This window comes from Paenibacillus humicola, assembly GCF_028826105.1.
GTDB classification, from domain to species: Bacteria; Bacillota; Bacilli; order Paenibacillales; family Paenibacillaceae; genus Paenibacillus_Z; species Paenibacillus_Z humicola.
In genome coordinates this window covers 2,903,564-2,961,234 of the sequence record NZ_JAQGPL010000001.1, presented here as the reverse complement: position 1 = coordinate 2,961,234, position 57,671 = coordinate 2,903,564, and the positions used below count along the sequence as shown (strand labels likewise).

Annotated in this window: 43 protein-coding genes (2 of these 43 running past the window's edge); 5 read left to right on the top strand and 38 right to left on the bottom strand. The window is 51.6% G+C overall.

Going from position 1 to position 57,671, the window contains the following annotated elements; translation table 11 throughout:
- The 14 genes from PD282_RS13635 to PD282_RS13570 form a co-directional block, all read right to left on the bottom strand.
- Nucleotides 1–5,114, bottom strand: partial view of a non-ribosomal peptide synthetase gene (locus PD282_RS13635; protein ID WP_274651223.1) — the 5' portion only. 5,005 nt of this gene lie to the left of the window's left edge; only the first 5,114 of its 10,119 coding nucleotides appear in the window; the start codon lies at nt 5,112–5,114; its stop codon lies off the left edge, out of view.
- Between the two features lie 13 nt (nt 5,115–5,127).
- On the bottom strand, nt 5,128–6,984 hold the full coding sequence (locus PD282_RS13630) for an amino acid adenylation domain-containing protein (protein ID WP_274655207.1): 1,857 nt from the start codon (nt 6,982–6,984) through the stop codon (nt 5,128–5,130).
- A gap of 572 nt (nt 6,985–7,556) precedes the next feature.
- On the bottom strand, nt 7,557–8,282 hold the full coding sequence (locus PD282_RS13625) for a thioesterase II family protein (RefSeq protein WP_274651222.1): 726 nt from the start codon (nt 8,280–8,282) through the stop codon (nt 7,557–7,559).
- Between the two features lie 13 nt (nt 8,283–8,295).
- Complete coding sequence (locus PD282_RS13620) at nt 8,296–9,477, bottom strand: aminotransferase-like domain-containing protein (protein WP_274651221.1); 1,182 nt, start codon at nt 9,475–9,477, stop codon at nt 8,296–8,298.
- Between the two features lie 18 nt (nt 9,478–9,495).
- The gene (gene hppD, locus PD282_RS13615) at nt 9,496–10,620 is read right to left on the bottom strand and encodes a 4-hydroxyphenylpyruvate dioxygenase (RefSeq protein WP_274651220.1); all 1,125 of its coding nucleotides are present in this window, start codon (nt 10,618–10,620) and stop codon (nt 9,496–9,498) included.
- 28 nt (nt 10,621–10,648) lie between these two features.
- Complete coding sequence (locus PD282_RS13610; protein ID WP_274655205.1) at nt 10,649–11,992, bottom strand: FAD-binding oxidoreductase; 1,344 nt, start codon at nt 11,990–11,992, stop codon at nt 10,649–10,651.
- A gap of 46 nt (nt 11,993–12,038) precedes the next feature.
- Nucleotides 12,039–15,605 carry a beta-ketoacyl synthase N-terminal-like domain-containing protein gene (locus PD282_RS13605; protein ID WP_274651219.1) on the bottom strand — a complete coding sequence of 1,189 codons (3,567 nt, stop codon included), beginning with the start codon at nt 15,603–15,605 and terminating at the stop codon, nt 12,039–12,041.
- Nucleotides 15,590–16,849, bottom strand: coding sequence for an ACP S-malonyltransferase (gene fabD, locus PD282_RS13600; RefSeq protein WP_274651218.1), 1,260 nt, complete (start codon nt 16,847–16,849; stop codon nt 15,590–15,592). Before fabD ends, PD282_RS13605 begins: the two co-directional genes overlap by 16 nt.
- Before the next feature lie 1,193 nt (nt 16,850–18,042).
- Nucleotides 18,043–19,236 carry a cation:proton antiporter gene (locus PD282_RS13595; RefSeq protein ID WP_274651217.1) on the bottom strand — a complete coding sequence of 398 codons (1,194 nt, stop codon included), beginning with the start codon at nt 19,234–19,236 and terminating at the stop codon, nt 18,043–18,045.
- A gap of 296 nt (nt 19,237–19,532) precedes the next feature.
- Nucleotides 19,533–20,045 carry a DinB family protein gene (locus PD282_RS13590; protein ID WP_274651216.1) on the bottom strand — a complete coding sequence of 171 codons (513 nt, stop codon included), beginning with the start codon at nt 20,043–20,045 and terminating at the stop codon, nt 19,533–19,535.
- A gap of 458 nt (nt 20,046–20,503) precedes the next feature.
- On the bottom strand, nt 20,504–21,412 hold the full coding sequence (locus PD282_RS13585) for a phosphotransferase family protein (RefSeq protein ID WP_274651215.1): 909 nt from the start codon (nt 21,410–21,412) through the stop codon (nt 20,504–20,506).
- A gap of 91 nt (nt 21,413–21,503) precedes the next feature.
- A complete protein-coding gene (locus PD282_RS13580) occupies nt 21,504–22,013 on the bottom strand; it encodes a response regulator transcription factor (protein WP_274651214.1) in 510 nt (169 codons plus the stop codon).
- A 208-nt stretch (nt 22,014–22,221) separates the two neighbouring features.
- Nucleotides 22,222–22,671 carry a carbohydrate ABC transporter permease gene (locus tag PD282_RS13575; RefSeq protein WP_338045189.1) on the bottom strand — a complete coding sequence of 150 codons (450 nt, stop codon included), beginning with the start codon at nt 22,669–22,671 and terminating at the stop codon, nt 22,222–22,224.
- A gap of 314 nt (nt 22,672–22,985) precedes the next feature.
- On the bottom strand, nt 22,986–23,129 hold the full coding sequence (locus tag PD282_RS13570) for a hypothetical protein (RefSeq protein ID WP_274651213.1): 144 nt from the start codon (nt 23,127–23,129) through the stop codon (nt 22,986–22,988).
- Nucleotides 23,130–23,307: 178 nt separating this feature from the next.
- On the opposite strand from PD282_RS13570, the gene PD282_RS13565 reads away from it, so the two are divergent.
- Nucleotides 23,308–23,727 (top strand): hypothetical protein, encoded by a 420-nt coding sequence (locus PD282_RS13565; protein WP_274651212.1) that lies wholly within the window; start codon nt 23,308–23,310, stop codon nt 23,725–23,727.
- 332 nt (nt 23,728–24,059) lie between these two features.
- Here PD282_RS13565 and rbsK read toward each other — a convergent pair whose 3' ends face one another.
- The 11 genes from rbsK to PD282_RS13510 all read right to left on the bottom strand — a co-directional run bounded on the left by rbsK (nt 24,060) and on the right by PD282_RS13510 (nt 35,549).
- On the bottom strand, nt 24,060–24,974 hold the full coding sequence (gene rbsK, locus PD282_RS13560) for a ribokinase (RefSeq protein ID WP_274651211.1): 915 nt from the start codon (nt 24,972–24,974) through the stop codon (nt 24,060–24,062).
- Nucleotides 24,975–25,330: 356 nt separating this feature from the next.
- Nucleotides 25,331–26,062, bottom strand: coding sequence for a glutamine amidotransferase (locus tag PD282_RS13555; RefSeq protein WP_274651210.1), 732 nt, complete (start codon nt 26,060–26,062; stop codon nt 25,331–25,333).
- A gap of 65 nt (nt 26,063–26,127) precedes the next feature.
- Nucleotides 26,128–27,438, bottom strand: a complete 1,311-nt coding sequence (locus tag PD282_RS13550) for an ArgE/DapE family deacylase (RefSeq protein WP_274651209.1) — start codon at nt 27,436–27,438, stop codon at nt 26,128–26,130.
- A gap of 18 nt (nt 27,439–27,456) precedes the next feature.
- Nucleotides 27,457–27,966, bottom strand: coding sequence for an ureidoglycolate lyase (locus PD282_RS13545; protein ID WP_274651208.1), 510 nt, complete (start codon nt 27,964–27,966; stop codon nt 27,457–27,459).
- A 41-nt stretch (nt 27,967–28,007) separates the two neighbouring features.
- The gene (locus PD282_RS13540; protein WP_274651207.1) at nt 28,008–29,048 is read right to left on the bottom strand and encodes an autoinducer 2 ABC transporter substrate-binding protein; all 1,041 of its coding nucleotides are present in this window, start codon (nt 29,046–29,048) and stop codon (nt 28,008–28,010) included.
- Nucleotides 29,045–29,998, bottom strand: coding sequence for an ABC transporter permease (locus PD282_RS13535; RefSeq protein WP_274651206.1), 954 nt, complete (start codon nt 29,996–29,998; stop codon nt 29,045–29,047). Before PD282_RS13535 ends, PD282_RS13540 begins: the two co-directional genes overlap by 4 nt.
- The gene (locus tag PD282_RS13530; protein WP_274651205.1) at nt 29,995–30,840 is read right to left on the bottom strand and encodes an ABC transporter permease; all 846 of its coding nucleotides are present in this window, start codon (nt 30,838–30,840) and stop codon (nt 29,995–29,997) included. Before PD282_RS13530 ends, PD282_RS13535 begins: the two co-directional genes overlap by 4 nt.
- A gap of 113 nt (nt 30,841–30,953) precedes the next feature.
- The gene (locus tag PD282_RS13525; protein ID WP_274651204.1) at nt 30,954–32,468 is read right to left on the bottom strand and encodes a sugar ABC transporter ATP-binding protein; all 1,515 of its coding nucleotides are present in this window, start codon (nt 32,466–32,468) and stop codon (nt 30,954–30,956) included.
- Between the two features lie 208 nt (nt 32,469–32,676).
- Nucleotides 32,677–33,690 (bottom strand): LacI family DNA-binding transcriptional regulator, encoded by a 1,014-nt coding sequence (locus PD282_RS13520; RefSeq protein ID WP_274651203.1) that lies wholly within the window; start codon nt 33,688–33,690, stop codon nt 32,677–32,679.
- Nucleotides 33,691–34,320: 630 nt separating this feature from the next.
- The gene (locus PD282_RS13515) at nt 34,321–34,929 is read right to left on the bottom strand and encodes a hypothetical protein (RefSeq protein ID WP_274651202.1); all 609 of its coding nucleotides are present in this window, start codon (nt 34,927–34,929) and stop codon (nt 34,321–34,323) included.
- Between the two features lie 107 nt (nt 34,930–35,036).
- Nucleotides 35,037–35,549 (bottom strand): Rrf2 family transcriptional regulator, encoded by a 513-nt coding sequence (locus PD282_RS13510; RefSeq protein ID WP_274651201.1) that lies wholly within the window; start codon nt 35,547–35,549, stop codon nt 35,037–35,039.
- A 187-nt stretch (nt 35,550–35,736) separates the two neighbouring features.
- Between PD282_RS13510 and PD282_RS13505 the strand changes: the two genes are divergently transcribed.
- Complete coding sequence (locus tag PD282_RS13505; protein WP_274651200.1) at nt 35,737–36,384, top strand: FMN-dependent NADH-azoreductase; 648 nt, start codon at nt 35,737–35,739, stop codon at nt 36,382–36,384.
- Between the two features lie 133 nt (nt 36,385–36,517).
- On the opposite strand, the gene PD282_RS13500 is transcribed toward PD282_RS13505, so the two are convergent.
- The 10 genes from PD282_RS13500 to PD282_RS13455 form a co-directional block, all read right to left on the bottom strand.
- The gene (locus PD282_RS13500; RefSeq protein WP_274651199.1) at nt 36,518–36,745 is read right to left on the bottom strand and encodes a hypothetical protein; all 228 of its coding nucleotides are present in this window, start codon (nt 36,743–36,745) and stop codon (nt 36,518–36,520) included.
- Nucleotides 36,742–38,004 (bottom strand): Ger(x)C family spore germination protein, encoded by a 1,263-nt coding sequence (locus PD282_RS13495; RefSeq protein ID WP_274651198.1) that lies wholly within the window; start codon nt 38,002–38,004, stop codon nt 36,742–36,744. Before PD282_RS13495 ends, PD282_RS13500 begins: the two co-directional genes overlap by 4 nt.
- Before the next feature lie 134 nt (nt 38,005–38,138).
- Nucleotides 38,139–39,233: a GerAB/ArcD/ProY family transporter gene (locus PD282_RS13490; protein WP_274651197.1), complete on the bottom strand. Its 1,095-nt coding sequence runs from the start codon at nt 39,231–39,233 to the stop codon at nt 38,139–38,141.
- 40 nt (nt 39,234–39,273) lie between these two features.
- On the bottom strand, nt 39,274–40,806 hold the full coding sequence (locus PD282_RS13485) for a spore germination protein (RefSeq protein WP_274651196.1): 1,533 nt from the start codon (nt 40,804–40,806) through the stop codon (nt 39,274–39,276).
- Between the two features lie 339 nt (nt 40,807–41,145).
- Nucleotides 41,146–41,922, bottom strand: a complete 777-nt coding sequence (locus PD282_RS13480) for an alpha/beta fold hydrolase (RefSeq protein ID WP_274651195.1) — start codon at nt 41,920–41,922, stop codon at nt 41,146–41,148.
- A gap of 111 nt (nt 41,923–42,033) precedes the next feature.
- On the bottom strand, nt 42,034–43,443 hold the full coding sequence (locus PD282_RS13475; RefSeq protein ID WP_274651194.1) for a hypothetical protein: 1,410 nt from the start codon (nt 43,441–43,443) through the stop codon (nt 42,034–42,036).
- A gap of 319 nt (nt 43,444–43,762) precedes the next feature.
- Nucleotides 43,763–44,338 carry a hypothetical protein gene (locus PD282_RS13470; RefSeq protein WP_274651193.1) on the bottom strand — a complete coding sequence of 192 codons (576 nt, stop codon included), beginning with the start codon at nt 44,336–44,338 and terminating at the stop codon, nt 43,763–43,765.
- A 117-nt stretch (nt 44,339–44,455) separates the two neighbouring features.
- Nucleotides 44,456–47,050, bottom strand: coding sequence for a phosphoenolpyruvate synthase (gene ppsA, locus PD282_RS13465; RefSeq protein ID WP_274651192.1), 2,595 nt, complete (start codon nt 47,048–47,050; stop codon nt 44,456–44,458).
- Between the two features lie 197 nt (nt 47,051–47,247).
- Nucleotides 47,248–48,195, bottom strand: a complete 948-nt coding sequence (locus PD282_RS13460; protein WP_274651191.1) for an aldo/keto reductase — start codon at nt 48,193–48,195, stop codon at nt 47,248–47,250.
- Between the two features lie 17 nt (nt 48,196–48,212).
- Nucleotides 48,213–49,199, bottom strand: a complete 987-nt coding sequence (locus PD282_RS13455; RefSeq protein WP_274655203.1) for a Gfo/Idh/MocA family protein — start codon at nt 49,197–49,199, stop codon at nt 48,213–48,215.
- Nucleotides 49,200–49,323: 124 nt separating this feature from the next.
- On the opposite strand from PD282_RS13455, the gene PD282_RS13450 reads away from it, so the two are divergent.
- Together PD282_RS13450 and PD282_RS13445 are read left to right on the top strand one after the other, a co-directional pair.
- On the top strand, nt 49,324–50,163 hold the full coding sequence (locus tag PD282_RS13450; protein WP_274651190.1) for an AraC family transcriptional regulator: 840 nt from the start codon (nt 49,324–49,326) through the stop codon (nt 50,161–50,163).
- Nucleotides 50,164–50,570: 407 nt separating this feature from the next.
- Nucleotides 50,571–51,734 carry an acyltransferase family protein gene (locus PD282_RS13445; protein ID WP_274651189.1) on the top strand — a complete coding sequence of 388 codons (1,164 nt, stop codon included), beginning with the start codon at nt 50,571–50,573 and terminating at the stop codon, nt 51,732–51,734.
- A gap of 136 nt (nt 51,735–51,870) precedes the next feature.
- Here PD282_RS13445 and PD282_RS13440 read toward each other — a convergent pair whose 3' ends face one another.
- Complete coding sequence (locus PD282_RS13440; protein WP_274651188.1) at nt 51,871–54,126, bottom strand: excinuclease ABC subunit UvrA; 2,256 nt, start codon at nt 54,124–54,126, stop codon at nt 51,871–51,873.
- A 255-nt stretch (nt 54,127–54,381) separates the two neighbouring features.
- Nucleotides 54,382–55,269, bottom strand: coding sequence for a fructose bisphosphate aldolase (locus PD282_RS13435; protein WP_274651187.1), 888 nt, complete (start codon nt 55,267–55,269; stop codon nt 54,382–54,384).
- 420 nt (nt 55,270–55,689) lie between these two features.
- Here PD282_RS13435 and PD282_RS13430 point away from each other — a divergent pair, with 420 nt between their 5' ends.
- On the top strand, nt 55,690–57,231 hold the full coding sequence (locus tag PD282_RS13430; protein ID WP_420832358.1) for a right-handed parallel beta-helix repeat-containing protein: 1,542 nt from the start codon (nt 55,690–55,692) through the stop codon (nt 57,229–57,231).
- Nucleotides 57,232–57,410: 179 nt separating this feature from the next.
- Here the strand turns inward: PD282_RS13430 and PD282_RS13425 are convergent, their stop codons facing one another.
- On the bottom strand, nt 57,411–57,671 hold the 3' end of the coding sequence (locus tag PD282_RS13425; protein WP_274651185.1) for an RCC1 domain-containing protein. Its footprint extends 1,254 nt past the window's final position; the window shows 261 of its 1,515 coding nt (coding positions 1,255–1,515); its start codon lies beyond the right edge, outside the window; the stop codon is at nt 57,411–57,413.

Sequence of the window (57,671 nt, the reverse complement as noted above, 5' to 3'; positions counted from 1 at the left end):
GAACCCGACGTATAGATGATGTAAGCCAAATCCGACGACGAATTCACAGGAGGTAAATTTTGCGGATTTTGCGCTTCCCACGACGGGCGGTACAAATCGACGATTTCGCCATTATATTGGAAGCGTTCGATCCATTCCTGTTTAGTTAACAACAAGCGCGCGCTGCTGTCCGCAAGCAAATATTCGATTCGCTCTGCAGGATACTCCGGATCGATCGGCAAATAAGTGCCCCCCGCTTTTAAAATGGCCAGCGTACCGACAGCCATCTCAATCGAGCGCTCAAGCATAATGCCTACAATCGATTCCCGCCCAACACCTTTGGCACGCAGCAGACGGGCAATTCGATTGGCTTCTTCGTTCAGCTCCCGATAAGTCAGCCGCTGCCCTTCATAGACAACGGCGATCTGATCGGGTGTTTTTGCCGCTTGATCTTCGAACCATTGATGGATGGTCTTGGCTCGCAAGACAGCCAGCTCGTTTTCGGGTTCGGACGGGTTGAATACCGTTATGATCTGCGCTCTTTCCGATTCCGATAACAAGTCCTGCTCCTCATAGCGTGCCAAGGGATCCTGGGTCATGAACGCCAAAGCCTTCCGATAATAACCGGCCATCTGATCGATTTGTTCCTCGCAAAATTGGCTTTGATCCCATTGAATCAACAGTTGCAGCCGATCCTGCTCATTTAACGCGAATTCTGCGGACAATGCAAAATTGTTAACCGTTCGCTCCGAAAACTCCAGCACCTCGAAATCGCTTAACTGCCGCAGCGAATCGAGTACATGAAAATGCGTGTAGTTAAAGATGACTTCATATAAAGGATCTCCGCCCATGTCCTGCTGAATTTGCGCCATCGGATAATGCCGGTATCGCAAATAGGTCTGCTCTTGTTCAAATAATTGGCCGATAAGCTCCGTCCAAGTACCGCCGGACAGCGCGGCCCCAAACGGCAGCGCGTTAAGGAAAAGTCCGAACGTTCGTTCGCCGTCGCGTCCTTCCGCGCGACCGTTAAACGGCACCCCCGTCATCACCTCGGTCTGTCCGGTAACCGCCTGAAGCACGCGGAGATGTGCGGCGAGCAGCAGGCTTTTTAATGGCATTCTCATCTGCCCGGCAAGCTCTTTCAACGAACGGGACAGGTCGATCGGGAGTTCGACCCGCTTCTCGCATATCCGGGCCTGCCGCTGCGTTCTCGTCTTTCGCCAGCGGGGAATCTCGTTGAACGGGAATGACGACAGCTGCTCCTGCCAGAATTGCCGATGCTCCCCGGACTGCAAGGCTTCGCTCTCCAGTGCGACATATTCGCGGAATTCGGCTTGCGGAGCCGGCTGTTCCTTTTCGTGGCCATTCATGAAATCGACGTACAGACGGAAGACTTCGGCAAATAAGGATGCGGCGCTCCATCCGTCTAAAATCGCGTGATGTTCAATGCAGGTGAATTGAAAGGTCCGCTGCGAGCGAAGATGAACGACGATTCGAAATAACGGGGCCTTGGCCCAGTCAAAAGAAGTCGTTTCTTTCTTCCCCATCCAGTCCGACAGCCATTGCTCCTGCTGCGATAAGGACAGATGGCGGAGATCGCTCACTTCGAACGGCGCTTCTACCTGTTCATGGACCAGCTGCATCGGCCGGCTGTAACCCGTTAAATCGAACGAGGTCCGTAAAACGGGATGATCGTGCATCAAAACGTTGATCGCTCGTTCCCATGCCTGCAGGTCAAACGGAGCCTTCAAATGGTACGAAGACACGTTCAAGTACGTCATGGAATCTTGACGATAGCTGCTGTGAAACAGCATTCCCTCTTGAAGCTTGGTCATTGGGTAGGCGTCGGCAACGCCTGCAGGCATGCGGGCCCGGTCCTCTTCTATAAGCAGTTGGAAAGGTGCGATTACAGGCAGCTGGGCTTCAGTCCCGTCTGCTCCTTCGATCGCAACAGCCAACTCGTGAACGGTCTGGCAGCGAAACAGATCTTGAACCGTCACGCTATAGCCCTGTTTGCGCATTTCGCCTAAAATCCGAATGCTTAAGATGGAGTCGCCGCCGACCGCAAAGAAATTATCTTCCGTTCCTATGGGTCGAACCTGTAAAACCTGCTCCCAGATCGAAGCCAGTGTCTGTTCGATCGAAGTGCGGGGAGCGGTGTAATTTCTCGATTGTTTTGCAAAATCCGGCTCCGGCAAAGCGAGGAAGTCCACTTTCCCATTGTGGTTAAGCGGAATGGCATCGACTTCGATAAATGTGGAAGGAATCATATAATCCGGCAGCCGTTCGCTTAAATAAGCGCGCAAATCGTCATTCGTCGTGCCCGACAAGTTCCGCTCATAAACCACGTAAGCGGCTATCCTGCTGCCGATCTGCCGATCTTCCTTCACGGTTACGGCCGCCTCGCGAATCGCGGGACATTGCGCCAGGACCGATTCGATTTCGCCCAGTTCAATACGGAAGCCGCGGATTTTCACCTGGTGATCCGTACGTCCGTGGTATTCGAGCTCGCCGCTCGTCAAATAGCGGGCTAAATCCCCCGTCTTATACAACCGCTCTCCGGCATCGCTCGTTATAAATCGTTCCGCCGTCAGTTCCGGCCGGAATAAGTACCCGGGCGTAACGCCTGCTCCGCCCACGTACATTTCGCCGACGACGCCCGTCGGCACGGGCTGTAAATGCCGATCCAGCACGTAAACCCGCAAATCCGGAAGCGGAATTCCGATTTCATTCCCTCTGCCCTGCTCCAGATCCGCCAATGTGATCGGGCGATAGGTCACGTGTACGGTCGTCTCGGTGATCCCGTACATATTCACAAGCCGCGGCGTTTCGTCTCCGTACTGTTCGAACCAAGGGCGCAAGCTTTGCAGGTCCAGCGCTTCGCCGCCGAAGATCACATAGCGTAAAGCGCTCAGCCGTCTGCTGTCCGGGTCCGCTTTCACGACTTCGATCAGCTGCCGAAATGCAGACGGCGTTTGGTTCAACACGGTGACGCGTTCGCCGATAAGCAACCGGTAAAAGTCTTCCGGCGAACGGCTGATCCAGTAAGGAACGACAACTAATTTGCCGCCATACAGCAGCGCCCCCCAAATCTCCCATACCGAAAAATCGAACGCATAAGAATGATAGAGCGTCCACACGTCGCGATCCGTAAATCGATACTTTTCTTCGGTCGCGGCAAACAAGCGCGTCACGTTGCCATGGGAAACCAATACGCCTTTCGGTTTGCCCGTCGTTCCCGATGTATAAATGACATAGGCGAATTGGCCTGCTGCTACCGGCAAATCGGGATTGTGTGTGCGTTGTTGGACGATTTTGTCCCATTCCGTATCCAGATGAATTTGCGGTACGGTCAGGGAAGGTAAATCACCGCTCACAGCTTGCTGGGTGACTAGCGCCTTTACCTGCGAATCCTCTAAAATAAATCGAAGGCGGTCGGCCGGCATTCCCGGGTCCAGCGGAACGTAAGCCCCTCCCGCTTTTAAGACGCCGATGACCGCTGCGATAAGCTCCAAAGAACGTTCCAAGCAAATACCGACCAGCGAACCTGAAGCGATCCCTCGCCCGATCAGCTCATGCGCCACCTGATTCGCCCTCTCATTCAGCTCACGGTACGTATATCGTTTCTCCTCGTAAACAACGGCAACGGCATTAGGCGTTTCGGCGGCGCGTTTCTCGAATAATTGGTGAATGGCATGTTCCGTACTGTACTCGCGGTTATTTCGGTGTCTGCGGCTTTCTTCCTGCGCTTGTTCCCCCTTGGTAACCATCCGCAGACGAGTCAATAATTGATCCGGATCCTCCATGCCGTGCTGAAGCAATCGTTCGTAATGTTGAGCCATGCGCCGAATCGTTTCTTCGTCGAACAGATCCGTATTATATTCGAACGAGCACGCCCACCCGTTCGTCGCTTCTTCCAACGTCAGCGTCAAGTCAAACTTGGCTGTCCGGGTATGGAGCGGAATAGGCTTGCAGGCGATACCCGGAAAATCCCATGCTGCAGCAGAATGATTTTGCAAGACGAACATGATTTGAAACAGAGGCGAATGGGCTGCGCTTCGCTCGATACGCAGTTCGTCGACCACCTTGTCGAACGGAACGTCTTGCTGGTCGTAAGCGTCCAGTGTCACATGACGAACGTGATCGACCAATTGCCTGAACGACCAGCCTTCGCCAATCCGGCTCCGCAGCGCCAATGTATTCGCGACGAATCCGATCACGTCCTTCATTCCGTCTTGATTCCGGTTGGCAATCGGGGTTCCGACCACGAGATCGTCCTGCCCCGAATAACGGTACAGCAGCGTTTGGAATGCCGCGAATAACGTCATGAATAACGTAACGCCATTCTCCCGGCTAAAGCCGGTTACGGCCTCCTTCAGCTCGGGGCCGATCCATAAGGAAAATGCGTCCCCTCGATAGGATTGTACGGCGGGACGATTCCTGTCGGTTGGCAGTGGCAGTAGCGGCGGGCTCCCCTGCAACTGCCGCTTCCAGTAAGCGAGCTGTTTCGCCCATTCGCCTGATTCGAGCCGCTCTCTTTGCCATTCCGAAAAGTCTGCGTATTGAATCGACCGTTCGATGGTTTCGACCGGCTGATCCTCTGCCAAACAGCGGTAAGCTTCCGACCATTCTTGCATCAAAACAGCCATGGACCAGCCGTCCGTAATGCTGTGATGCAGAGTAAGGAGCAGATAATGATCCTCATCGGCGACTTTCAGAAGCCTGCCGCGGATCAGGGGACCTGTCCGCAAATCGAACAATCGACCGGCCTCTGCCGCCGCCCAAGCTTGGACCCGGCTCTCTTGATCCATCTCGGATGACGGCTCGGCTAAGGATAGCGGCAGTGAAACCGGCTGTTCCAGCGAAACGAGTTGAACGAGCCGGTTCTGCTCCATGCGAAACGTCGTGCGGAGCGATTCGTGCCGATCGACGACGATTTGCAGGCTTTTTTCCAATGCTTCTCGGTTTAAAGCTCCCTGCATACGAATCAGATAAGGCAAATTGTACATCGGATTATCCGGAGCCATTTCGTGAAAAAACCACTGGCTCTGTTGGACATCCGACGCCGGAAACACATAAAATTGTTCAGGCTCCGATTGGTCCTGTTGATTCGTTTGCCGATTTTGCTCGCTCATGATTGGCCGCTCCTTATCCTCGAAGTGGACGCGCCACTCTTTTTTGAGACATGATGCCAATGGGCAACGTTTGGTTCTTCCCCTTCTTCAGCGCTTCCGCTATGACCTGCGCTTGTTCGGCGATCGTACCGGCTTCCAATACCTCTCTCTGCGTCAAATGAATTTGAAATTCCGCACGAATCCGGACCAGAGTTTGAGTCGCGAGGATGGATTGACCGCCTACATCCAGGAAATGATCCTCAATACCTACCGATTCCACATGTAAGACATCTCGCCAAATCGCGGCTAATTTCGCTTCGATTTCGTTTCGCGGAGCAGGATTCGATTCATGAACGATTTGCGGCTCGGGCAGTGATCGACGATCGATTTTTCCATTCGGCAGTAACGGGATTCGATCCAGCCGAATCATAAAGGACGGGATCATATATTCCGGCAGCTTCTTCCGCAAGTACATTCTTAGCGCTCTCCTGAACCTCGAATTCTCTGTATCGATCTTTGTCGTATAATAAGCGGCTAATCGCGAATCGGCCGCATCCGACGGCTTCGCGACGACTACGGCTTCCTGTACATCGGGATGACCTGTCAAGGCCGCCTCGATTTCCCCCAATTCAACCCGAAAACCCCGTATTTTGACTTGATGATCGGACCGGCCTAAATATTCCAGATTCCCGTCCGCCGCATACCGAACCAGGTCACCCGTGCGGTATAACCGTTCCTGAGAATCGTTACGAAACCGGTTCGGAATAAATTTTTCTTTCGTCAGCCTTTCTTGATTCAAATACCCGCGCGCCAAACCGGCACCGCCCAAATAAAGCTCCCCCGTCACGCCGACCGGAACCGGCTGCAAATGGGAATCCAGGACGTAAGCTTGCGTATCCGGAATAGGACGGCCGATGTATACGGGCAGGTCGGGCCCGCGACGGACGACACTGTAAGTCGAATACGTCGTATCTTCCGAGGGTCCATATAAATTGATGACCCGTTTCACGGTTGCGATCTCGTAGATTTGTTCGACGAGCGTGCGCTTTAAAGGTTCTCCAGCCAAATTCACGATTCGAACCGAAGCCGGGATGGCCTGCATCGCGGTAAGCGCGCTAATCGCCGACGGCACGGTATTGATTAAGGTGACCTCATCAGCCGCGGGCAGATGGGGGAGCTGCAGCGCATTTTCGGCCAAAATCACTTTTCCGCCCATTCCCCATGTGACGAACATTTCAAAAACGGATAAATCGAAATTGATTGAGGTCGCAAATAAAACGCCTGCCATTTCATCGCATGTGTAGGTTTCTTTCGCCCATTGCATTAATGCATGGACGTTCCGGTGTTCGACGGCAACGCCTTTCGGATTTCCGGTAGACCCGGATGTATAAATGACGTACGCCAAGTGATCGACTCGAATCGGAGCTGCCGGTTGAAGCGCATGACTTCCCGCTTTCTGCACGGCGTCCCGATCCCGGTCCATGCAGACAACTTCGATCTCATGCTCGGCGAACGACGGCGCAAACGCCTCCTGCGTAACGACAATCGGAGCCTTCGTATCGTTCAAAATATAGGCATGCCGCTCCGATGCGTACGCAGGATCGAGCGGCACGTAAGCCCCTCCGGCTTTCAAGATCCCCAAAATCGCGGCTGCCATGTCAATCGACCTTTTCAGGTGAACACCGACCAATGTCTCCGGGCGGAGCCCTTTTTGCAGCAAATAATGGGCGACTTGGTTCGCGAGACGATCCAGATCGGCATAAGACACCCTTTCCCTGCCATCGACGATAGCCACCGCATCGGGCGTCTTCTTTACTTGCGCTTCGAACCATTGCGGGATGCACAGTTGCTCCCCCGGTTCCGCCTCCGTGCCATTCCATTCGACCAGCATCTGCGTATATTCCTGCTCGGTAAGCAGCGGAATCCGATCGATCGGTACTTCCGGCCGCTCGAGATAGCCTGTGTAAAGCCGTATTAAATGTCCGATCATGCGGGAAATCGCATCCGGCTCAAAATGATCTTCAAGGTACAGCACCGACCCTGTCCATGCCGCTTCGGATCGGACGATTTCAAGTACGACGAGCTTCTCATAATGCGGGCCGCGAAGAGGCATAAGTGCAGATCCCAAGGATGACTCCGCCCGCAATGTAAAACCGGAAAGGGGCGCTTGGTGTTCTGCATTATCAAGCTGCTGTCGCAAGCCGGCATGAATGGTCTTCGTCAGGTCCCGAAAGGTGGGGATCTCCGCGAAATCGATGAAGAGCGGAAACGCTGTGTCATGCGACTCATCGGCCTCCATCGAAACATGGATCCGTTCCAGCCCCGTATAACGATGCAATAAGCTGATCCAAGCCGCCAGCATCGGCGCTTGAACATCGATGTGTTCCCGGCGGATAAAGGAATTTAGCTGCTCCATCAGCTTGCATGAATAGGGAAAGGATTGGCGCCGATCCTTCGTTAACATCATTTCCTCCTCCTCATCGCGGTTAAATATTGGAGCGCTTTGTGATTCACGGCTTCCACGACTTCCTTCGCACAGTCCCGAATGTAAAAATGACCTCCTTCGAACAATCGAAACTCGATTTCTTCCGACGTATAGGCACGCCATTCCTCCAAATGAGCAACCAGATGATCCTGTTTTCCATTGCATATCGAAATATTGCAGGACAGCGGAATGATCTCCTCATCCGGCGTATACGTCTCGACCGCCTTCATATCGGCCCGGATAATCGGCAGAAACATACGGCTAAACTCCGGGTCGTTCAGCAGCTCCGGAGGCGTTCCTCCGAATTGGACAATTTCCTCCTTCAACTCATCGTCCGCCAAATGATGCCGCTTTTTCGTCGCCGGCCGGTTCGGGCTGGATCTCCCGGAGAAAAAAAGATGCAGCGGCATTCGCTTTCCTTGCTGCATCAATTTTTTTGTAAGCTCATAGGCGATCAAGCTCCCCATACTATGACCAAACATCATATAGGGCATCCGATCGACGTCAGGCTGCATCATCGAATAGAGATCATCCACCACATCCGCCAAATCGGTCAATAAAGGCTGCGGGAACCGCCTTCCTCTTCCCGAATACTCCATCGGAACGAGCTCGATCGCCTCATCGACAAAGTTGAACCAGCCATGATAGATCTGTGCCGTTCCTCCCGCGGAAGGAAAGCAGTACAGTTTGATTTCCTTTTTCAAGTCGTTTCACATCCTAGAGATGTCTTTTCACCAATCGTGACAGCCGGGCAACGCCTTCCTCGATCTTGCCCGGATCGTTGAAGGAAAAGTTCAGCCGAAAGGATGAGGAGGCATTCCCGTTTTGACCCGCAGCAAAGACGTTTCCAGGGAAAAAGGTTACCTTCTCCGTTGCGATCGATTCCTGAAATAATGTCATCGCATCGAGATGCGCGGGCAGACGAACCCAGATAAACATCCCGTTCGAAGGGGTTGTCCATGCTCCGATTCCATCCAGCTGCGCAGATAAATGTTCGAGCATGCAATCCCTCCGCGACTTGTATTCGAGAAGCAGATGACGAAGATGAAGCTCAAATGCATCTTTTGCCAGGAAGTCGGCGGCTATCCGCTGCGTCAGCGTCGCGGTATTAATATCGGCCGCTTCCTTCACGATCGACAGCTTCTCGATGATCGCCTCGTCCGCAACGATCCAGCCCAATCGCAAGCCGGGCGCTAAAATTTTGGAAAAGGAACCGACATAATAGACCCCATCGGATTGAAACGATTTGACCGCCGGAAGTTCAAGATCGTCATACGCCAAAAATCCATACGGATCGTCCTCGATCAAGGGGACTTCATATTCCGCCGCCAATCGGGCCAGCCGCTGCCGCTTTTCCCTGCTCAGTGTATAGCCGAGCGGGTTGTGACCGCTTGGAATAACGTACAGGCAGGCCGGGCGCTCCTCCTTTTGCAATATCGTTTCGAGCCGATCGACATCAATGCCCGTTACGGGATCGGTCGGCACGGTCAATATACGCGGCTGAAACGGTTCGAGAATTTGCAAAAAGCCCGTATACGTCACTTCTTCGGTCATTACGGTCCCGCCGGGGTCAAGCAGCAGCCGCGCCAGCAATTGAATGCCCTGCTGCGCCCCGGCGGTGAGAAAAATTTGCGAAGTGCTGCAAGTTACGCCGCGCCGGCTCATGAGCTCCTGAATTTGCCGTTTCAATGGCTCGAACGAAGGCGCGTACTGAAGCGGATTCGATTGCCGAAGCAGCACTTCGTTGGCTGAAAGCGCCAGCTGTTCCGTCGGAAAGCATGCCGCATTCGGCAAACCCAGACCAAATGAGATATACTCCGGACCGCTCGTTATTTCAAGCATATCCTGCAGGGCAGAGCGCTGCGTATGCTGTGTCCAAGCCGCGAGCCGCTGCGTCACATCCATCACTCCCCGTCTTTATAAATTTCCTCTTTTCAACTGCTCGCGCTCGATCGCTTCGAATAACGCGCGGATATTCCCGTTTCCGAAACCGCGCGAGCCTTTCCGCTGAATGATTTCGAAGAAGAGTGTCGGACGGTCCCCCATCGGATGGGCGAATATTTGCAGGAGATACCCTTCTTCATCCCGATCGACCAATATATGAAGCCGCTGCAGCCGGTCAACGGGCTCATCGATCTCGCCGACGCGTTCGGGCAGCAGGTTATAATAGGCCTCGGGTGTATAGAGAAATTTGAGCCCGTTCTTTTCCAGGTTCTCAACGGATTTGATGATGTCGTCGGTTTCAAGCGCGATATGTCCGATTCCTTCCCCCCGGTTATATTCGATGAACTCACGCACCTGCGATTTTCTTTTGCCGGGCGCGGGTTCTACGATCGGAAACTTCACCCGTTCCGTATCGTTTTGCATCGCCTTGGTCATTAAAGAGGACGTTTCCGAGCTGATTTCGTCTTTATCGAACGAATTGAGCAAATGAAAACCGAACACGTTGGCATAATACCTGGCCCATTCGTCCATCCGTTCGACGTTAATGGCAAAATGATCGAACCGGAACAAGCCGGTATCGTAGGAAGCGACGCTCTCGTCCACTTCTTTGAAGCCGGGTAAAAACAATCCCGTATATTCCGTGCGTTCCACTAACGTATGCACCATATTTCCATACGTACCGATCCGTGCGACCTTGATCGTCCCATGCTCGTCATCGATCGCCTGCGGCGGCTGCAGCGGAATTCCGCCGTTTTCAATCGCCGTATGATACAGCTGTTCAACCCGTTTGACGCGGAAAGCAATATCTTTCACGCCGTCGCCGTGCGTATGAACGAATTGCGCAATCGGATGTCCGGGCTCATAGGCCGAAGTAAGCACCAGATGAATCTCGCCACGCTGCAATAAATAGGAGCAGGCATCGCGATGACCCGTTTCCAGCCCTTTATACGCCGCGATTCGAAAACCGAACAGCTTGCTGTAATAAAAGCAGGCTTGTCTGGCATTGCCTACGTATATCTCCACATAATCGATATCCTCGATCGGAAATACGTCCTTTACAACTTGCTCCGAATTCAATTCAGCTTTTGCAATACTCATCTTTCTCCTCCTCCAAATCGCTTTGATTTCAAAAAATCTTTTCCGGATTCAAAATATGGTTTGGATCGAACAGTTCTTTAATTTTCTTCATCCACGTCAGCGTGTCTCCCTGCTCTTCTTCGAGATGCTTTTTTTTCCCGAGTCCGATGCCGTGTTCTCCAGTACAGGTTCCTCCGCGCTCCAGTGCAAAGCGAACAATGAATGCGTTTATTCGCTCTGCTTTCTCCGCTTCCTCCGAGCGAGACATATCAACCGGAAACACCGCATGATAGTTCCCGTCGCCGATATGGCCGAGAATTGCGCCTTGCATGTCCTCCGCTTGCATGACTTCCCGGGCATAAAGGACGGCTTCCGGCAATACGGACAACGGAACGCAGACGTCGGTCGTCATTAATTTCTTCCCGGGCGCGGATGCGGCAATGGCAAGGGCCGCATGCCGTCTTGCATCCCATAATTGTTCACCGGCGTCGCCGTCGAATGTATGGCTCCATTCCTCGGCTCCTTCAGTCTTCAGGATGGCCTCGACGCGCTCCCATTCGGCCTTGACCGTGCTTTCCCATCCGCTTAACTCCAAAAACAACGTCGGTTTAACCGCATAATTCGTCCGCATGTAGGCATTGATCGCCTGAATCGTATATTCGTCAACGAGCTCCAATTTACCGGGCTGAACCGATTGATACAGCATTCGGTTCGCTGTCCTGCACACCCGATGCAGATCAGGAAACACCGCTTTCGCATAAAGAAACGTCTCCGGTCTTCCGTATATCCGCAGAGAAAGCTCCGAAAATACGGCTAACGTTCCTTCCGATCCGGCCAGCAGCTGGGTCAGGTTATAGCCTGCCGAAGATTTCCTGGCCAAGCTTCCGGTCCGAATGAATGAGCCGTCCGCCAAGACAGCTTCCATGCCCAGTACTTGTTCCCTTGTCGTTCCATAGCGAACCGCGCTGCATCCGCTGGCATTGGTCGCGACCATGCCGCCCAAGGTCGCATCCACCCCCGGATCGATCGGAAAGAACAGCCCGTGCTTCTGCAGTTCCCGATTAAGCTGCATTCGCGTGACGCCGGGCTCAACCCGCACGGCAAAATCGTTTTCCCTGATGTCGAGTATTCGGTTCATGCGGGTGAAATCCAGACTGATCCCTCCCCGAACGGGAACGACTTGACCTTCGACGCTGGTTCCGAGTCCATAGGGCACGATAGGACACTTCACTTGATTGGCGTAGGCTACGATTTCCCTCAGCTCATCTTTATTCTTCGGGAAGAGAACCGCATCCGGCAAATGCTGCGCATGATAAGAGGTGAGATCCTGGCCGTGCTGCCGTCGAACGGACTCGCTTGTGCTGATCCGCTCGGGATCGCCGATAATGCTCATGAATTTTTCCAACAAATCGTTTCGATTCTCCTCCCGTGCTGCGCTGTCAGATGAATTGAACTTCTGCGCAGTGATCCAGTACTTTTTTCAATTGCGCTTCGTTCGGTTTTTTCCAAACCAGTCCGAATTGCTTCAGTAACCAGTCCGTTTTACTTGAAAGCATGACCGCGTACGTACGATCCTCATCGGCCAGCTCTTCGAAGTAGCCCAAATGAAGCAGCAGATGTTGAATATGAGGGCCGACATGCTCGTCGGAATAGTGTGCACTTATAAAGTCGATAAATGAATCCAACGGTGTCACCTTTACGGGGAGGCCGGAGGCGATTGCCGCTTCGCCGAGTTCACGGTAGCTGGTTTTATCCCGGTTCATCAGATGATAGGTTTCATTGGTTAAATCCGCTCGGTTAAAGAGCAAACAAATACTTCGGCTGATATAGTCCACGAAGCTGAAATCAATTTCGCCATCCCTGCGGTCCGGAAACAGATTCATTTTGATCATCGACCGGAATATCGTATACAATCCGTTATCTTCGATGTTTTCTTGAAATTTGCCCGTTTCGGAATGGCACATAATATTTCCGATTCTGTAAATATTGCAGTTTAATCCTTGGTTCCTTGCGTTCACGATCCTTTTTTCCGCTTCGAATTTACTTTCGCCGTAAGGATGGCCGATCTGTTGGCCGATATCATGATCGTATTCCGTGAACACGACGCAGGGGCGATCCTTTACCTTTCCTTTGGTTACGGCCGTGGTCGAAATAAAGTGAATATCTTTCGGCCTTTGATCATGGGCGAATCGGATTATGCGCTCCGTGCCCTCCACGTTCAAAGCTTCGAATTCGGCGTAATTGCCGAAATGCTTCACGTTGGCCGCCGAATGAATGATGCCATCTACGGTTTGAGCGAGCGAATCATAGCTCTCGCGCCGCAAGCCGAACTCGTCACGGGTCAGATCGCCGTTCACGACAGTAACACGATTACGGTCGAAGGAAGGAAAACCGAAATAATAAGCCCATTTATCCGCCAGCCTCGCTTCGGCCTCCGCTTGCGATCTTCCTCTGACAACGACATGAAGATGACTCCTCGACATGTTCAGCAAATCGTACAGCAGGTGAATTCCCAAATACCCGGTTGCACCCGTCAATAAGAGATTCGAATAATCTTTCACCCGGGAAAGATCGACTCGGGCCAATCGTTCGTTCTTCGCCTCATAGTTGTGCTTTTCTACTTCAATAAATCGCTGTAACTCATCGGATATTGCGGCCGGCGACTGTAAGCTTCGCTTGAATTGCTCCAGCTTCGCTTCGAGCGGATCCGATTGCTCCTGTATATGTTCGGCAAGCCGGCAGATGGTCCGATAAGTGAATAAATCATGGAGCGCCACGTTGTATTTCTCATGGAGCTTCGACACGAATTGGACCGCAGTATATGAGTCTCCCCCCAGATCAAAGAAATCTTTATGAATATCGACCACTTTCAAACCCAATATCTTTTGCCAAACAACCGCGATCTCCCGCTCTTTCAACCTATAGCCGCCATCTTCTCTGCCTGTCAGTTCGACGGCTCGCGAAGGTATGGCAGTTGAATTCGGCATCAGACTTTTCAGTGAGCGGAGCCAGTGGCCCGCTCTTCTCTTCGCCGCTTCATCGAATACGTCCAAATTTGCTTGTTCTTCCAAGTAAGCGGCAACCTCCGAAAGCGCTTTAATGAGCTCCGGACTCGCTGTATGGACTGCCGATGCTTCGGGAATCTCAACCCAGCACGGAACGCGCTCGAACGGATACGTTGGAAGCGACACTTTATAGGCGGGGACCCTGCCGTAAAGTTTGTCCCAATGAATATCGGCGCCACTTACATAGAAGTCCGCGATCCTGCCAAGCAAGCGCTCTTGATCCGAATCGTTCTTGATCGCGCGGTCGACATATTCGTCCGCTTCCTCGCTAAGGTAGGTCGATTCCGCATGCCGATAATAAACCTCCGGTTCCGTTTCTTCCCAGCCGTTCCGGGCTACATGCAGTAATTTACGCTGCAGGTCCTGCAAATCGCTTGCGAGAATCGCCATGCGATACGGATAATGCGATCTCCCCGTACTTGCCGTATAACAGATATCCCGGAGGCTCGTCCGTTCATTCTGCTTATCCGAAAGATCGCGTATGAAGCTCTCGATCAGCCGGCGCAAAGCCGTTTCCGTTTTGGTCGAAAGCGTAAACAAATGCGGCCCGTTCCGTTCGACTTCTTCCCGTTTCCTTGGCGGAGCCTCTTCCAGCACGACATGGCAGTTGGTGCCGCTCATCCCGAATGAACTGACGCCGCAAAGACGTGGCGAGCCGTCCGTCTCCCAGTCCGTTAATTGATCGTTGATATAGAGAGGCGATTCTTCGAACGGAATACTGTTATTCGGTTTATGGAAGTGCAGGCTGGCGGGAATTTGCCGATTTTGCAAACTTAACGCCGCTTTAATGATCCCCGTAATACCGGCCAAACAATACGTGTGGGCGTAATTGGATTTCACGGATCCGATGGCACAAAATTGTTTCTTGTCGGTGTAACGCCGAAACGCATTTGTAAGGCCCGATATTTCGATCGGGTCGCCAAGCGGGGTAGCCGTTCCGTGCGCCTCGATATAAGAGAGCTGCTCGGGATGGATCCCGGCATCCTTCCACGCTTCCACGATAACGGCTTCCTGCGAAACCGGGTTGGGGGCCGTGATGCTGACCGCTCGTCCGTCATTATTCACTGCGCAGCCTTTTATTACCGCATAAATATGATCTCGGTCCCGGACCGCTTTGCTCAGCGGCTTCAGGATGAGGGCCGCAGCGCCTTCACCTACCGAAGTTCCGTCCGAGCCGTCCGCGAAGGTACGTGTGCGGCCGTCCGCCGATTCCATGCCCACCCGGTCTCCGATATCGATCGGGAGCATATTGATTTTAACCGCCCCCACAATCGCCTGCTCCAGCTGACCGCTGCGCAGCATGTGAATCGCGACATTGATTGCGCTGAGCGAAGAAGAACATGACGTGTCGATCATCATTGAGGGCCCGTGCAGATCCAATAAATACGAAATGCGGCTGGCTGTCATCGGCCCTGAATTACCCGGATAGGAAAGGTAGGTCGACTCCGGCTCGACGTCTTGGACGATCGTTTGGTAGCTCAACGGTTTGGTGCCTTCGCTGCTCGCAATCACGCCTGTTTTGGATCCGACCAGCTTGCTGCCGCCATACCCGGCATCTTCGATGGCTTTCCAAGCCGTCTGCAGAAACAAACGCTGGTGCGGATCCATCAGCTCGGCTTCTTTGGGCGTGATCCCGAAAAACGAATAATCGAACTCATCGATCGTATCGAGATACGACCCTCGAAAATAGCTGATCTTATCGTTCAACGCGTGTTTAAAGCGCAAATAGGCTTCGATCTGTTCCCGTCGCGCTTCCGGAAACGCACCCGAACAATCGATCTCATGAACCAAATGACTCCAAAACTCATGCTGATTCTCCGCCTTGGGGTAATACATGGCCATGCCGATGATCGCGATCTCCTTCATCGATTCCTCGTGAACGGTAATCGCAGACGTTTCCGTTGCGGTTGAGCGTTTATCGAATTTCAGCAGCTTGGCCATAAAAAATCCCCCCGTTCCGAAAGCGTGAATTCCTTTGCGGCCCGCATGCGGAGCAGCGGCTTCAGCCGTTTTTGCTGCTCATTCTCCGGCACTTGCTTCGTTTCGAATACGGAACGAAGCATCGACAGTGCTTCAATCAGCTGCTCCCGGGTCGGCTGCTGTTTATTCTGATCCAGCTGCAAAGACATTCGTTTCACCTTCTGATAGGGTTCAATGACACCGTTTGCATAAGCTTCGCGATCCCAATTGCGATTTTTGGTTGCGACGGCGATCGCCAGGCACTTTCCGATAAAAGAAGGCTCGGCGTCTTCCCGATTAAACACTTCCTTCACCTTTCGAATATCTTCCACTTCACCTAAAGACGTGGTAATGACTGTTGGCGCGTTTTTCTTCATTAAGCTCTGGAGTACTTGCTTCGGCCCGAGCTCAATGGCGAACTTCACCTGATGACAGCGCAAATAATCCATGGAATCCTGCCAGCGAACGGGTGAAATGATTTGCCGTGCCAGAAGCTCCGGCAATCGCTCCGTTTCATGCGGAAGCGCGGTTACGTTGGATAGCACCGGGTAGTCTCCCGTGCCCAAGGAATACCGGGAAAGGACCTCTTTAAACCGCTCGGCGGCCGGCTCCATCATCGGGCTATGAAACGACGAACTCACCTTCAAGGGAGTAATTGTGACTGTCCCTCCCTCGGCGCCTAAACGTTCAGCCACCTTGTCTACCGCCTCTTGATGACCTGAAAGCACGAATTGCTCCGGCGCATTGTAACATCCGATTAAAACCGGATTCAAGGTGGTCGAGATTTCTGCGCACAACTGTTCGGCTCGCCTTTGGTCCCCATGACCAATCGCCGTCATGGCACCAAGTCCGTTCGGAACGGCTTCCTGCATCAATAGGCCCCGCTTACGCACGATGCGCAAAGCATCCGCGAACGAAATCGCTCCGCTGCAGGTTAAGGCGGAGAACTCGCCTAAGCTATGCCCTGCGGCAACGAACGGTTGAAGTCCGATTTCGTCCATATAAACGCGGTATGCGGCTACGCTGGCCGTCAGTATGGCAGGCTGTGCATATTCCGTCCTCGTTAATTGGGCTTGCTCGCCTTCAAAACATAAAGCCGATAAATTCATGTTCAGGACGTCATCCGCTTCTTCGAACGTTCTTCTGGCTGCGTGGAAATTCTCGACCAGACTTTTGCCCATCCCGACGTATTGCGAACCTTGACCGGGAAACAGAAACGCAATCAAAGGCACACCTCCCAGAAATCATTTGCCCCCTTTTTTTAACCAGATTCTATAACATTTGGAACCCAAAAAGGGGGTTCTTGGGCAATCTTTGGAAAACATTTAGAAAAATTAGGGAGAACGATTTGGCGGCGGGACGGTTGCTGAATCGTTTCGGCGAATGGCGGAAAATCAATGCAACGGTTTACAAAATCTCGAAAACGGCTCATACGTTTTGGGGGAGTGTGAAGTTAGAGAGAGAGATAGACAGTGCCTCGGATCGTATGAAGCCAAATGACTGATCAAGGTAGCCGTCATGTAGTATAGGGCAGCAAGAAAACAAACTGAGATCCGGCAGTGAATCCGGCATTATCGAGGGATCGAGACGGGCAGGAAACTATATACCACTCATGTATATTACCTCCATTTTTTCTTGATATCATCAATTTAGTTTTCCTATGCCAAGACCTTAGCATGGATTAAATGAGGCAACAAGATAAATATTGACTATTATTTCGAGTCCTGCCGGTTAGGATGAATTAAAACCTTCGAACTAAATATTTACACCATGTAGTATAACTTTTTTAAACCCCGAATTGCCGACCTAGCTTGTAATAGTCACCTTTCCATTCGCTAAAAACGAAGACTTGCGAGTAGATCATATCGTGTTCGTGGTATCCTAAAATCGGTGCCAATTTTCTATTTTTCGACAGCATTAAACAATATTACCCATCAAAATATTGCCCATCTTTTGAAGATTCATCAAATGTTTCTTCCCCTCGTAAACAAAGCAGAACAGGCCCTCTTTTATCTTAATCCCACACAAGTGTTCCTTTCCTTATTTTTGCAATATAAACGATTTGACCGGTATGATAATGAATCTCTCTTACCATAGCAATCATTAAGTTAAGTGCTGTTGTCCGGTTGTTTACCTGGCTGTATGTAAGGGGTGGTTTGTCGAGAAAAGGCTGAGACATTAGAAAATGAGGATTCGATTTTACCTTTTTTCCTCATTTTGTATTCAATAATACCGAATGTACGTTCCCATTGCAATACATTTATGCTCCCCCCCTAATAGTATTGGGATTTTACGTCGGAATCGATTAGGAGCTCGTACTCCTGTTCCTTATCTCGTCGAATGCATTTTCAAAACAGAAGAAACCCGGCCCTGGTTATGGGACGGGTTATTCGCTCGTGCCGGATTTCCGGAGCTTTCTTTAGCGGGCAGGTTTGGCACGGTGACCGATTGTAAAAATAAGCGGCGACAAAATCGAAGTAATCATGGCCATTACGATCAGTGCATCCTCCAGTTTGGCCGGTATGACGCCCATCCGGATGCCGATCGTGGCCGCTACGACGACCAGCGTCATTCTCGAGGAGAGCAGAAATCCGCCTGCGAGCGCTTTTCTAAGCCCCAGTTTGCGGATCATCACCATCATCGGCAGCACCTTCACCACATACGCAGTTCCGACAAGCATCGGCACCCATAATAACGTCTGCGGAGAGGCTAGAAAAGCGCGCACATCGAATTGCCCCCCGACCATCAGAAAAAAAATAGGGATAATAAACGCGTAGCCGAAGCCTTCCAGTTGTTGTCTGATCGGATGATGTTCGCGGAGGCGGAAGCTGGCCAGCAGAAGTCCAGCCAGGAAGCCGCCTAGGATCGGCTCCGCGCCGGTCAGATCGGTGGCGATGCCGTACAAGCCCAGAACGGCGAACACCGCCTGCAGCTTGAAAGGCGAGCCGGCCGCTCCCTGCCTTCGCCAAACTTCCGTGTGCCGGAAATGAAGGATCGCCTGGTAGCAAATAACGAGCAGTGGAAGCAATAGGCCGACGGAGGCCTGCCGCCAGGTGAAGCCGGACTCGTGAAGCCCCGAGACGATCGACAGCAGCAGCATCGTCAGCAAATCGGCGATAAAAGCGGCCGTCAGCAGCGTCTGGCCGTAACGGCTGCGTATCAAGCCATACTCGCGCAAAACAGGCATGACGATGCCCAGAGACGTGGTCGACAAAATGAGCATGATCATCCAGGCGTGGACCGTCGGATCGATCTGCTGCATGCGCAGGCCGAGCAAGTAAGCGATGCCCACGCTCAAGGTGAAAGCCAGCAGGCCGAGGACGACCGGATGCTCCCGCAGTCTGGGTCCGCCTCTCCTGATCCGCAGCAGCTCCAGATCGATCTCGAGCCCGGATAGGAACATCAGATAGAACAGTCCGAGCTGACTCAAGCCGTGCAGCCAGGCTACACCTTGCAAATGGAGCAGCCCGCTATTTTCCAGCAGCATACCGAGCATGACGTACGCAATAATGGACGGAATTTGAATCCATCTGATTTTCGCGAGAGCCGTCTGGACGACAAACACAAGCAGCAGCAGCCAAAACAGGGGCAGCAGCAACCCTTCCCACTCCACTTCGATCCCTCCCCGCTCATGGCTTTCTTTTCCAGATATCTTATATGTATAGGATTGTCCGTCGTGATATGAGCAAAAAAATGGACGTGCCAACGGCTCCAGAAGCAGATCGAACAATATCAAGGTTCGCTGCATCGTTTAACGAAGCGCTGCAAGTCATTATGAAAATCTTTTCATAGGCCAGGTTTGCGATTTGAACTAAACGAACTGAAAAAGGAGATCATGCTCCATGGCGTGATCTCCTGTCTTTCCGTACACATGAACGTTAGCTGCCGACCCGCTTTAAGTTATAAAATCTATCCTATGCCTGCCGCCGCCAATTTCTCGTCCAGCCTCGCCTTCTGGCGCAAATGGTGCCTGCTGTGCATACCAACCATCTCAAACCATTCACGCGCGTTGAGCCAGCCAAACCAGCCATGCCGCACCTTGCACGCCGGATTCGCCTCGTCTGCGAATCTCTCCCACAGTGCTAACTTCTCTAGCACTTGCTCCAGACCAGCAATAATTTCATCCATGCTCTCGGGGTTTTTGGTCGCGTTGGGCGATTCCTCAAGTTTCACACGAATATTGGGCCACTCTTTTTCGGCGAGCGCTTTCGTTCCATCTTCCGTCTTGCCTTCAGGCTCATCTCGTGATGCCTTGGAGCAGGTTTCAATATGTCCGATGTACTCTTTCGCCACTTCGATGACGTGGATATACATTTGCCCGATCGACCATACGTCTTCTTTGCATTTAAATCGCAGCTGCTCGATCGAATAACGGTCCAGATGCTGCAAGTATTGCTCGATAATCGCCGAAAAATCGTTCAAAATATCTGCTCCCCTCTGCTTCTCAACCGTTGTGTTGAAATTTATACATATCTTAATTTATCAATTTCACGTTTTAGTCATTGGAGCTACTCCCGTATACGTAAAAGCCGCGCGGCAGCCCTTTCGAATCCTCCTATGACTCTTATGTAAAAACGATATTCTGGTCAACGAAGTGTTATCCTTTAACATCATTAATCGAAATTCTGGTCAACGGAGTATTTTCCTTTAACATCATTAATCGATATTCTGGTCAACGATGTATTTTCCATTAACATCATTAATTAATTTTCGAAGTTCATCATTCACTTTTTTCTCTTATTCGGCTCTAACGTTATCAAAATGATTCTTAATTCCGACCTCGAAATCCATTTTCATGCCCCCTGCCCCCTTTTTGTTGACATCGATCTTTGTCGTGGGCACTTTCTCATCGACTGCAATCTTGGGCTTCTTTCCGTTTTTCAGCTCTCATACAGCAGCAAATTCTCATTTAAAAATCGATTATCCCTGATGACTTTTCTAACCTTCTTCATTGTATCCGCGTGTTTGGGCACTCCGCCGATTCGGTCGTACGACAGCCACCTCAGACAGGCAAGCGCTTCGAAAATTTCCAGTTCTTCTGTCGCTGCGCCTATTTCCTCTTGATATTTATGTAAAAAAGCAAGGCTTTTGCTATCGCTCAAATAGACACGCAAAAGCAGACAAGCCCACGACAGATCAAACCTAGGCTCCCCCAGCTGCCCGTTCGTCCAGTCGATTACCGTGTATTGTCCATTCTCTTCAAGAATATTGCCTAAATTGAAATCGCCGTGAATAATCCGGTCCATTTTCATGTCCGCGGAAGCGATCAGGCGGATCAGTTCCTTTTGCATAGCCGGAATTGCCTCGATCCCTGGAAAAAAATACTTTGCAAAATCATGATCAGCCAGCAAGCTTTCCTCTAATCCATCTGGAGGCAGTCGGTGAATATCGGCTAATACTGCAGCGATTTTCTTGAAAATGCTCGGACTCACCTTCGTTACCGGAGTACCGTGATAGCGGGTCAGCAGCACATCGTCTCCCGTTTCGGTTCGACCATAACCGATCGGCTCGGAAACGCGAATTCCCTTGCGATATAGAGCGTCCAAAAGGCGATATTGGCGCAGGACGTCGGGTTTCGAGCGTTTGTTCCACACCTTCAGCACAAAATGGTTCTCCCCGAGCGTGATCTTAACCACATCCGCCTCAAGCCCCGGCGAAAGCGTGCTAAACGTCAGCTCACCTTCTGAAGTAATCAAGGTGTTCAAAATCGGGGTTGTTTCATGCCACTCCAAACCTGCCAATGAGTCTTTTATAGCTGAACCCGCTGCCTGATCATCAAATTGTTCCATACCTCACCTCTGGTAATCTGCTTCTTCCAGAGAATTCAACATTGATCTGCATTATCCTGCCAAATCGATTGGTATCGTATTGCACGGCCGGTTAGGAGCGGTTTTTTTCTTTATAATCGCGCGGTGTAACCCCGACCATTTTTTTGAACAGCTTGTTAAAGTAGACCGGGTCGCTGTAGCCGACCAGGTGCGAAATTTCATAGTTTTTGAGCTCCGGGCGGCCGGTCAAATACTGCTTCGCCTTTTCGATCCGAATATGGATCAGATAATCGGTAATCGTCATATTGGTTTTGTTTTTAAACAGGCGGCTAAGGTAACTGGCGTTCATGCTCACAGTATCGGCCAGCCGTTCGAGCTCGAAGTTTTTGTCATATTCGTGCTCCAAAATTTCCTTGATCCGCTCGATGACATATGGATCCCCTTCGGCGGCAGTCCTTTCTTCGGCTTCGGAACCGGATGATGCCTCCTCCCGCTCCTGCCGGATTTTGCCCAGAAGCTCGAAAAGCGCCGACTTGTCGACGGGCTTGAGTAAATAATCCCGCACGCCCAAGCGGATCGCTGTGCGGGCGTACTCGAATTCGCCGAAACCGCTTAAGAGCACGATCGAAATCCGCCTGCTGGAAGGCGTGCGCGAAGTTTTCGAGGTCGATGCTTTTCGGGAATGCCATCGCCGGGCTGTTCTGAAAATCAGCCTTGGACTTGAAGGCTTTCACGAGAATGATATAGGGCGGAAACAGAACGGCGAATGCCGCGATCAAGAGCGATATATATTTGGTTGCCGTCCAAACCGGATTTCGCACGGCCATGGTTTATTTCCCTCCTTTGCTGAGCAGAAGACGCTGAATCCCGAGCACGATGACGACGGAGAGCAGCAGCACCACGCTCATATCCGACGCCATGCCGTAATTGCTGAACTGAAATGCGGTCGAGACGATTTTCAGCACGAAAGTATCGCTGGCTCCCGCCGGTCCGCCGTTCGTCAGGATGAACGGAAGGTCAAACACTTCAAGCGCCCCGGAAACCGTCAGGAACAAATTCAGTTCGATAATTTTGTAAATGTTCGGCAGTGTGATAAATATAAATTTCTGCCAACCGTTCGCCCCGTCGATCGAAGCCGCTTCGTAAAGGTCGGACGGGATCGACTGCAGAGCGGTGAGATAGATGACCATATTAAAGCCCATAAACCGCCAGAACCCGATCGACGCCAGCATGTAGTTGACGAAGCTTTCGCTGCCGAGCCAGCTTGTATCCGAAGGCAATCCAAGCTTCCCGAGCAGAAATTGAGCGATCCGTTCGTCGTATCGAATACGTATCCGAACAAATACGCTACGGCCACACCGTTCAGGATATAAGGAAGAAACAGCAGCAGCCGAAAAAAATATTTGCCCTTCAGCCTCGTGTTCAGCTTATTTTTCCTCCATCGGCAGCCGCCCCGTCAGAACCGCTGCCGGTTGATCCGTTTGTTGAATTGTTAGTCTTTCCGTTAGCCGAACCGGTATCCACCTGGCCGCCGTTCCCGCCGCTGCTTCCGCACACTGCAAGACCCGCAGCAAGTACTGCCGATACGACAGCTTTAGACAACCGTCTGCATGTTGGTCGAATAATCGATCGTCGTTTGCTCGACCGACTCCGAGTAATTCCGATAGGAGACATACCCGATGAACGTCAGCGGCAGCGTAATCAGCACCAGGAAGACGAGCAGCAGCTTGCGCTCCATCCGCATGTCCCCTAGTTTTCCCCAAAAATTTCTTATTCGTTTGCCGGGATGCATGGCGGTTGTCCTTTTGTTTGCATGGATAGAGATGCAGCGAATTGGCGGCTATTAATAGCTGTCTACCACCATAATAGAAGGATTTTCGTCTAATGCATACAAGCTGTCCAGCAGCAGGAAGGTTTTGCGAGAAGCTTTAAGCGGTGTAACTCATGCAGGAGATGGGCATCTGTTCGATAAATACGGCGTAAGCAGTACTCCAACCGAATGGACGGGATTGCGCCGGGTCTCAGAGAACCTGCAGAAGCGTAACAAACCCGCGGATAAGAAACGGCAGCAATGCCTTCAACACAAGAAAAACGTGACCGGCTTGATCGTCACAACGATCGAAGGTGCCAGTACACGTCCCGTGAATACCGCGACATTATGTCATAAGTTTGGTGCCAAGATGAGCATGTCCCGGCATTACGACAATGCCGCAATGGAGAGCTCCTTCCCGCATTTAAAAATGGAAGCGCTCTATCTTTATTCTATCTGTTCTGTAGAAGAGGCTCAACAGCGTTTCGACGATTTTATTCGAGAAATGACGGTGGTAAACCAGTAGAATGAGACGTATCGTAATCAGCAATGCGCCAATTGTATTGAGCTTCCGCCCCTAAGATTGCTCCCGTACTTGTCGATGATCGCGCGGCTTTCACATATCTTTGCCCTTGCAGCAAATTCAGAACGTACGTTCCTATCAAGACGAATTCTTTTGAGAGAAGGATGCTCCAAACTCTTTTATCCGTTAGCAATTGCATTCGCCCCTGTACGTAGAGATTGATTCAGTCTCGCCCAGCTTCCGCGAGATTCGAAGGCGCATCGGCGAAACGCTGGACATGTTTAGGTTCATTGGGACTTGGATCTCCCGGCAATCTCCGGGCGGTCCCCACACTCTTATCCCCGCTCCCGCAGGAAGCGCTCGATCTCTTCCCGCTGCGGAATCGAGCTCTGCGCGCCCTGGCGCGTTACGGAGATCGCGGCAGCCGCCGATGCGAAGCGAAGCGCCTCCGCAACCTCGTGCCCGCCCGCCAAAGCTGCGGCGTAAGCCCCGATAAACGTGTCGCCTGCAGCGGTCGTATCCACGGCCTCTACGCGGAATGCGGGCACCCGGTGCGAGACGCCTGCAGCATCGAGCGCATAGACGCCATTGCCGCCCAAGGTCACGATGACGTTGGCGACACCGGCCTGTCTCAGCTTGTTCGCTGCGGCCTCCGCATCTTCCGCGGTGCAGACCCTGATACCGCTCACTACCGCGGCCTCCGTTTCGTTAACGACCAGCGTGTCAATCAACGGAAAAACCTCCGCAGGAATAGTCGCTGCGGGCGCAGGATTATAGCAAACTTTGATTCCGTGGTCCGCGCACAGCTTCATTACGCGCAGATTGACCTCCGGCGGGATCTCGTTTTGCAGTAGTACAAATGCCGCGCCTACGAAGGCCGCTTCGGAGATGTCGCCGGGCGTTAGTTCTCCGTTGCTGCCCGCAGACAGAATGATCTGGTTCTCCCCGCTGTCCGACACCGTGATGAAGGCCAGCCCGGAAGATCCTTGCTTCGTTATCATGTGGGTCGTATCCACACCGTGTTCCCGTAAGGAAGAACGGAGAACCCCGCCGAATGCGTCGTCGCCGAACGCGCCTGCCATCACGGTTTCGCCGCCGGCGAGCGAGGATGCAACGGCCTGGTTGGCACCTTTGCCGCCAGGTTGATAGGACGTCCCGCGTCCGTGAATCGTCTCCCCTGGTTCCGGGAACCTGACGACCTCGTTTACGATGTCCATGTTGATGCTTCCTACGACCACAATTTTGCTCATCTTCATTCCTCCGTTCAGTTCACTTTGTAGGATTTACATTTACTGGAATGGCGATTCGTAGGTTCATGGATATGGCATGAAAAACCCTTCGCTGTAACTTGTATTGTCATTAATTGAATCCCTATTGTGACGCTATTGTTTCGTCCAATTGGCACTTGTTGTAATTTTGCATAACACTACATGTGCATTCTGTAGAAATGTCATTTGATCAATTCAAAAAAATTTAAAGACGCCCAAATAAGGGCGTCATTGATTCTAAACGCAAGTGCAAAAAATAAAATTTCACTTTCACTGCCGTTCCATTTTCAGTCCGGTGACCAACTTTGTGCGCCTTAATTGCCGCCACTTGGCAGACGTTACTTCAAATACCGAATAAGATTGGACCAAAACGCCGAGTAATGCTCCCAGTTCATGAACTCCAGCGAGCCCCAGTGCGGCGAGCAGTCGCTGGCGAAAGCCGCCGTCTTGCCCGCTCCGAAGCGGCCGACGGTCAAGATTGCGTCGTCTCCGTTCTCGAGCAGCTTCTCCGCGCCGGGCTTAGCGGTCAACCGATTGTATCCGAGCAGCTTCGGCCATGCTCCCAAGCCATCCACCAGCGGATGGGACGCGGCCGTGATTGGCGCAAAACCGTTCGGCATCTCCGCACGATCGTCCCCGTCAGTCATCACTACCGGAAGCACCTCGGCAAGCACCGTGTTCTTGTAATTGGCTTTGCCCTCGATGCCCATGAATGACAGGTAGCCGCCGACCATAAGCAGGCCTCCGCCATCCGCCACGAACTGTTTAATTAGCTCCAACGCATTCGGAACGACCTGCATCTGATAGAAGGTCGCATTCTGCAGGAGGAATGTATTCGCGCCGACGTCGCTGAGCACGATGGCATCGTAAGCTTGAAGCTCCTCGAGTGACTGAGGGAAGCGCACCTGTACTTCATGTGCCGGCAGGTAGGTGAATTCTATTCCGTTCTCCCGAAGACAGGACAACAAATACGTCGCGCCTTCCTCATACTTGGTCGAGGTGAAGCTGTCGTAGCCCTTCGTATGAATCATATGGATAACCCAGGATTCACCAACAAACAATATTTTCATAATTGCTATGACCTCCATTTCTAATCGGGACGTCTCCGCCCCTACGCGAGGCGACGTGCGGAGAGTCAGGCCTCTTCCACGCCGCACCAGTCGATGATTGTCTTAGCGATCATCTTGACCGCTTGAATCACTTCATCCACTGGTGTATATTCGTCGCTGTGATGAGCCAGGCTTGGATCACCGGGACCGAAGTTTATGGTCGGAATGCCGACATTCACGGGCCAGCCCATGTCCGTATGGAAGCCAAGACCTTCAATCTTGCCTTCTTCGCCGATCGCCTTCAGTGACTGGACGCAGGTCTGAACGAAAGGGTGGGAGGCCTCGGTCTCCGCGCAGTCGGCATCGACCAGCCACACGATCTCCGGCGGATGCTCGCTCAGCCACGGGTCCTCCTTCGCTGCTGCAGCTAGAAAGTCCGTCAGCTCCTTCTTCACTTTGCCGCCGACCAGCTTCTCGTCGCGTTCGGACGGCAGGTACTGCGCGTTGAACACGATCTCCGCCTCGTTAGCGAAGGAAGTAGGGTACTCGCCGGCGTTGAGCTTCGCGACATGCACCTGGCATGGAATCGACAGATACGGATGCGTCTTTCGCGCCGCCCAGTCCTCATTGAGTATGTCCAGTTTGTCCAGCAGATACCGTGCCTTCTTGATCGCATCAACTGCGCCGCCGTCCTTCCAGTCCGCCTGCGGCATCTCGATATGTCCGCTGCGTCCCTGAACCTTAATCTTGCCCCACAGTATTCCTCTGCACAGTGGTGCGATCGTCAAAGAAGTCGGCTCGGTCAGGATGCATGCGTCGGTACGGTAGCCATGGTGGATAAAGTCCAGCGCACCCATCCCGCCGGCTTCTTCGTCGACGACCGTCCCAACGACAACGGAGCCTTTAGGTTTGAAGCCGCTGCGGATAACCGCTTCGATCGCCATGATCATGGCGGCGACGCCGCCCTTCATGTCAACCGTGCCGCGCCCGTACATTTTCCCGTCCACAATCTTGCCTTCGAACGGATCGACGGTCCACTTGCTCCCCGCCATGACGACATCGATGTGGCCGAACAGAAGCAGCGACTTGCCTTTAGCTTCCGGCTCGAAGGTCGCGGCCAGATTCGGTCTGCCCGTGAAGTCTCTCCCCGGGTAATACCCGGCCATCCCTTCGTATTGCTTTAAATCGCCGGCGACCGGTTCCCAGAGCTCGGTGCTCGCCCCCAGCCCGGACAGCTTCCGGAGCAGAAATTCCTGCAGATCCTTCTCTTTTGAAGGCGCCGGTTCATCGAAGAACCACGGGTTTACGCTGGGAATACGGATGAGCTGTTGCAAAAATGCCAAAATCTCCTCCCGGTGCCCGTCGATCCATTGCATAATGCGTTGTTCCTGATCCATACTGTTGCTCCTTCCCGGCTAACCGAATCGAATCGTATCGTCATTTTGGAATTTCACCCACGGATCGACCATCTCGTCGCCAAATTTATCAGGCTTCTTCTCGATGCCGAACAGATATCGTGCGTCGTCTGCAGCCGCATACGCCGGACTGTGCCAGACTCCCCGGTCGATCACGATCGCTTGTCCGGGCTTGATCTTGAAGCACTTCACCGTGGCGGGATCCGGTCTCTCGTCCGGGTCGTCGATGTCCGCGCACCGGGCGACCGGCTGAATGATCTCACGATCGAAGGTGAGCAGCAGCTCTTCGCGGCTAACGTGCCGTTCCATCGCATCCACGACCGGCTCCCGCCGCCGGGTGACGACCAGGCCGAAGCCGATCGGCACGTCCACGTCGAGCATTTGGATATAGCTCCAGCAATCCCAGCCGTCTCCGGTCTTGGAAGGAGCGCCTCCGGGCAAATCGATCACTTTACCGTAAGGAGCGAACGCCTTCGGCGTCAACTCCTCGATTTCCACTTGATGCTGCATGAATGATTGCCTCCCTAATGCTGTGGCTTCAACCGCTGTGTTTAGAAGTCGAAGCTGTCCACATTGTCCTTCGTTACCTGCAGAGAGCCGATGAAGATATTTTGACCGTCCACCTTCACCTTGCCGACCTTTGGAATGTCCATGCCGTCGGTGATCTCCTTGCCCTGCGCCAGTTGGTCAAGTGCATACACCGTCGTGTACGCCAGCTTGCCCGGATCCCAGATGATGTCTGTTTTAATCGTGCCATTGTGAATGTAGTTCTTCACGACGCTCGGCACAGCAATACCGGTAATTGCAACCTGGCCTTGCTTCAAAGTGCCGTCCTTGACGGATTGCTCAACAACTTCTGCGGCAGCCGGCGGTTCACCGCCAGCGAAGCCAATAATGCCCCGCAGGTCCGGGTACGTCTTAATCAGGTTCTGCGCGTTGGCATATGCCTTCTGCTGGTCGTCATCACTGGCGACGGTCGTCACGACTTGGATGTCCGGATAGTTCGCTGTGAAGTACGCCTTTGCCGCGTCAGACTTGGCGATCTGGTTTTCCGCGCCCAGCCCGGCCACCATGAAGGCCACTTTACCCTTGCCTCCGATCTCGTCGCCGATCGTCTTGGCCAGCAGCTCGCCGATCGCCTTATCGGTATCTGGAGCAACATAGTATTGGCGATCCGAATCCGGTGCGTCGCTGTCCCAGGTAACAATCTTGACGTTCTGTCCTGCCGCCTTCTTGAAGATCGGGCCAACCGCCTTCGCGTCATTGGGCGACACGCCGATTCCGTCGACTTTACGCGTCAGCATATCTTGAATCATGTTGATCTGCTTGGAGGAGTCCGCTTCAGTCGGCGCGTTGTAGACGACCTTTACGTTCAGGTCACCGGCCGCCTGTTCAGCGCCTTTTTGGGCAGCCGCCCAATAGGCCGGACCGATGGACTTCGGATTGATGAAGTAGGTGCGGGAAGCGCTGGGCGACGAAGCGTCCGAACCGCCGCTGCCTGACGATGCAGAATTGTTCTTGCTGGTGCTTCCGCATGCCGCCAAGCTAAATGCCATAACGCCCGTCAGAACCGACAAAGCAACTTTTCTCATTGAGATGACCCCCTATTAAATTGTTTGCTGCCAACGGCAATGAGCAGCAATGCACCCAGAATAACCGATTGATAGAGAACCGATACGCCCAGCAAATTCAGCCCATTGCGCAGGAACACGATGATCAACAAGCCGATGAATGTTCCCGATAAGCTCCCCCTCCCCCCGAAAATATGTGTGCCTCCTATCAATGTAGCTGTGATAACATCCAGTTCTATATTGGTACCTGATGTCGCTTCTGCGCTTGCCAGACGCGAAACCAGGAAGACACCCGCCATTGCCGAAAACAAGCCGCTGAGCAGAAATAAGATAAATCGTATGCGCACGACGGACACCCCGGAATAATGAACCGCTTCTTCGTTGTTGCCGATGCCGTATACGTAGGTGCTGAATCTCGTCCGCTTCATGACGAAGTTGCCCAATAGGAACATGACCGCGAGAAAAATCGCGTTGAACGGAACGCCGGCGATGTATTGCTGACCCAGGAAATATAAGCTGTCCGGATAGCCGCTTATCGGCCTGCCCTCGTTGAGAACGTAGACCAGGCCGCGAAGCATGACCAGCATTCCGATCGTCACCACAATCGCCTGCATGCGATGCCGGGCGATCAGATAGCCGTTGACCGCTCCGCACAGCAATCCCGCCAGCAAGGCGACGAAAACGCAGGCCCAGATGTTCAGGCCGTGCTCGTAGGCGATTCCCATGCAGACGGCAGAGAAGCCGAGAATGGAGCCGACCGAAAGGTCCATTGCGCCCGAGATGACGATCATCGTCATCGGGATGGCAATCAGGCCGACTTCAACCATCTGGTTAAAGACGTTCATGAAATTGGTGACGGACAGGAAGTAGGGGGATAGGATGCTAAACAAGACGAGAATGAAGAGCAGCAGGAACAGCTGGACCAGCAGCTTGTTCTGCCTGAACGAAAGCATAATTGTCCGCACGCTCATACCAAATCACTCTCCTTTCTCTTGTTTTGTCTGACGCGCTGCAACGTGTTGATAACAATTGCCAGAATTATCAGAAATCCGGTGCTGGCATCTACCCAAAACGGAGAAATCTTGGAGATGATCAAGCCGTTCTTGATGATGCCCATAAATAGCACGCCCAGCATCGTGCCCGCTACCGTGCCGACGCCGCCGAAGATGCTGCCCCCGCCGATCAGGACCGCGGCCATCACTTCGAAGGACAAGCTGCTTCCTGCCGTAGAGGCTTGCACGCTCCCCACCTTGGAGGCGAAGATCACGGCTGCGATTCCGACCAGCATGCCGGTCCAAACGTATACCTTAAACTTCGTTCGGGCTACACTGATGCCGGCAAGCTTGGCAGCCGAGCCGTTCCCGCCGATCGCATAAATTCTTCGACCGCTTCGGGTGAACTTCATGAGGTAGATGAAGAAGGCGATCAGCGCGATGGCAACGAGCAGCGGAAATGACATGCCAAACAGGCTGCCTTGCCCGAAGTACCTGAAGCCATCCGGGAAGTTCGTCATCCAGGTGCCGCCGCTGATTCCGACCGCGACACCCCGGAAAATGTACATGGTAGCGAGCGTCACGATAATGTCGGGTATTTTCCGCATCGCGATGAAGTAGCCATTCACAGCTCCGCACAACACGCCGATACAGACGCCGAGCAGCGCTGCGATCCACGGATGTATGCCGTGATTAAGAAATACGCCGACGGCGGTGGCGGTGAGCGCCAGCACGGAGCCGACGGACAAGTCCATCCCCCCCAGCAAAATGACCATCGTCATGCCGATAGCAACAATAAAGGATGAAATGTTCTGGTCCAATATCAGCCTCGCGTTGTCGAACTGGAAAAAGTCTGACGACAGACTGGAAAACAGGGCGATTACTATGAGCGTAAACAGAATGATGGGCGCTTCGTGAATGTTAGCGATTCGCTTCATAGCGGTTCTCCTTCCGTAGCGCGTGGATGCGAAGCGCGTCTGAGCAGCTCTTCCTGATCGGCTTCCCCACGGGCGAATTCATGTACGATCTCGCCCTTGTAAAGAACCAGGATGCGATCGCTGAGCCCGATCACCTCCGGCATCTCGGATGAGATCAGCAGAATGCTGAGGCCCTCCTGCGCCAACCGGTGAATGATGCTGTAAATCTCCGCCTTGGCTCCGACATCGACACCACGGGTCGGCTCTTCCAGAATCAGAATCTCCGGTTGAGCCGCCAGCCACTTACCGATAACCACCTTCTGCTGGTTGCCGCCGCTCAGGAAATCGACGCTCTGCTGATCGCTCGGCGCTTTAATCCGCAGCTTGTCCAAATACTCCTGGCTCATCTGTTTGATGCGCTTTTCGTCCAGCATCGGTCCCTTCGAAAGCTTCTGAAGGAGAGGAAAGGAGAGGTTCTGGCGAATGGACATCGGCTTGATGATGCCTTGACGGTGGCGGTCCGGCGGCACGTAGGCGATTCGCTTCGTTTTAGCGTCGCTGGGGCGGTGAATCCGTACCGCTTCACCGTTGACGAGAATGTCGCCTGTTCCACGCTTCAGGCCGAACAACCTCTCGGCAATCGTGTGGGAGCCGGAGCCCGGAACTCCGAACAAGCCGAGAATTTCGCCTTTTCGCAAATCAAACGACACGGAATGAGAGGCATCCAGCGACAGGTTCCTGACCTTCAGGACATGCTCCTCGCGGGGCTTTTGATCACGAACCGGATAGAGCCGGTTCACTTCCTTGCCTACCATCATCTGGATCAGGCTCTGTTCCGTAACCTCGCCGATATGCTTGGTGTCGATCTTGGCACCGTCTCGAAGCACCGTGACCTTGTCCGCAATCTCGAAAATTTCCTTCATACGGTGCGAGACATAGACGATCGCCACACCTTGCTCCTTCAGCCGTTTTACAACGTCGAACATCTTCTGCACTTCGTTCTCAGGCAAAGCAGCCGAAGGCTCGTCCATAATCAGCACGTCCGACTGGAAGGACAAAGCTTTGGCGATCTCGATGACCTGCTGACTGTGCACCCCGAGGTGACGAACCTCCCGGCGGACGTCGATCTCTGCGCCGCCGATGGAGTCAACGAGCCGCTGCGCTTCATCGTACAGCTTGGACCATCGGATCCGCCCAAGCCGGCCGACCATCTCCGGCCGGTCGATGAAGATGTTCTCGGCAGCCGATAAGTTGGCGAACAAATTGAACTCCTGGTGGATAATCGATACGCCCTGTTTTTGGGCGTCAAGCGGGCTGCCAAACGCGACCTCCTTGCCCTTCAGCCGGATGACGCCCTTCGTAGCTGTGTAGACCCCGGAAAGAATCTTCATCAAAGTTGACTTACCGGCACCGTTTTCTCCCATCAGTGCGTGAACCTCACCCGGATACAATTCGAAATGAACATTGGACAAAGCCTTCACACCGGGAAATTCCTTACTGATTCCTTCCATTGTCAGAACCGGATGTTCCATGGTAACTCCCTCCCTTTTCCCGTCGATCGTGGAGATTGGGGCTTTTGTTTAGCTGTTTTTAGGTATATTTAACAAGACTAAGCGTAAATGGCAGAGTCTTGGGAGTACCAAATCTTTTTTGGAGGGCGGTACGAGAACCTTTTCCACAACGACGCTGATATCGCGGTTTTGCCGTCTGATATCCCACCGTTCGCGTCCAGCTCGCGGCTTACTTGAGCTTCTTGACGGAGCCGTACTTCATCAGTTCCACTCCGAGAACGACCCGCATGGGGTTGGCGTGTTCCTGCGGGGTGTCCCTGATTTTACGAACGAGCATTTCCGCAGCTTGCACCCCCATCTCCCTGGTGGGCCTTCGAACAACGGTTACTTGCGGCTTCACGAACTGGGCCAGTTCGTTTTCGTCGAAGCCGATGAGCGAGATGTCCTCTCCTATCTGCATATTCAAATCACGAATCGCCCGGATGGCACCTTTGCACAGTACGTTATTGGCGGCGAAAATCGCCGTAGGGGGACGTTCCGATTGCAGCAGTTCGATTGTCAGCCGATAGCCGTCGGCTTCCGCCCAGTGTCCCTGCTTGTGGTAATCGGGATCGGGCGAAAGCCCGCTCTCCAGCATCGCCTGCTGGTAGCCCCAGAATCGATCCTTGCCGTCGTTGAAGTCATGCTCGCCGTCAATGATGGCAATCCGTTCGTGCCCGAACTCGATAAAATGTCTCGTCGCTTCATAAGCACCGCGATAGTTGTCGATTATGACGCCGTCATGGCCGCAGTCATTGAGGTAGCGATCCACGAGGATGGTTGGCTTCTGAATCCCCCGATAGAACTCCGCTTCCTTGTGGCTCCCGATCAAAATGATGCCATCCACATTTTTTCCCAGGAAGCTCTCCAGAAATTCTTCTTCCTCACTCTCGTCCCCATTGGTGGAGAGGACCAGCGTAAAGAATCCTTCCCGCTTGGCCACTTCTACAGTACCCTCGATTACCGCCGTATAAAAGGAATTCTGAATATTCGGCACCACGACCGAGAGCATTTTCGTCTTCTTGTTCACCATTGAAGCAGCCATCGTGTTCGGAACGAAGTTCAGCTCTTGTATGGTCTTAAGCACCTTCTTCCGTGTGGCATCGCTCACGCGGTCCAACCCGTTGATGACCCGGGAGACGGTGGCGACGGAAACGTTGGCTTGCTTGGCTACATCTTTAATCGTAATGTTCCGGTTTGTCATAGCTACCTCCATTCTCCGGAAAGTTATCATAACGTTTTTACATAGGTTTCCCAATCAAAAACGCCACTTCCGTAATATTATTAAGACCATTTGTCTAAACGTTTACACAATTTCTGATTTCATTTTATTACAAAGAAAATTAGATTTCAATAGGTTTCGACAAAGAATTAAGCAATTAAAGCGCTTACTTTGGAGATTATATAACATGAAATGTTATATAATCGGATTTTGAAGCCAAATCCATTCTAAATGTGAGAGTATATAACTCAATTAAAGAGAGAAGAAGTTCGGATAAAGCCGAACGCTGTTGCAGATTCGACATTATGTTCGTTTTATTGACGTAAAATTAACCCGGAACCGTCCCCTCCTCCTAAATCTACCGAAGCCAGTGCGTGCGGCGTTTTCGAGAAGGTCATGATTTCGCAGGATTTCACCTTTAGCAAAGCGTGAGAGAAGAGAAAAGATGGTGGAGAAAACAGACGGGGTTAGTGATAGGCATGCATGAACAAAGGTGAGGTGTCCGATACGATACGTTTGAACCGCAGATCTGCCCGCTAACGGAAGCAGCAGCTCCCCGCAATCCATTGGCAGACTTATTCAAATCTTGTTCGCATACCGAAAGAATTTCAATCATCGAACGTACGGTTCATTTTTTAACCGCAATCCGTTCAATAAACCGACAAATTGCTTTTTGGTTGACGCTTCTTTATCATGCTTTGAAAATTCTAGTACGTAAATCATATTATTTTGTAACGTGATGACCGCAAAATAGACGTCGTGAGTGCCGGTCAGGCCGGAGGCGGCCGGACCATTATCGGCGTCGAGCGTGTATAGCTTGCCGTTTCCGATTGGGGTATCGATCGCTTCCGTACTTGTAATTTCGCTATGATTCGGTTTATAAAGTTTGAAATCAAAATCGTCGGCATACGGGTACGTACTGACGCTCCCGATTTTTACTCCGTATTCGTCGATGAGGGATGCGTAAGAGCGGCTTTCGATCTTCAGGCTCCATCCCTGCGGCAGCGTCCATTTCAGGTTCGCAACGCCGTATTCCGAGTCTGTACGGTCTATGGTATCGGGAGCATGCCCTTTGGCGTTGGCAGACTGTTTAGCCGAAACGGATACAGGAACCGGGTTAGTTTGTACTGCTACTGGAGCCTTCTGATTACGGGAACAACCGGCAAGGACGGCCAGCAGCGTAACAGTCAGCAGCATTTGTTTTTTCGCAGTTTGTTTCATCCTTGGACTCCTTCAATTCATGGGTGATATTATTTTAAAATAATACCACATATTGGTTAATTCTGCCCCGTTGAGTAAGGAGGGTCTAGCACCCATCAACATCCCGACTATTCGCTTTCGTTTACGGAATCCGCTTTTGCGAAGAAAGCCCTTGTGTCCTTACGTGTCTGCGCGGGCAAAACACGATCCAACTCCTCCTCCAGCCAGGATAATTTCTTGCTGCGTAAATAATTTTGCATAGTCTCTTCGGCTTGGAGCATAACTAAATTAATTGAGCAGGAGCTCGTGGATTCTGTACAGTCCGAACAGTCGCGGCCGCGATATAAATAGCCCTTATCCTTGATGTTCTGGCACTGGAAAATCGGCTTCTTGCCCTCCACGGCTTCGACCACATCCCAGAACGATATATCGTCCGGGTTCCGAGCAAGCTTAAAACCGCCTTTGACGCCAGGAACCGACGAGATGATTCCTGCTTTGGTGAGCTTTGTAAATATTTTGGATAAATAGGTCTCCGGAATGCCTTGAAAAAAAGCAAGTTCCTTAATACCGATTTTGGATCCGTTTGGAATTAAGTAAACAAGACAATGCAGCGCATATTCGACTCCGACACTATATTGCATAAAAACTCCTCCCATTTTATTATGGGTAATTACGTTTAAATTTAATAATGACCCGGTCAAATGTCAACTGTTGGCTGAACCGTAAAAAATGGATTTGACTTGATAAATCTCATGCAGTATATTGGAGTCCGAAAGTATCGGCGATAAATTTTGTCGCCGATTAATAAACAGCGATAGGAGTGGAAAAATGGAAAAATTACTTGTTATTAATGCGCATGCAACGGTGGATTCCCCGGATTCCTTTAGTCTTGAAGTCGGCAAACATTTTCTTGAGCACTACCGCAAAATGAATCCGAACGAATCGATTGAACAAATCGATCTCTATGCCGAAGAAATCCCGGAAGTGAACAGCACCGTTTTAAGCGCTTGGGGTAAATTAGCATCGGGCGAAGAGCTGACGGATGAAGAGAAACGCGTTACCGGCAGAATGAACGACATTTTGCAGCAATTTAAGAGCGCAAAAAAATACGTCATCATCATGCCGCTTCACAACTTCAATATTCCCTCCCGGCTCAAGGATTATATGGATAACGTCATGATCGCCCGCGAAACCTTCAAATATACGAAAAATGGCGGCGTAGGTTTATTGACCGACGGACGCAGTGTACTCGTGATTCAAGGAAGCGGGGCCATCTACACAAATAACGACTGGTACACGGATAACGAATTTTCACACAAGTACCTTAAATCGATGTTTAACTTCCTCGGTGTCGAGGATTACCAAATTATCCGGGCTCAAGGTACAAATGTGCTTGATAAAGCAGATGTGCTGAAAAATGCAAAGAAAGACGCCGAAGAAGCGGCAGCGCATCTGGCCAAGAAAGTCACGGTCTAGCCTTATCGATGCCAAATTGTGACGATTGCTTACGTCTCAGATAAAATAAGCGGTCGTTTCCGGAAGGAAATGACCGCTCTCCATTGTCAAACCTGAATGAATCGTTACTGCGCGGACATGTTCTTCGATCTCGTTATTTTGCAATAAGTTTCCCTAGCGGCTTATAAAGTTTATCGACCAATTGAGTCGGCCCCGGCAGATCCGGATACCAAATAAGTAACACCGCAAGCAGCCACCCCATGACGGACAATGATACAAAGGTCACTTTATATTTCTTCGGACTCCTGTTCATTCTCGGCCATTCATACATCGCCATTGCAATGACGGCTGCAGTGGCGCCTAGCACGGCTCCCCACTTCATTTTTCTTCCACCTCTTTTGATTCTCTATTCATTGCTTCCATCTCATTCTTGACTTCTTTATGCGGCACGGCTGGCGGCTCGGTGGACAATCCGGGACGGAGAATGTTAACCCGGGGATTGATTGTGACCTCAATCTCGGGAAAGATTTTATCCCAGCGGTCTTTCGCCGATTCCCACTGTTTGGGATATTTGCGGTGGAACGCCTTCGCGAATCCGAAGATATCGGCTTTCAACTTTTTTTGCCCTACATCCAGCGCCGACTCTATAAAGATTTTGAGGTCCTTTTCAGCAACTTTCTGAAGCTTTTTTACGACGGTCGGGTTCATCATATTCAGCTTCGTCGTGTTTTCATAAATATCCTCCTGCGTCTCGATCGAAACCGTCATGTTCCATTTCTCATTCTCTATACGCGGAGTTAAGGTTAGGTGAGCATGAATCATTTCAAGGGAAACGTATCCTTCCGCCTCTTCCGTTCGTATGGTAACCGTATCGAGTTTGATCTTATTTCTCAGCCATTGAACCCCATTTGTCACTTCGTCATCGATATGTCCGATCATTTTGTCTTGTTTGAAAACGGCGGAACCGGTCAGACGAAGCGCTGTATTCAGATTTGCTTGATCCTGCCTCATGGGGGCTTTTTCCAGCCATGGCAGAAGCGCCGCGCCAGTTTCACCCCTCAGCATTAGCAGCAGTTCTTTGAGCGTGACCTGCATTCCGAATCCGAGCTCGGCCTCTTGCCGGGCGACTTCCGACGTCTCTCTCTCAAGCTCCGGCTGCATGTCCAAAATATCCGCTGCTTTCCCTTTGCAGACAAATATAGACATGCGAAGTCGCGGTTGCGGATGGCGTGTCAAAAAATCCATATACTCGCTTATGCCTTCTCTCGCCAGTTCTTCACCGATCACCATAATCTTGACGTGACCCCAAAAAATTCTGCGCGCTGTCTTTTCTTGGAGCTTCGACATCGCATCGGCAATTGTAGTTCCAACAGCCGATATGACAGTCGTCGTCTGTCCTCTGCCCTCGCCGCCGCCACTATCTCCCTTCATTAACTGCTGCCCCCCGTTTAGTGCTCTCGGAAGGATCATTTGAATAGAAAGCTCGATCCCTTTATCGTTTTTGTCGATACCCGCTCCCGTTACCAGCAGTACATCGTTTAATTCCCTCTTGTCCCAACAACCGGCGAGTGGAAGCAGGGTCACAGCGAGAAACAAGATCAGAAATATCCGAGAGATCTTGTCTGCCCCAAAACGGTTCATCTCATCTGACCCCCTGTCGACTTGTCGCGGAGATTTAGCCATTCTTAATCCTTCTTCTGGCCTTTCCCGGATCTGCTTTCGGCAATTGCGATTTTAAGCATGAGCACATCGTAATAAGACGAGCGCACCTTACCTTAGTGCTCTCCGGAAAATCTCTTTCGGAAAATTGCAATCACAAGGAGAAACATCGGTATCGCCAAACGGAAGGTACTTAAATAGAAAGGCGCGATCGTACTTAAAAAATTTGACAGTTCCTGAATATTGGAAGCGGACCAGAAACCGGACAGTATGATCATAAAACCGAAGGGAAAAACAAGGGGCCGGTAATCATTCATCTTCAGCCATTGAGAGGCGCCGAGAGCAAGCACATAAAAGTATACGGAGATTTTGACGAATCCTCCGAGCACCCAGATCGCGATCACGACAGCCTCCAGATGCTCGAAAAAGCCGGCGAGTCTGATGTACCGTACAGCTTCAAATACCGGGTATGTCAAACTGACCGTCACTTCCCCAAATAGCAACAGAACCGTCAGATTCAAGACGGTCAACGCGATTATTAAGCTCAATACCGTTGCCATTCCCCGCTTCATCCCTCTTTCCTGATCGGTTAAAGAGGGTAACAGGAAGGCAGACAAAAATAAATGCGTGTACCAGCTTTGCAGCGGGATCGCTCCTTTCAAAGACGGTCCAACGCCCTTTTCCATGACTGGTAAGATAAGCTCCAGCTGCAAATTGGGAATAAGTAAGATCACAATCAACACCCATAGCAGAACAACAACCGGCACAAAGAGTAGCGCAAGTCTGCCTAACGCTTCCACTCCTCCGCGCACGGCGAAGGCGCAAACCAAACACATACTCCCCAGAACGACAATCATCGGCGTTTTCGGGAGAAAATGACCGATGATGAAATCCGTATACTCTCGGATAATGACGCCAACATCATGCAGCAAAAAAAACAGAATGAGCAAACCGGCCGTCTTTCCCAGGATGCTGCCGAGAATCGAAACACAATATTGAATGATTGTTTCGTTTGGGTAAAGCTTATGTAATCGATAACAGATATACACGACCGAAAAGCCGCTTAGTGATGCCCAAATCGGGGATAGCCACATGTCAATCCCTGCAGCTCTCACGGCAATGGCCGGCGCCAGCAGATCGCCCGTTGCGAGCACAGCGATAAACATCATGACGGCCATCTGGAACGAGGATATTTTCTCCTTTTCGATCACGGTACTCCTCCTTTCCTCGACGGTGTTCGAACCTTTTCTTCTATTCTTCTCCTCGGCCTGGACCGGGTTTTTGCCTGGGAGCCTGACGGTATGGATCGTATTTTCCGGTTAAATGCGGCCTACTGTTTAATGACCACCATGGTGCCCGTATAAGCACGTCTTTCAATTCACGCGTTTTCAATGGGGCAATCGGACTTAAATAAGGAACTCCGAAGGAACGCAGCGTACATAAATGGATGGCGATCACAATAATTCCAAGCATGATGCCCAATAACCCCAGCGTGCCCGCCAAGAAGATCATCGGAAAACGAAGCATTCTGAGAGAGATTCCCATCGCATAGCGCGGAATGGTGAAGGAGGCGATCCCGGTAATCGCGACCACCATAACCATTGGCGAGGAAACGATGCCGGCTGATACCGCCGCTTCTCCGATGACAAGTGCCCCAACTATACTAACCGCAGCGCCGACCTGCTTCGGCAATCGGACACCCGCTTCCCGCAGAGCCTCGAATATGATCTCCATTATAAGGGCTTCCACCAAGGCCGGGAACGGAATATCTTCCCGTGAACGCGCCATACTGATTAAAAGCGAGGTAGGCACCAGCTCATGGTGAAACGTAATTAAGGCCACATATAGCGATGGGAGCAGCATGGAGAGCACGACGAAAAAATATCGCAGCCAGCGGATCGCCGTACCGATCATAAACCGCGAATAATAATCCTCCGCCGAATGCAGCAACGAAAAAAACGAAATGGGAGCGACCAGAACAAAAGGCGTGCCATCCATCAAAATAACCGCACGCCCTTCCAGCAGGCTGGACGCGGCTACATCCACCCGTTCCGTATTCAAGAGTTGTGGGAAAGGGGAATACGGATTGTCCTCGATCAACTCTTCGATATATCCGCTTTCCAGGACCCCTTCGATATCGATTCTTTGCAGCCGGTTTTTAACCTCATCGATTAAAGTCTTGTCGGCGATTCCTTCCATGTAGGCAATAACGACATCCGTGCGGGTACGCCGCCCCACTTTCATCGTCAACGTTTTCAGCTCGGGGCTTCGGATCTTTCTGCGCAATAACGAAGTGTTTACCCCTAGCGTTTCCGTAAACCCTTCACGCGGTCCCCGCAATACCCTTTCGGCGGCCGGTTCTTCAACCGCTCGCTTCTCCCACTTTCCTAACCCGAAAGAGAGAGCCCGATTTTCCAGATCGATGAGAAGCAAGGGGTTTCCCGCAGAAATTTGCTCTACACATTCGTTGAAGGTCTGAACGACCTTTAATTTACTAACCGTGAGCTTATTCGCAAAAATCCCTTCAATATCGGCTGCTCCCGCTTCTATTTCCTGCATGAGCGGGGCGAGTACACTCCGGTCGATCTCCTCTATATTGGACAGCCCGTCAATATGGATCAGTTCCGATTGCCGGCTGCCGCTGATCAAAAAAGGGCGAAAGATCACATCCGAACAATCGGCATAGATCGAACGAAAAACCTGCAAATTCTTATTGATATCCGCAGAAAGCGTATCCGGTAGTTCCGTTCTCGGCGGCTCAGGCTTTCGAATGCGAAAACGCATCTTCTTTCCCCTTTCCCGTCGATTCAATTTGTGTTGTTTTGTAAAATTCATTCCCGATATAGATGGACTTTATACTCCGGCTACTTGATGCGCGTGATCACGTGTGTCATTCTCTTGGAAGTGTCTCAATACGATGTCACTAAATTTTTATCGAACCAGTTATTCCCGCTCCTTTTCAAATAAAACGAAAAGAGCCGGACCATATATTTACACCATTTCAGGGGTATTTTGCAGGTAATTTAAAGTAAATCACTACAATTGGCCTTAATGGTATTCAAATTGAACAGGCTGCCGATCGGCAGCCTGTCGTCATGGTTCTATCGTTGTTTTTCCAAGACGTCATGCCAGGAATTGCGTTACCTCATGAATAAAACGTTCCGGCTCTTCAACACTTGGAGCATGGCCGGAATGCATGAATTCCATGAAGGCTGCATCGGGAATTTGAGCGGCGAGCGCTTTGCCAATTTCGGGCGGGTTTAACCCGTCGTATGTTCCGCTGATCACTAAGGTGCGTGCCGTAATCTTCTTTAGTCCATCATGGAAATCGAATCCATCCAATGCCCGGTTCGCCGCTTCTTGTTCGTGAGGCTGCGTCAGCATTGCCTGCCTGGCATGATAATCACGAAAGGCCTTCTGAACAGAATCGTGGTTATGGAACATATAGTTGAAAGAACGGCTGATCTTTTCCTCGAGCGAAAGTCCTTCCAGCTCCTTGGCATGGCGGGTGAAAAGCTCTTGCATGGAGGAAGTTTTGCCATGGCTTTTCGGGACAACAAGTACAAGCTTCTTCACCCGGTCGAGTACCGCGATCGCAACGCCTTGAGCAATATAGCTGCCCATTGAAATGCCCATCAGATAGGCAGTATCGAGCTCGAGATGATGAAATAAATTGATTACGTCCTGCACATGGTCGGCGATCGTATAATGAGAGGGGCGTTCCGATTGTCCATGTCCGCGCGAATCTAATGCAAGGACACGAAAATGCTCTTTCAGCCGGCTGATTTCAACATGAATCATCCTGCTGCTTCCATAGATGCCATGCAGAAATACTAAAGGAAAACCTTCGCCTTCATCTTCATAATAAAGCTGTGTACCATTCGAAATAAAAGTCGGCATGTTATCACTCCCAATTCACGGTTAGCGAGGGTTTCCTTTCATTATAGAACATCTTTAATCCGCATACATCCATCTTTTTCCTAGAATGAACCGAAGCTTTCCCGTCGCGTATCATGAACCCGCAGGGATGGAAACAGAGGTTTTCCAATCCGTTACAGGCTCTGTCATGAGATTGTCGATTGTCACATGGATTTCCTTGGAATGCTCAATAAGCGGTTTATCGATAAAAGCGTCGAACCGGTCCCCGCTGCCTCCCCCTCGCTGTCCGATCGTTCCCTCTTCCCCGCGTTCGTTGGTGACACGTACCAGCATCGGGATTTTTGTTTCGTCTACCTGATGCGCACCAGTCGGGATTGAACCCGGCAGCGCGGGATATAAATGCAGATAAGGCTTCCTTAAGCCCTTCTCGGTTTGATAGGCAATGGTAAAATCGATGCCTCTGTTGTCGTAATAAAGCTCATCCAGGTCAATATCCGTATTTTCGATTCGGCCAATCGGACGCCGGGTCTCCTCCCTGCGGGAATCGTCGCCGCGCTGAATGAACGTGTCGTATTTCGAAACATTAAGCGAAAATTCGATCCGGTGACTGCCATTAAAAAACAGAACGGACTGCAATTCAATGTCGACGTTTCGCGGCCGGCGGTTAAAAGGAGGAAACTCCATCTTGACCGTTCCGTCAGGCAAAGTCTCGGTTACCTCAGCATGCCTCGTTTCCCCCGCATCCGTCTTTATAACGATCGAAGCACCGGCAAACTGACCGGCTTCTCCCGAATCGTGATAACGGAGGTAAAGGCGGTTCATCGTCGTCCCCATCTCGAATTGGGTAATTTCAATCGTTTGTCCGAGCGCTGTGTACGATTGATTTACAGGTAAAGTTTCGGTTTTCTCCTGCGAAGCCTTATAATCCACAGCCAGCTTTATATCGGATGACAGCGGATAAGGCGTTCCCGCTAACCGAACGGTCATGCCCTTAAGATCCAGCTGACTTACATCCCGTTTGGCCGTCGAGCCGGTGCCGTCACGCTCGGGAAAAGGGTTTGCCGCCATTCTTCCATAGAACCGGCCGTTATAATAAACCCCTTCGTCCTGCAGCCAATTTAAAGTAAATAAAGGGCTGCCGTCAGCCGCTTCATCCTGGCCGTTCTTCACTTGAAAAGACACAACCGGAAGATCCTCCTCTTTGACGGAGCCGAGATGGGGAGCTTTCATATCCACGCTGTAAAAGAAATAAATATACTGCGAGTTGTACCAGATTTCATCCAGGCTTACCGTTCGGTCCGTTCCGGGGATGTTTATGGTTTGATTTATTTGCCGGGTCAGCTTCAAAGCTTCTGCACGCTCCAGCCCCGGCGTTTTTTCATATTGGTAAGCCTTAACCTGCTGCCAGCTGGCGGCTTTGACCAGTCTGGCGGGGTTGTCGTTTTTATACAGCAAAGCAGCCGCTAAGCCGATAAACGCCGTTAGAATGAGAATGACCATCCAATAGAAAAGCTTATTCCTGACATGCATGAACGTTATCATAAACGGATATTCACACTCCCCCTTCATCGCGACATTATTGTTACGCACATTTTTGTGAAAAGTTACCAGTTAAAAAAATTTTTGTGGCAGTTGAAGATAACCTTCCCCTTTGTTTTTTTCAACTCAAAAAGACCATGGCAGCATCCGGCCACGGTCTTGGCTCTTCACTGATAACGCTTGTCAAAAAAACATGTTGCTCCGCTATTTAAGAAAGCCTCGCCTGCAGATTGAGTACGATGTAACACCTGTATTCGTTTATGGTTAAGTCAATACCCGATCTTTTCGTCAGGTCGGCCGGTTTTCTTGTTAAACCTGTTTGCTAGAGGGCAATGGGATACCATTTAAAATCTTCCGATCGAATAACATTTGAATTGGCGTAGCGATATTCATAAAGAACCTTCCCGTCTTTAGTAAACGCTTTGGCATTAAAATCATTCCACGGAAACGACCGATCCCAAGAAAATGTGATCGGAGCATGCAGTACGGCTTCCTTTCGTAATCGGTTCCCCTCTGGTCCAATCTCTAAATAAGAGACCTGCGCGTCGGTCACCCTGATACTAATAACGGTCGTGTCCCGGCCTTTGTCATCGGAATACGAAATTTCCCCGACGGTTTGAATCGGGTCATCGTGATGATAATTATAGGTGGACATGCTCGAATGCCATATAAAACCGAATGATTTGAAGCTGAGGACCGTAATCGGCTTTTCAGGCGAATCGAAAATGAACACTTTTCCCCATGGATAGTCTACTTTATCCAATAAAACCGAATCGCTCGGTACAAATGAGTTCGCCCGGGCAGCGCTTAACGCATCGAATTTGTACCCGCCGGCAAAAAACAATACCGCCGCTAGCAGTAAACCGATACTTGCATCCCCTAATTTTTGTTTCGTCATCCTTTCCCCCTGAATTCGTTTTCTTTATTATACTTTCCTTTTACTGTCAGGTTGCGCTAAACTCCCCCCATTCCAGCGATTCGGAGCAGGCCGCCGCGGCGCCTGCTCCATGATGGATTATAAGATTTCAATGTACCCCTCTGTTCCATGCACGCGGATTCGCTGCCCGTCTTGGATCAATTTCGTAGCATGGTCCACGCCCACAACCGCCGGCAAGCCGTATTCTCGCGCGATAACGGCCCCATGGGTCATCAGTCCGCCAACTTCGGTGATGAGACCTTTTAGGGAGACAAATAATGGAGTCCAGCCAGGGTCCGTAAAGGAGGTGACCAAAATATCTCCGTCTTCCAGATCGGCCTCTTCCATCTTTAAAATGACACGCGCTCTTCCTTCAACCACTCCGGGAGAAACAGGCAGACCGACAATCGCATTAGGCGGCAAATGCTCGCGCCTGTACTCGCCTGCAATGATTTCGCCATCGGACGTGATGACGCGCGGAGGAGTCAGCTTTTCAAAAAATTGATAGTCCTCTCTACGTTTGTTAATGATGGTTTCATCCCGTTTTCCGGTGCGAACGACTTCGTGAAATTCTTCAAAGGTGAGATAGTAGATCTCTTCTTTGTCATGGATAACGCCAGCTTGAACGAGCTGCTCGGCTTCTTTCAGCAGCGCCTGCTTATAAACGAAGTAGCGGCTGACGATGCTGTATTTGGGATATTCCCGGTAGCCGATGAAATTCCGGACCAGGTCGATCATTCGTTTTGTTTCCTTGGCTTTCTGTTCACCGTCCGGTAATGGCTTCAACCGTTCGAGTAACGTTTGTTCTTTTTCCAACGCTTTCCGGCGGCCTTCTTCAAATCTCCTCTTGCCGGCATCAGGCTCAAAATTTTCAATGTTGCCCAGAATCAACGGGACAAGTGTAATCGGGTTTTCGCTCCAACGAGTTCGCGTGATGTCGATTTCTCCGGCACAGCGCATGCCGTATTTGTCCAGATAAGCTTGGATCGCGTCTCGGGCTTCCTGTCCGCCGTCAAACTTAACAAGCTCATCCAGAAAGTGATCGTTTTTAACCTGCCGTAAAAAGGCGGCGATTTCCGGATAAGGTCGAATGACATCCGCGACATCCAGCAGCGCCAGACCCATTTCAGACGTAATATTGTTCGGTACGGATTGGGAAAGCGTGTCAGCCGCGTTTTTTTCGCCCAGCCATTTGGACATGTTTTCGTTGATCCATGCCGAAGCATTTATAGCCGCCATAAACACAGCCGTACTTTGCGGGTCGAATACGATTTTTTTTAGCTCCTGGATGTCTTCCAAAATAAAATCGAACAAATCCGGCCCGGATTTCGTCCGGATATTTTGTTTTAACCTGTCGATCGATGCTTGACTGCGCTTAATCAAACCAGCCGGAATTTCCGGATCGTTCTCGATTTGCGGCAGCCTATCGGCAAAACCTCCGCCCTGAATCGGTGCGGTTTGATCATCCGGTACCAATTGGATAAAATCCCGCTCGATGATGGCCGTGAGCGCGCCTTTTATGAGCGGATCGGATCCGATCGTATTTAATAACGTTTCCCGGCCGGCAGATGTCTTCAGTCTGGATGCAACATCTACGAATAACCTTCCTCCGGCCTTCCGCATTGGCGCTGGAGTAAGGTGCAGGAAAAATGACAATCCCAATGGTTTGATGGGATCTGTCATCATTTGTTGATGACCGACCGACAGATAGACGTGATTTTCCTGATCATCCGCTTCAGGGATCGGGTATAAGGTCGTGATCGGCCGGCTTTGGACAATTGAAAAGGTATCGTCAGCCAAACACCATTCGATATCTTGCGGACAGCCGAAATAAGCTTCGATCCGCCTGCCGATGTGTGCCAGCTGTAAAATTTGCCGCTCGGTCAGCGTTTGAAACGTCTGCTGATCGGGGTGGATATGGAGGGTCTCCGTTCCGCCTTCTTTTCTTCCATAGACGGCCAATTTTTTGGCTGCGATCCGCTTCTCGACGATCTGCCCTTCCCGTACCTTGTAGCAATCGGCAGACACCAAGCCGGAGACCAGCGCTTCTCCAAGTCCAAAGCCGGCATCGATGGACAGCAGTTTTCGGTTACCGTTAACGGGATCCGCAGTAAATAATATTCCCGAAGCCTGCGGGAAAACCATCCTTTGAACGATCACGGATAAATAAACCTGCCTGTGGTCGAATCCGTTTTGCATCCGGTAAATGACCGCGCGATCCGTGAATAAGGAAGCCCAGCATTTGCTGATATGCTGCAAGATGGATTCCTTACCGATGATATTCAAAAAGGTATCTTGTTGACCGGCAAAAGAGGCATGCGGCAAATCTTCAGCCGTCGCACTGGAACGCACGGCATAAGCATGTTCCTCGCCAAAGAGGGAGAGATAGTGAGCAACGGCTTTCACAACATCGGAAGGAATTTCGACTTCCGTAAGGATTTGCCGAATCTTCCTGCTGATTACACCGATTTGTTCTCGATCTTCCGCTTTTAACGTTGTTAGCTGATGGAGCAAAGCATGGTACGTTTCGTTTTGTTCGATCGCTTTTTGATATCCCGCGGTCGTAACACAAAATCCTTCCGGTACTTGCAGGCCTTGAATGTTGGACAATTCCCCTAAATTTAGCCCTTTTCCGCCAACAAGCCGATGCTGCGTTTTTAAGATGCTCCGAAAATCGAGAACGAAAGCATTCATGCCATTTCTCCTCACTTGAAAAAAAATTTGACAAGAGTTTACCGGCGTGGTACAATAAAAATGTAAGATGAAATAACTGCGCATTCATTCATGACCTCAGTTGTGTTCTGATTATATCATTGCGATTGTTTATGTGCAATACAAAAGAACCCGATCCATGGATCAGGTTCTTTTTTGATCTTCCGCTCGGCATTCTGTCAGGCGGAAGTTTGATGCGTTCCGTCGGACAGGTCGAGCCATCGCAGCTCTTCCCGGCTCAGCCGGATTTGCGAAGCCTCGTAGCATGATTGCAGCTCCGCAATATTCGCGGGACCGATCAGCGCCGCCGCCGGGAACGGCTGATTCAGGACGTAGGCAAGCGACAGCTGAATCGGCGTCACGCCTTTCTCCGCCGCCATTCGTTCCGCGCGCCTCAGCCGTTCCCAATTGCCGTCGTTATAAAATACGCGGACCATGTCGGCATTCGATCGGTCTTCCGGAGAGAACCGTCCGGAGAAAAAGCCTCGCGCTTGCGAAGACCACGAGAAGAGCGGCAGCTGCGTGCGTTCGTGCCAGGCGCACATCTCCTCATCGGCCGATACGCAGTCCGCCCAATAAGGCTCATTGGTTTTGGCCAAACTCAAGTTCGGACTGCTGAAAGCGAATCCGGTCAGTCCGTGGGATGCGGCGTACTCGCCGGCTTCCTGCAGCCGCCGATGCGTCCAGTTCGAAGCGCCGATCGCCTTCATCCGGCCGGCTTCGATATGCTCGTTCAACGCTTCCAAAATCTCGCCAACCGGCACCGAAGGATCATCGCGATGAAGCGCATACAAGTCGACATAATCGGTCTGCAGCCGCTCGAGACTCTCCATCAGTTCCTCATATATCGCCTGCTTATTGACGCGCGGACCGTTCTGGTCATGGTGCGCGCCTTTTGTCCAGACATGAATCGCGTCTCTGCCGTTCTCCGCCAGCCACAGCCCGATCGCGCGCTCGCATGCACCTCCGCCGTATATATAAGCCAGGTCGACCGTATTGCCGCCCAGCTTTCGGTATGCTTCGAGCATCGTCCGTACATAATCCATATTATTCGGCGACAAACCGCCGGAGCCCAAAATGAGGCGCGATACCGGCTGGTCCAATCCCTGCACGTTAACATATTCCATCTCGCGAGATACCTCCTTCAATTTATTACAATCCGTGCTCGCTCTCTGGCCGACTTCAGGCAAGCGTCGATGACGCGCATATTGCACACGGCATCGGACGACGGGAAAAGCGGCGTCGCGCCGCGCACCTCTTCGGCGAAACGATCGGCCTGAAGCGCATACTGATTGACCGCAGGGGTCTCGACAACCCGGACGTCGCTCTTCGTCGTTACGGTAAAGTCGTGTCCGCCGAATGCCGGCAAGAGCTCGATGCGGCCGTCCGTACCGAGAATCTCCAGCGCATTTCGGGGCGCCGCCCACATGGCGCACTCGAACGTAAGCGCGACGCCTCCACCGAACTCGAGCATCCCGGACGCCACCATGTCGACGCCGCCATGCTCCGGCGAGAACAGGGCATGAACCGCAGCCGCTTCCGGTTCCCGTTCCAGCAGCAGTCTCGCTGCGGAAATCGGATAGCAGCCAATATCATAGATGGAGCCTCCGCCCCACTCCTGCCTGAAGCGGAAATTGTTCCGGGACCCTGCGCTATTAAACGTAAACGTGCCGTGAATGCCCCGGATTTCGCCGATTTCTCCGGAACGAAGCACTTCCTTAATCAGCTCGAAACGCGGGTTGTAGCGATACATGAACGCCTCGGACAAGCGTACGCCGGCCCGCTCGCAGGCAGCCGCCATCGTCTCCGCCTCCGCAGCCGTCAGCGCAAGCGGCTTTTCGCACAAGACATGCTTTCCGGCCTGTGCCGCCTTGATCGTCCACTCCATATGCAGATGGTTAGGCAGCGGAATGTAAACGGCTTCAATCTCGTCGTCTGCAAGCAGCGCGTCATAGCTTGCATAAGATTTGGGGATGTCGAATGAAGCTGCCGTTTCTTGGGCCTTGTTCCCATCGCGGCTCGCAATCGCCGCGAGCCTCCCGGTGCGCGATTCCCGAATGCCGGGAATCACCGCCCGTTTGGCAATGGCTGCGCATCCGAGAATCCCCCAATTCAATTGCCGTTCGATCATGCTCACTCCTTTCTTTGAAACCGTTGTCATATCACGTTATTCCTATTATAATAATTGAAAATTCTGATATCCATCCCAATATATTGAACCCGATAGTACGATTTTGAACGGAGGATGATCGTTGATGGTCCCGCATCCGTCTTTTCTGCTCATTACGGAACGCAGCAAACGGCTTCCGTTCTATGTGAGCGCGATCGGCTGCCGATATGAGCAGGAGCATGTAAGAAGGGAAGCCGGGCTTCATTTGTTTCAATGGCTCCAATGCTTCGAAGGCGAAGGCGTGCTGAAATTGGCGGACGGCAAAGAGCATGCTGTCCGGCCGGGGATGGGCATGCTTCTGTTTCCCGGCGTTTATCACGAATATTACGCCAAAGGGGATCGGTGGCAGGTGGACTGGTTGACCTTCGACGGCACATATGTACGAAATTTATGGATGGATGCCGGCATCGCCACAAGCAGTCTGTTCACTATGCCCGACCCGGAAGGGCTGCTCGCAAAAATCCGGAGCCTGCAGCAGCAGGTGCGGACACAGGGCGCTTTGAACGTTTATACCTGTTCTTCCATGCTCTATGGGATTCTGACCGATATTATCGAGCGCGGAATCCATCATCGGATCGAGACCGTCAGTCAGCAGTGTGCGCGGCTGCAGCCCGTATTTGCTTATATCGAGGCGAATTACACGCAGCCACTGACGCTGCAAGCACTGGCGGATTTACTTTGCATCTCGCCGGAATATTTATGCCAGCTGTTCCGCAAGGCGACCGGCCTTCGCCCGTTTGCCTACATCAATCAGGTTCGCGTCAACCGCAGCAAGCCGCTCTTGATCGGCTCTCCGGCGCTTGAGCTCGAGCGGATTGCAGCCGCCTGCGGTTTCCAATCGGCCAGCTATTACTGCGCCATGTTCAAGAAATACGAAGGCGTTACGCCCGGTGCCTTCCGCAAGCTGTATGCCGCCCCGCGCTAAATGCCGGTGCAAGCGGAGCACCGGTTTTTTCATATTCCCGAAGATGAGACCGCTCACTACCGCCTCCCTCCTATCATCCATTTCTCCCTTATCCTATTGGCCAGAAGGCCAGCGGATACCTTTGTTTAATCCCGAAGGGAAAAAATCCTGAAGCGCAGCCATTTTGAATGATGAATACGCAGGAAAAAATCGGTTTTAGAACCATTGACTTCACATACTGCTCGTGGTATATTGTGCATTAACAACATACACAATTTTTCGAGGAGGTATCGATTGCTGGCATTGGACATGAGCGGCGAGGCGGATGAAGGATTTACAACATAGAACGAATTGATCTACAAGCAAAGGTGTACGTAATTGTCATTCTGGAAAGACCAGAGCATGCGTAAAGAGGAGAAGTGAGATTGATGATCACTACGGTAAAAAGTACCCCCATAAGACCGGCATCATCGCAAAAAGAAGGCCGGTTATTGTATATCGATAATCTGAAGGCGGCTCTGACCATGCTGGTTGTGCTGCACCATTTGGTTTATTTTTCGATTGGTTACGGAATATTCGCTCCTTCCTCCCTTGAATATGGAATAGGCAATATATTCCTTGCCGTCAATCAGTCTTTTTTCATGGGGCTATTTTTTCTTATTTCGGGTTATTTTGTTCCTTCGTCTTTTGAACGTAACGGAGCCGGCCGGTTTATTAAGGACCGGATCTTTCGATTGCTTGTTCCTTGGATCATTTACGTTTATCTGCTGAGCCCGGTCCAATCGATCGGTACCTATGTGCTTGACCGCAAGCCGTTTTCATGGCAGACCTACTCCTCGCTATTTACCTACGGGCCGATGTGGTATGTCGGGCTGCTTCTTATCTTCGCTTGTTTCTACGCGGTAGGGGCAAGGCTGATGAACAAGCGTGTCCGACCTGAAATCCGGCCGGGTACTCCGCCTACCTACACCATGATTACCGTTTTTGCCATCGTATTAACCGCAGCGGCTTTTATAATGAGGTTGTGGGTCCCCGAGCTCGGTTTACCCGGCGGATCACCCAAGGTGGAGTCAATCGTCATATTTTTCACTCCTAGCGGCTACGATCTCACGCAATATGTCGGCTTTTTCATCATCGGCATCATCGCTTACCGGCGCAATTGGTTTCGAGCCATTCCGGACGCCATGGGCAGGGCCGGATTCGGAATTGCGGCTGGAGCAACGATTCTGTTCCTTCCCTTGGCCTTGATATTCGGGTTGAATGGATATCGGTTCTCCGGCGGCTGGAACTGGACATCGTTGGTTTATTCCCTGTGGGGATCGCTGTTCTGCATCGGCATCAGTCTGGGACTGATTACATTGTTCCGCAAACGATTTTTTCGCCAAGATCGAGGCTGGGGTTTTCTGTCGGCCCATGCGTTTACGATTTATATCATCCACATTCCGTTGATTGCGATTGTCATTGTTACCCTGGAAGTACTTCGCGTATCCCACGCATTCATCTTTCCTGTAACCGTAGTCGCTACCATACCTCTTTGTTTTTTGCTGGCGAAATTCATTCGAAAAATTCCCTATTCCTCAAAAGTTTTGTAGCGGTTCAACGTAAACGCCATAAGCGAAAAATCGTCCTGCACCAGCCGATCAGGTTGATGCAGGACGATTTTTATCGGAGCGGGCACTGCCGCGCGGCACGGCGAAACTCTCATTTTATCGTGGCGGTCAATTGTGATTACTTCAAGTACCTTCCGGTGATCGACTGCTCCGCATGAATAATCTGTGAAGGCGTACCCTCGAACACCACCTGCCCGCCCTTGCTGCCTCCATCCGGTCCCATATCGATAATCCAATCCGCCTGGCTGATCACGTCGAGGTTGTGCTCGATAACAATTACCGTATTGCCGGCATCCACAAGGCGGTTCATGATCTCGAGCAGGTGGCCGATATCCGACATATGCAGGCCGGTCGTCGGCTCGTCCATCACGTAGATGCTGCCCTTCTTATGCAGCTCGCTTGCGAGCTTGATACGCTGGCATTCTCCGCCCGAGAGCGTGCTGAGCGGCTGGCCGAGCGTAATATAGTTCAGTCCCACATCGCTCATCGCCCGGAGCTTTCGAACCACTTCTTTAAGCTGAAAAAAATCCAATGCCTGCTCGACCGTCATCTCCAGCACATCTGCAATCGATTTGCCGTTCAGCTTGTACGCAAGCACCTCTTCTTTGAACCGTCTGCCTTCGCAAACTTCGCAAGGCAGCTTCACGCTGTCGAGGAATGCCAGGTCCGTGTACACGACACCAAGCCCTTGGCAGTTTTCGCAAGCCCCTTTGGAGTTGAAGCTGAACAAGCCCGGGCTCACCTTGTTCGCGGAAGCAAACGCTTTGCGCACATCTTCCATAATACCCGTGTAAGTTGCGGGATTCGAGCGAGTCGACACGCCTACAGCCGATTGGTCGATGACGATCGCATCCGGATGCTGGCTGAGGAATACTTCATTGATCAGCGTGCTCTTGCCCGAGCCGGCGACACCCGTAACGACGGTCAGGACACTGGTTGGAATATCTATGCTCACGTTCCGCAGGTTGTGAAGGCCAGCATCCTTGATGGACAATTTGCCGGACGGCTGCCTGCAATCGTGCTTCAACCGGAGCGGCCGCTTCATATGGCTGCCTGTCAGTGTACCTGCCTCCAGCAGGCCTTGGAAGCTTCCTTCATATACAATGGTACCGCCGCGGCTGCCGGCATGTGGTCCGACATCGACGATATGATCCGCGACCTTGATCACATCGGGATCATGCTCGACGACAATCACCGTATTTCCTTTGTCGCGCAGCTTCAAAAGCAATTCGTTTAACCGGTGGACATCCCGGGGGTGCAGGCCGACGCTGGGTTCGTCGAAAATGTACGTGACATCCACCAGACTGCCGCTCAGGTGCTTCACCATTTTGACGCGCTGCGACTCGCCGCCGGACAACGTGTCCGTTTCACGGTCCAGCGTCAAGTAATCCAGCCCGATATCCACCAGATGCTGCAGCCGTTCCGTCAGCGACTTGACGACCGGCGCGGCTGTCTTGTCTTCGATCTCCCGAATGACGCGGATGAGCTGCCCCACCTCCATAGCGGACATCTCCGCGATGTTGAGTCCGTCAATCCGGCAGCTGAGCGCAGCCTGACTGAGTCTCGCGCCGCGGCAGCTTGAGCACGGACCTTCGGAGATGTAAGGAGCAACGGCTCGCTGCGTACGCTCGGACATCGTTTTCACGTCCCGCTTGATGTACTTGTTGGTAAACTTCTCGATAATGCCTTCCACCGTAATATTCACGGCTTTGCCTGCGAACTGCACCTCCACTTTCTTCGCCTTGCCATGCAGCAGCTGCTCCAGCTCTTCATCCGAATAATCGCATAGCTTCTTGTCGGGATCGAAGGACCCGGACTGCACGAGCATGTTCCAGTCCCAGTTGTCCACCGCATAGTCCGGCAGCAGGATCGCCCCTTCCTTGAGCGACCTTGACTTGTCCAGCGCCCTGCTCATATCGACGCCCCGCCTGCGGCCGATCCCATTACACTCGGGACACATGCCTTGCGGATCGTTAAACGAAAACATATGCGCCTGCCCGACATAGGGCTTGCCCACGCGGGAGAAGAGCAGACGGAGAATGGGAGAAATATCGGTAATCGTGCCCATCGTGGAATGAGAACCGCCGCCCAGCCGTTTCTGATCCACAATAACCGCCATGCTCAGGTTTTCAATTGCATCCGTATCCGGCTGCGGGTAACGAGGCAGGAAATTGCGAACGAACATGCTGAAATTTTCATTCAGCAACCGTGTGGATTCTGCGGCGATCGTATCGAAGACGATCGACGACTTGCCGGAACCGGATACCCCCGTGAAAATTGTGATTTTTCGTTTCGGAATGCGCAGGGATACGTTCTTGAGATTGTTTTCTCTTGCACCTGAGATCACGATATACTCCTGATTCGAATCGTTCATGCTAACATCCTCTCAATCGTGAAATGTACAACTTTTATTCCCATTGTATCATTCATCGTACCCGGAAACTCGGCCGACTGAACTTAAAGGGATTTCCAACCATGGATAACGCTGCCATCTTCGATCTCGAATGTGAAAGGCCAACCTACCCTTTTCGATAAAAAAATCCGCGGATTCCGCGGATCGGAATGACCTATGTTGTTGTCCCCGGTACTTTTCGGATTAGCTTGAAAATACCGGGCGTTTCTTAAAATATTAGGTGATCGATGCCTTATAGATCGACTGGATCGCATCGGACAGCATGGCGTTAAATGCTTCATCCGACTGCCCGGCGGTCAGCCCCTCCGACAAGGCGCGCGAGAAGCTGGCGATAACGCCGTGATTACGGGCCAGCCGCTCATTGGCTTCGTCACGCTCATACCCGCCCGACAATGCGACCACCCTCGCAACGTGCGGTTCGTTTACCAGATCGAGATAGAAATTATCTTCCGTTGGGATGGACAGCTTCAGCATCACTTTGACATTCGTCTCAAGTGCGGACAAGTGCTTCAGAAGCTCGTCCTTCAATATTTTTTCCGATTCCTTTTTGTCGGCGCTGTAAATATCGACCTCGGGCTCGATAATAGGCACGAGTCCCGCCGCCACGATACGCTGGCCAATTTCGAACTGCTGCTCCACGACCTTCCGGATGCCTGCGGAATTGGCTTCTTTAATTACCGACCGCATTTTCGTCCCGAAAATGTTTCGGTCGAACGCCCGCTTCAGAAGATCGTCCAGTCCGGGAATGGGCTTCATCAGTTGAACCCCCTCCTCGAGGTCGGCAAGTCCTTTGTCGACTTTGAGAAAGGGGACGATGCCCTTCTTTTCCCACAAATAATCGGCGGTCAATTGCTCTTCAATCGTTCGATCCATCGTATTCTCGAATAGGATGGCGCCAAGGATATATTGAGCATTGAAGGCTGGGCTTTTAATAATCCGAGTCCGCATCCGGTGGACCAGCGCGAACATCTCTTCCTCGCCGGAATAGCTGCTTTCTTCGATGCCGTATTGCTTTAATGCCTTCGGCGTGCTTCCGCCGCTTTGATCCAATGCCGCGATGAATCCCTTACCTGCAGCAATACGCTCCAATTGTGCCTTGTTCATCCCTTTTTCTCCCTTCGAAATCCGATTTTTCTCTATTGTACACCAAATCGGCAGCAAGCACAGTCATGAAAACGGACAATCGTCCTTCACAGCCGCGTTTGCCGGCTCATTTTGCCTGGTTGACAGGCAGGAAAATGACGTTCGTTCACGAATTGCTAATTATGGAAACCATTCGGATCAACAAACCCTACAATTGGCGATGTTGCGAATACGTAAATCGTATCCATCGCCGTTCTGGACAAGGGTACGGATCTGAGTTGGCTGGGCTATCATGAGCGAAGCGAACGATAGAACGTATCTATAAAGGAGGTGACTGAAAACCATAACCCACTGCCTTGTTCAGGAAGGCAAGGCAGCGATTAGCAAGTGCCGTTTAACTCAGAAGAACGATGAACGAGAGGAGAGCTTTTTGTGAAAAAGATGGGAAGCTTGATTATGGCCGGTTGTATGCTTGCGACCGCGTTTTCGGCAAGTGCTGCTCGTGCCAACGCTGAGGATCTTGCGCAGACGGTATCCAACGAGGCGAACACGGCAGCTCCAAATGCAGCTTCGAATACGGCACAAGTCTATTACGTTTCTCCGAACGGCAGTGACAGCAATTCGGGAACGATAAGCGGCCCTTTTAAAAGTTTAATGAAAGCGCAATCAGAAGCCTCCTCCGGGGATATCGTCTATATTCGCGGAGGCGTTTATGATGATTTTACGATTGCGAAAACCGATGATATCTACCATTATGTCAACAATTTTACGAAAAGCGGAATTACGTATGAAGCCTATCCCGGGGATCCGAGACCGGTTTTCGATTTCGAACAAGTGCCGACCGATCGGCGCGTGGCCGCATTTTTTATCGATCCCAGCGCAGCCGATCTTACCTTCAAAGGATTCGATGTAACCGGGGTAAAAGTCGGCGGTCAAAAGCAATCCGAAGCTTTTAACATTCGCGGGAATGCCAATTTCGAAAATATGGCGGCCCACGATAACGAAGCCAACGGCTTCTACTTTAATGTTCACGGTTCCGGTACGGTGATCAATAGCGATTCTTATAACAATATCGGACCGAATGATGCGAATGCAGGAAATACGGACGGATTCGGCGCTCATGGCGATGCCGTTATTTTTATTAACGACCGTGCATGGCATAACAGCGATGACGGATTCGACAGCATCAATTCCAATGGTCCGGTCATTTATCACCAAGACTGGTCCTTCAACAATCAGGGGAATCAGGAGGGTACAGGCGACCAAAACGGCTTTAAAGTCGGCGGATATGCATATAAAACAAGCGGACTTCCGGACCCGCTGCCGTTACATACCGTTGAATATTGTTTATCGTTCAACAACGGGGCGAACGGCTTTTATGCGAATCATATGCCGGGGCAGTCGGCGAATTGGACGAATAACACGTCCTATAGTAACGGTGTTCGTACCGGCGCCGACTTCAATATGCTGGAGCGCGTCAGCCCAACGAGTGCCGATAACATCGCGGGTTTCCGAGAGGTGCTGCACAATAACATCGCTTTTGGCGGTACCTTAATTGCCAATGATAACAACCCGCCCGCACAAGTCACGAATAATTCGTGGACCATCGACGGCGGTCTTCCGATTACTTCCGACGATTTTGTCAGCCTGGACAGTTCCCAATTAACCGCACCCCGAAAACCGGACGGAACATTACCTGATGTAACCTTTATGCAGCCCGTAACCGCCAGTCCTCTTGCCCAACACGGATTAGGCTACCTTGCCGACAAAAATGATCCTTCCGCATCCTTGCAAAAACTGGTATCCGCATATACCCAATACGGACAAATCGACGATAGCGGAATCGCAAACAGCCTTCAATCGAAGCTGCAGAACCACGATTGGACGGCTTTTATCAACGAGTTGGCGGCTCAATCCGGAAAGCATATCGATAAGGAAGCCGCACATATTCTAACTCTCGAAGCGAATGCGTTGAACAATTAACAATGCATGCTGATGATCGAGGGAAGCGCTCCATCGCGGGTGCTTCTCTTTTTTTAGTCGTAAGCGTCAAATCGCCCTCATCTTTTAAAAAAGGCGGAGGCAATTTGACGCTTATTTTGCATCCCGGCCCGACCGGCACTGCAGCAGTGAGCGTCAGCAAAATAACCGGACTGCCTTATTCACTGATTGTCATATTTGATGTTTACATAGACAATTACCTTCTTATCCGGACTAAAGTCATTGTCCGTATGTCCTTTAACCGTCCATTTGGCTGTGTCACCGCCGGGCACCTTGGCCGTACTGCGTTCGGTACCATCCGGGAGAGCCTTCGTATCTTCCGGCAATCGGTTCCCCCCGCTAATCGTCTCCAGACGAAGGTCAACATTTACCCCTTCCGGAGAAATCATCGAGACGGTAACCTCTCCATGAAACCCTTCAGG

Excerpts from the sequence above, each read along its gene's own strand:
- PD282_RS13630 (WP_274655207.1), bottom strand. The coding sequence starts at position 6,984 with ATGCTGGTCGAATGGAATGGCACGGAGGCGGAACCGGGGGAGCAACTG.
- hppD (WP_274651220.1), bottom strand. The coding sequence starts at position 10,620 with ATGAGTATTGCAAAAGCTGAATTGAATTCGGAGCAAGTTGTAAAGGAC.
- PD282_RS13610 (WP_274655205.1), bottom strand. The coding sequence starts at position 11,992 with ATGAGCATTATCGGCGATCCCGAGCGGATCAGCACAAGCGAGTCCGTT.
- PD282_RS13605 (WP_274651219.1), bottom strand. The coding sequence starts at position 15,605 with ATGGCCAAGCTGCTGAAATTCGATAAACGCTCAACCGCAACGGAAACG.
- PD282_RS13585 (WP_274651215.1), bottom strand. The coding sequence starts at position 21,412 with ATGGAACAATTTGATGATCAGGCAGCGGGTTCAGCTATAAAAGACTCA.
- PD282_RS13570 (WP_274651213.1), bottom strand. The coding sequence starts at position 23,129 with ATGGAGCGCAAGCTGCTGCTCGTCTTCCTGGTGCTGATTACGCTGCCG.
- rbsK (WP_274651211.1), bottom strand. The coding sequence starts at position 24,974 with ATGAGCAAAATTGTGGTCGTAGGAAGCATCAACATGGACATCGTAAAC.
- PD282_RS13555 (WP_274651210.1), bottom strand. The coding sequence starts at position 26,062 with ATGAAAATATTGTTTGTTGGTGAATCCTGGGTTATCCATATGATTCAT.
- PD282_RS13550 (WP_274651209.1), bottom strand. The coding sequence starts at position 27,438 with ATGGATCAGGAACAACGCATTATGCAATGGATCGACGGGCACCGGGAG.
- PD282_RS13545 (WP_274651208.1), bottom strand. The coding sequence starts at position 27,966 with ATGCAGCATCAAGTGGAAATCGAGGAGTTGACGCCGAAGGCGTTCGCT.
- PD282_RS13540 (WP_274651207.1), bottom strand. The coding sequence starts at position 29,048 with ATGAGAAAAGTTGCTTTGTCGGTTCTGACGGGCGTTATGGCATTTAGC.
- PD282_RS13535 (WP_274651206.1), bottom strand. The coding sequence starts at position 29,998 with ATGAGCGTGCGGACAATTATGCTTTCGTTCAGGCAGAACAAGCTGCTG.
- PD282_RS13525 (WP_274651204.1), bottom strand. The coding sequence starts at position 32,468 with ATGGAACATCCGGTTCTGACAATGGAAGGAATCAGTAAGGAATTTCCC.
- PD282_RS13520 (WP_274651203.1), bottom strand. The coding sequence starts at position 33,690 with ATGACAAACCGGAACATTACGATTAAAGATGTAGCCAAGCAAGCCAAC.
- PD282_RS13515 (WP_274651202.1), bottom strand. The coding sequence starts at position 34,929 with ATGAAACAAACTGCGAAAAAACAAATGCTGCTGACTGTTACGCTGCTG.
- PD282_RS13510 (WP_274651201.1), bottom strand. The coding sequence starts at position 35,549 with ATGCAATATAGTGTCGGAGTCGAATATGCGCTGCATTGTCTTGTTTAC.
- PD282_RS13505 (WP_274651200.1), top strand. The coding sequence starts at position 35,737 with ATGGAAAAATTACTTGTTATTAATGCGCATGCAACGGTGGATTCCCCG.
- PD282_RS13500 (WP_274651199.1), bottom strand. The coding sequence starts at position 36,745 with ATGAAGTGGGGAGCCGTGCTAGGCGCCACTGCAGCCGTCATTGCAATG.
- PD282_RS13495 (WP_274651198.1), bottom strand. The coding sequence starts at position 38,004 with ATGAACCGTTTTGGGGCAGACAAGATCTCTCGGATATTTCTGATCTTG.
- PD282_RS13485 (WP_274651196.1), bottom strand. The coding sequence starts at position 40,806 with ATGCGTTTTCGCATTCGAAAGCCTGAGCCGCCGAGAACGGAACTACCG.
- PD282_RS13480 (WP_274651195.1), bottom strand. The coding sequence starts at position 41,922 with ATGCCGACTTTTATTTCGAATGGTACACAGCTTTATTATGAAGATGAA.
- PD282_RS13475 (WP_274651194.1), bottom strand. The coding sequence starts at position 43,443 with ATGATAACGTTCATGCATGTCAGGAATAAGCTTTTCTATTGGATGGTC.
- PD282_RS13470 (WP_274651193.1), bottom strand. The coding sequence starts at position 44,338 with ATGACGAAACAAAAATTAGGGGATGCAAGTATCGGTTTACTGCTAGCG.
- ppsA (WP_274651192.1), bottom strand. The coding sequence starts at position 47,050 with ATGAATGCTTTCGTTCTCGATTTTCGGAGCATCTTAAAAACGCAGCAT.
- PD282_RS13460 (WP_274651191.1), bottom strand. The coding sequence starts at position 48,195 with ATGGAATATGTTAACGTGCAGGGATTGGACCAGCCGGTATCGCGCCTC.
- PD282_RS13455 (WP_274655203.1), bottom strand. The coding sequence starts at position 49,199 with ATGATCGAACGGCAATTGAATTGGGGGATTCTCGGATGCGCAGCCATT.
- PD282_RS13450 (WP_274651190.1), top strand. The coding sequence starts at position 49,324 with ATGGTCCCGCATCCGTCTTTTCTGCTCATTACGGAACGCAGCAAACGG.
- PD282_RS13445 (WP_274651189.1), top strand. The coding sequence starts at position 50,571 with ATGATCACTACGGTAAAAAGTACCCCCATAAGACCGGCATCATCGCAA.
- PD282_RS13440 (WP_274651188.1), bottom strand. The coding sequence starts at position 54,126 with ATGAACGATTCGAATCAGGAGTATATCGTGATCTCAGGTGCAAGAGAA.
- PD282_RS13435 (WP_274651187.1), bottom strand. The coding sequence starts at position 55,269 with ATGAACAAGGCACAATTGGAGCGTATTGCTGCAGGTAAGGGATTCATC.
- PD282_RS13430 (WP_420832358.1), top strand. The coding sequence starts at position 55,690 with ATGGGAAGCTTGATTATGGCCGGTTGTATGCTTGCGACCGCGTTTTCG.